The organism is Streptomyces sp. NPDC001787, assembly GCF_040297465.1.
Taxonomy (GTDB): domain Bacteria; phylum Actinomycetota; class Actinomycetes; order Streptomycetales; family Streptomycetaceae; genus Streptomyces.
Genome location: NZ_JBEOZE010000005.1, coordinates 229956 through 286531 on the forward strand (window position 1 = coordinate 229956; position 56576 = coordinate 286531).

54 protein-coding genes and 1 pseudogene (2 of these 55 cut by a window edge) are annotated in these 56576 nt (G+C 71.0%); 34 read left to right on the forward strand and 21 right to left on the reverse strand.

All coding sequences use genetic code 11. The annotated features are described in order from the left end of the window. The 5 genes from kynU to ABT170_RS09640 form a co-directional block, all read right to left on the reverse strand. Nucleotides 1–25, reverse strand: partial view of a kynureninase gene (gene kynU / locus ABT170_RS09620; protein WP_351865538.1) — the 5' end (the start) only. The gene continues 1190 nt to the left of window position 1, outside the view; 25 of the gene's 1215 nt are visible here — the first part of the coding sequence; its start codon is at nucleotides 23–25; its stop codon lies off the left edge, out of view. Next, nucleotides 18–866 carry a tryptophan 2,3-dioxygenase family protein gene (locus ABT170_RS09625; RefSeq protein WP_351865541.1) on the reverse strand — a complete coding sequence of 283 codons (849 nt, stop codon included), beginning with the start codon at nucleotides 864–866 and terminating at the stop codon, nucleotides 18–20. Before ABT170_RS09625 ends, kynU begins: the two co-directional genes overlap by 8 nt. Nucleotides 867–1117: 251 nt before the next feature. Next, nucleotides 1118–1531, reverse strand: a complete 414-nt coding sequence (locus ABT170_RS09630; RefSeq protein ID WP_329942791.1) for a DUF3151 domain-containing protein — start codon at nucleotides 1529–1531, stop codon at nucleotides 1118–1120. Nucleotides 1532–1579: 48 nt separating this feature from the next. After that, nucleotides 1580–3088: a DHA2 family efflux MFS transporter permease subunit gene (locus ABT170_RS09635; protein WP_329942790.1), complete on the reverse strand. Its 1509-nt coding sequence runs from the start codon at nucleotides 3086–3088 to the stop codon at nucleotides 1580–1582. Nucleotides 3089–3203: 115 nt separating this feature from the next. Then, nucleotides 3204–4367: a MalY/PatB family protein gene (locus ABT170_RS09640; RefSeq protein ID WP_329942789.1), complete on the reverse strand. Its 1164-nt coding sequence runs from the start codon at nucleotides 4365–4367 to the stop codon at nucleotides 3204–3206. A gap of 82 nt (nucleotides 4368–4449) precedes the next feature. Between ABT170_RS09640 and ABT170_RS09645 the strand changes: the two are divergent. Next, nucleotides 4450–5766, forward strand: a pseudogene (locus ABT170_RS09645) (TerD family protein); the annotation flags it as partial. Between the two features lie 277 nt (nucleotides 5767–6043). Further along, on the forward strand, nucleotides 6044–7063 hold the full coding sequence (locus ABT170_RS09650) for a TerC family protein (RefSeq protein WP_329942298.1): 1020 nt from the start codon (nucleotides 6044–6046) through the stop codon (nucleotides 7061–7063). Nucleotides 7064–7265: 202 nt separating this feature from the next. Here ABT170_RS09650 and ABT170_RS09655 read toward each other — a convergent pair whose 3' ends face one another. Further along, nucleotides 7266–7922, reverse strand: a complete 657-nt coding sequence (locus ABT170_RS09655; RefSeq protein WP_329942299.1) for an MBL fold metallo-hydrolase — start codon at nucleotides 7920–7922, stop codon at nucleotides 7266–7268. Between the two features lie 10 nt (nucleotides 7923–7932). Continuing rightward, the gene (locus ABT170_RS09660) at nucleotides 7933–8622 is read right to left on the reverse strand and encodes a maleylpyruvate isomerase family mycothiol-dependent enzyme (protein WP_351865547.1); all 690 of its coding nucleotides are present in this window, start codon (nucleotides 8620–8622) and stop codon (nucleotides 7933–7935) included. 174 nt (nucleotides 8623–8796) lie between these two features. Between ABT170_RS09660 and uvrA the strand changes: the two genes are divergently transcribed. Beyond that, nucleotides 8797–11838, forward strand: coding sequence for an excinuclease ABC subunit UvrA (uvrA, locus tag ABT170_RS09665; RefSeq protein WP_351865550.1), 3042 nt, complete (start codon nucleotides 8797–8799; stop codon nucleotides 11836–11838). A 242-nt stretch (nucleotides 11839–12080) separates the two neighbouring features. Further along, a complete protein-coding gene (locus tag ABT170_RS09670; RefSeq protein ID WP_329942302.1) occupies nucleotides 12081–12509 on the forward strand; it encodes a Rieske (2Fe-2S) protein in 429 nt (142 codons plus the stop codon). A gap of 72 nt (nucleotides 12510–12581) precedes the next feature. Here ABT170_RS09670 and ABT170_RS09675 read toward each other — a convergent pair whose 3' ends face one another. After that, nucleotides 12582–13508 (reverse strand): hypothetical protein, encoded by a 927-nt coding sequence (locus ABT170_RS09675; RefSeq protein WP_351865553.1) that lies wholly within the window; start codon nucleotides 13506–13508, stop codon nucleotides 12582–12584. Between the two features lie 226 nt (nucleotides 13509–13734). Here ABT170_RS09675 and ABT170_RS09680 point away from each other — a divergent pair, with 226 nt between their 5' ends. The 14 genes from ABT170_RS09680 to ABT170_RS09745 all read left to right on the forward strand — a co-directional run bounded on the left by ABT170_RS09680 (nucleotide 13735) and on the right by ABT170_RS09745 (nucleotide 28697). Further along, on the forward strand, nucleotides 13735–14349 hold the full coding sequence (locus ABT170_RS09680; protein WP_329942304.1) for a papain-like cysteine protease family protein: 615 nt from the start codon (nucleotides 13735–13737) through the stop codon (nucleotides 14347–14349). Nucleotides 14350–14353: 4 nt separating this feature from the next. Beyond that, nucleotides 14354–15295, forward strand: coding sequence for a hypothetical protein (locus tag ABT170_RS09685; protein WP_351865556.1), 942 nt, complete (start codon nucleotides 14354–14356; stop codon nucleotides 15293–15295). Between the two features lie 113 nt (nucleotides 15296–15408). Then, entirely contained in the window at nucleotides 15409–17481 is a 2073-nt protein-coding gene (gene uvrC / locus ABT170_RS09690) for an excinuclease ABC subunit UvrC (RefSeq protein ID WP_351865559.1), read from the forward strand. Then, a complete protein-coding gene (gene rapZ / locus ABT170_RS09695) occupies nucleotides 17478–18494 on the forward strand; it encodes an RNase adapter RapZ (protein WP_329942307.1) in 1017 nt (338 codons plus the stop codon). Before uvrC ends, rapZ begins: the two co-directional genes overlap by 4 nt. Further along, nucleotides 18491–19525, forward strand: coding sequence for a gluconeogenesis factor YvcK family protein (locus tag ABT170_RS09700; protein WP_329942308.1), 1035 nt, complete (start codon nucleotides 18491–18493; stop codon nucleotides 19523–19525). The genes rapZ and ABT170_RS09700 overlap by 4 nt, the downstream gene beginning before the upstream one ends. Then, nucleotides 19516–20505: a DNA-binding protein WhiA gene (whiA, locus tag ABT170_RS09705; RefSeq protein ID WP_030919772.1), complete on the forward strand. Its 990-nt coding sequence runs from the start codon at nucleotides 19516–19518 to the stop codon at nucleotides 20503–20505. Before ABT170_RS09700 ends, whiA begins: the two co-directional genes overlap by 10 nt. Before the next feature lie 374 nt (nucleotides 20506–20879). Beyond that, complete coding sequence (gene gap / locus ABT170_RS09710; protein WP_329942309.1) at nucleotides 20880–21890, forward strand: type I glyceraldehyde-3-phosphate dehydrogenase; 1011 nt, start codon at nucleotides 20880–20882, stop codon at nucleotides 21888–21890. 147 nt (nucleotides 21891–22037) lie between these two features. Next, nucleotides 22038–23249 carry a phosphoglycerate kinase gene (locus ABT170_RS09715; protein WP_351865564.1) on the forward strand — a complete coding sequence of 404 codons (1212 nt, stop codon included), beginning with the start codon at nucleotides 22038–22040 and terminating at the stop codon, nucleotides 23247–23249. Between the two features lie 6 nt (nucleotides 23250–23255). Further along, the gene (gene tpiA, locus ABT170_RS09720) at nucleotides 23256–24032 is read left to right on the forward strand and encodes a triose-phosphate isomerase (RefSeq protein ID WP_329942311.1); all 777 of its coding nucleotides are present in this window, start codon (nucleotides 23256–23258) and stop codon (nucleotides 24030–24032) included. Between the two features lie 114 nt (nucleotides 24033–24146). Further along, nucleotides 24147–24383: a preprotein translocase subunit SecG gene (gene secG, locus ABT170_RS09725; RefSeq protein ID WP_018104607.1), complete on the forward strand. Its 237-nt coding sequence runs from the start codon at nucleotides 24147–24149 to the stop codon at nucleotides 24381–24383. 109 nt (nucleotides 24384–24492) lie between these two features. Beyond that, the gene (locus ABT170_RS09730; protein ID WP_136207022.1) at nucleotides 24493–24828 is read left to right on the forward strand and encodes an RNA polymerase-binding protein RbpA; all 336 of its coding nucleotides are present in this window, start codon (nucleotides 24493–24495) and stop codon (nucleotides 24826–24828) included. Nucleotides 24829–25019: 191 nt separating this feature from the next. Further along, nucleotides 25020–26672: a glucose-6-phosphate isomerase gene (pgi, locus tag ABT170_RS09735; protein ID WP_329942312.1), complete on the forward strand. Its 1653-nt coding sequence runs from the start codon at nucleotides 25020–25022 to the stop codon at nucleotides 26670–26672. A gap of 4 nt (nucleotides 26673–26676) precedes the next feature. Continuing rightward, nucleotides 26677–27180, forward strand: coding sequence for a PH domain-containing protein (locus ABT170_RS09740; protein ID WP_329942313.1), 504 nt, complete (start codon nucleotides 26677–26679; stop codon nucleotides 27178–27180). Then, entirely contained in the window at nucleotides 27177–28697 is a 1521-nt protein-coding gene (locus tag ABT170_RS09745; protein WP_351865570.1) for a PH domain-containing protein, read from the forward strand. Before ABT170_RS09740 ends, ABT170_RS09745 begins: the two co-directional genes overlap by 4 nt. Before the next feature lie 37 nt (nucleotides 28698–28734). On the opposite strand, the gene pgl is transcribed toward ABT170_RS09745, so the two are convergent. The 5 genes from pgl to tkt are packed head-to-tail and all read right to left on the reverse strand — an operon-like array spanning nucleotide 28735 to nucleotide 35331. After that, on the reverse strand, nucleotides 28735–29517 hold the full coding sequence (pgl, locus tag ABT170_RS09750) for a 6-phosphogluconolactonase (RefSeq protein WP_351865573.1): 783 nt from the start codon (nucleotides 29515–29517) through the stop codon (nucleotides 28735–28737). Beyond that, nucleotides 29514–30554 carry a glucose-6-phosphate dehydrogenase assembly protein OpcA gene (opcA, locus tag ABT170_RS09755; RefSeq protein WP_329942316.1) on the reverse strand — a complete coding sequence of 347 codons (1041 nt, stop codon included), beginning with the start codon at nucleotides 30552–30554 and terminating at the stop codon, nucleotides 29514–29516. The genes pgl and opcA overlap by 4 nt, the downstream gene beginning before the upstream one ends. Then, a complete protein-coding gene (gene zwf / locus ABT170_RS09760) occupies nucleotides 30551–32083 on the reverse strand; it encodes a glucose-6-phosphate dehydrogenase (RefSeq protein WP_266929683.1) in 1533 nt (510 codons plus the stop codon). The genes opcA and zwf overlap by 4 nt, the downstream gene beginning before the upstream one ends. 5 nt (nucleotides 32084–32088) lie before the next feature. Next, nucleotides 32089–33207, reverse strand: a complete 1119-nt coding sequence (tal, locus tag ABT170_RS09765) for a transaldolase (protein ID WP_329942317.1) — start codon at nucleotides 33205–33207, stop codon at nucleotides 32089–32091. 36 nt (nucleotides 33208–33243) lie between these two features. After that, nucleotides 33244–35331 (reverse strand): transketolase, encoded by a 2088-nt coding sequence (gene tkt / locus ABT170_RS09770; protein WP_329942318.1) that lies wholly within the window; start codon nucleotides 35329–35331, stop codon nucleotides 33244–33246. Between the two features lie 286 nt (nucleotides 35332–35617). Here tkt and ABT170_RS09775 point away from each other — a divergent pair, with 286 nt between their 5' ends. Then, nucleotides 35618–36571: a heme o synthase gene (locus ABT170_RS09775; RefSeq protein WP_329942319.1), complete on the forward strand. Its 954-nt coding sequence runs from the start codon at nucleotides 35618–35620 to the stop codon at nucleotides 36569–36571. A 90-nt stretch (nucleotides 36572–36661) separates the two neighbouring features. After that, complete coding sequence (locus tag ABT170_RS09780) at nucleotides 36662–37030, forward strand: hypothetical protein (protein WP_329942320.1); 369 nt, start codon at nucleotides 36662–36664, stop codon at nucleotides 37028–37030. A gap of 165 nt (nucleotides 37031–37195) precedes the next feature. Here the strand turns inward: ABT170_RS09780 and ABT170_RS09785 are convergent, their stop codons facing one another. The 3 genes from ABT170_RS09785 to ABT170_RS09795 form a co-directional block, all read right to left on the reverse strand. Then, a complete protein-coding gene (locus tag ABT170_RS09785) occupies nucleotides 37196–38182 on the reverse strand; it encodes a COX15/CtaA family protein (RefSeq protein ID WP_329942321.1) in 987 nt (328 codons plus the stop codon). 109 nt (nucleotides 38183–38291) lie between these two features. After that, on the reverse strand, nucleotides 38292–39059 hold the full coding sequence (locus ABT170_RS09790; protein ID WP_329942322.1) for an ABC transporter permease: 768 nt from the start codon (nucleotides 39057–39059) through the stop codon (nucleotides 38292–38294). Next, entirely contained in the window at nucleotides 39056–39982 is a 927-nt protein-coding gene (locus ABT170_RS09795) for an ABC transporter ATP-binding protein (RefSeq protein ID WP_329942323.1), read from the reverse strand. Before ABT170_RS09795 ends, ABT170_RS09790 begins: the two co-directional genes overlap by 4 nt. Nucleotides 39983–40318: 336 nt before the next feature. Here ABT170_RS09795 and ABT170_RS09800 point away from each other — a divergent pair, with 336 nt between their 5' ends. From ABT170_RS09800 to ABT170_RS09835, 8 genes are all read left to right on the forward strand, one after another. Then, the gene (locus ABT170_RS09800) at nucleotides 40319–41062 is read left to right on the forward strand and encodes a helix-turn-helix transcriptional regulator (RefSeq protein ID WP_329942324.1); all 744 of its coding nucleotides are present in this window, start codon (nucleotides 40319–40321) and stop codon (nucleotides 41060–41062) included. After that, the gene (gene sufB, locus ABT170_RS09805; protein ID WP_266929667.1) at nucleotides 41059–42480 is read left to right on the forward strand and encodes a Fe-S cluster assembly protein SufB; all 1422 of its coding nucleotides are present in this window, start codon (nucleotides 41059–41061) and stop codon (nucleotides 42478–42480) included. Before ABT170_RS09800 ends, sufB begins: the two co-directional genes overlap by 4 nt. 69 nt (nucleotides 42481–42549) lie before the next feature. Beyond that, nucleotides 42550–43731 carry a Fe-S cluster assembly protein SufD gene (gene sufD / locus ABT170_RS09810; RefSeq protein WP_329942325.1) on the forward strand — a complete coding sequence of 394 codons (1182 nt, stop codon included), beginning with the start codon at nucleotides 42550–42552 and terminating at the stop codon, nucleotides 43729–43731. Further along, nucleotides 43731–44048: a bifunctional 3-phenylpropionate/cinnamic acid dioxygenase ferredoxin subunit gene (locus tag ABT170_RS09815; protein WP_329942326.1), complete on the forward strand. Its 318-nt coding sequence runs from the start codon at nucleotides 43731–43733 to the stop codon at nucleotides 44046–44048. Before sufD ends, ABT170_RS09815 begins: the two co-directional genes overlap by 1 nt. A 7-nt stretch (nucleotides 44049–44055) precedes the next feature. Then, nucleotides 44056–44820 (forward strand): Fe-S cluster assembly ATPase SufC, encoded by a 765-nt coding sequence (gene sufC / locus ABT170_RS09820; protein ID WP_329942327.1) that lies wholly within the window; start codon nucleotides 44056–44058, stop codon nucleotides 44818–44820. Continuing rightward, nucleotides 44817–46085 (forward strand): cysteine desulfurase, encoded by a 1269-nt coding sequence (locus ABT170_RS09825; RefSeq protein WP_266929662.1) that lies wholly within the window; start codon nucleotides 44817–44819, stop codon nucleotides 46083–46085. Before sufC ends, ABT170_RS09825 begins: the two co-directional genes overlap by 4 nt. Nucleotides 46086–46095: 10 nt before the next feature. Continuing rightward, the gene (gene sufU, locus ABT170_RS09830; RefSeq protein ID WP_329942328.1) at nucleotides 46096–46551 is read left to right on the forward strand and encodes a Fe-S cluster assembly sulfur transfer protein SufU; all 456 of its coding nucleotides are present in this window, start codon (nucleotides 46096–46098) and stop codon (nucleotides 46549–46551) included. After that, nucleotides 46548–46886: a metal-sulfur cluster assembly factor gene (locus ABT170_RS09835; protein WP_073720270.1), complete on the forward strand. Its 339-nt coding sequence runs from the start codon at nucleotides 46548–46550 to the stop codon at nucleotides 46884–46886. The genes sufU and ABT170_RS09835 overlap by 4 nt, the downstream gene beginning before the upstream one ends. A gap of 163 nt (nucleotides 46887–47049) precedes the next feature. Here ABT170_RS09835 and ABT170_RS09840 read toward each other — a convergent pair whose 3' ends face one another. Further along, nucleotides 47050–48258: a DUF7847 domain-containing protein gene (locus ABT170_RS09840; protein ID WP_502970496.1), complete on the reverse strand. Its 1209-nt coding sequence runs from the start codon at nucleotides 48256–48258 to the stop codon at nucleotides 47050–47052. A 153-nt stretch (nucleotides 48259–48411) separates the two neighbouring features. Here ABT170_RS09840 and ABT170_RS09845 point away from each other — a divergent pair, with 153 nt between their 5' ends. Then, nucleotides 48412–48732 carry a DMT family transporter gene (locus ABT170_RS09845; protein WP_351865590.1) on the forward strand — a complete coding sequence of 107 codons (321 nt, stop codon included), beginning with the start codon at nucleotides 48412–48414 and terminating at the stop codon, nucleotides 48730–48732. Then, nucleotides 48732–49298, forward strand: a complete 567-nt coding sequence (locus ABT170_RS09850) for a TetR/AcrR family transcriptional regulator (RefSeq protein ID WP_351865593.1) — start codon at nucleotides 48732–48734, stop codon at nucleotides 49296–49298. The genes ABT170_RS09845 and ABT170_RS09850 overlap by 1 nt, the downstream gene beginning before the upstream one ends. A gap of 227 nt (nucleotides 49299–49525) precedes the next feature. Here the strand turns inward: ABT170_RS09850 and ABT170_RS09855 are convergent, their stop codons facing one another. Beyond that, nucleotides 49526–50410: a winged helix-turn-helix transcriptional regulator gene (locus tag ABT170_RS09855; protein ID WP_351865596.1), complete on the reverse strand. Its 885-nt coding sequence runs from the start codon at nucleotides 50408–50410 to the stop codon at nucleotides 49526–49528. 124 nt (nucleotides 50411–50534) lie between these two features. Between ABT170_RS09855 and ABT170_RS09860 the strand changes: the two genes are divergently transcribed. Beyond that, entirely contained in the window at nucleotides 50535–51902 is a 1368-nt protein-coding gene (locus tag ABT170_RS09860) for an MFS transporter (protein ID WP_351865599.1), read from the forward strand. Nucleotides 51903–51912: 10 nt separating this feature from the next. Next, nucleotides 51913–52911, forward strand: a complete 999-nt coding sequence (gene dapD / locus ABT170_RS09865) for a 2,3,4,5-tetrahydropyridine-2,6-dicarboxylate N-succinyltransferase (RefSeq protein ID WP_266929655.1) — start codon at nucleotides 51913–51915, stop codon at nucleotides 52909–52911. Between the two features lie 33 nt (nucleotides 52912–52944). Here dapD and dapA read toward each other — a convergent pair whose 3' ends face one another. Further along, the gene (gene dapA / locus ABT170_RS09870; protein WP_351865602.1) at nucleotides 52945–53832 is read right to left on the reverse strand and encodes a 4-hydroxy-tetrahydrodipicolinate synthase; all 888 of its coding nucleotides are present in this window, start codon (nucleotides 53830–53832) and stop codon (nucleotides 52945–52947) included. A 150-nt stretch (nucleotides 53833–53982) separates the two neighbouring features. On the opposite strand from dapA, the gene ABT170_RS09875 reads away from it, so the two are divergent. Next, a complete protein-coding gene (locus tag ABT170_RS09875) occupies nucleotides 53983–54666 on the forward strand; it encodes a DUF4232 domain-containing protein (protein WP_329942334.1) in 684 nt (227 codons plus the stop codon). Nucleotides 54667–54671: 5 nt separating this feature from the next. Here ABT170_RS09875 and ABT170_RS09880 read toward each other — a convergent pair whose 3' ends face one another. Further along, a complete protein-coding gene (locus ABT170_RS09880; protein ID WP_329942335.1) occupies nucleotides 54672–55466 on the reverse strand; it encodes a phosphodiesterase in 795 nt (264 codons plus the stop codon). A 131-nt stretch (nucleotides 55467–55597) separates the two neighbouring features. On the opposite strand from ABT170_RS09880, the gene ABT170_RS09885 reads away from it, so the two are divergent. After that, nucleotides 55598–56305 carry an antibiotic biosynthesis monooxygenase gene (locus tag ABT170_RS09885; RefSeq protein ID WP_351865606.1) on the forward strand — a complete coding sequence of 236 codons (708 nt, stop codon included), beginning with the start codon at nucleotides 55598–55600 and terminating at the stop codon, nucleotides 56303–56305. 73 nt (nucleotides 56306–56378) lie between these two features. Here the strand turns inward: ABT170_RS09885 and ABT170_RS09890 are convergent, their stop codons facing one another. Beyond that, nucleotides 56379–56576, reverse strand: the 3' end of a protein-coding gene (locus ABT170_RS09890; RefSeq protein WP_351865609.1) for a DUF8508 domain-containing protein. The gene runs 1638 nt beyond the window's last position; 198 of the gene's 1836 nt are visible here — the last part of the coding sequence; its start codon lies beyond the right edge, outside the window — the gene reads right to left on this strand; its stop codon occupies nucleotides 56379–56381.

Here is a 56576-nt window from a genome sequence, read left to right on the forward strand (position 1 = left end):
TGAGGCTGTCGGCGGTCTCAGACATGGCTGCGCGCCGTCCACAGCTCGGGGAACACGTTCTTCGTGGCGCGCTTCTCCAGCCAGGCCACCCCGGCGGAGCCGCCGGTGCCGGTCTTGGAGCCCATCGCCCGCCGGGTCGCGACGAGATGGTCGTTGCGCCACCGCCAGACCAGTTCGCCGACGTCGGTCAGCAGCTCACCGAGCCGCACCAGCTCGTCGTACCGCTCCGGGTCGGCGTAGATCTCCGTCCACACCGCCTCGACCTCGGGGGACGGGTCGTACTTCTGTGTGAGGTCGCGGCGGAGCACCGACTGCGGCACGGCGTGGCCGCGCCGGGCGAGCAGGGCGAGGACCTCGTCGTACAGGCTGGGCTCGCCCAGCGCCTTCTCCAGCTCGGCGTGGACACGGGGCGCGCCCCGGTGCGGCACGAGCATGGACGCGGACTTGTCGCCGAGCAGGAACTCCATCCGCCGGTACATCGCCGACTGGAAGCCGGAGCCCTCGCCGAGCGCGCCGCGGTAGGAGTTGAACTGGCCCGGGGTGAGCGCGGCCAGTGGGGTCCAGGAGGCGTTGAGCGCCTCCAGTTCGCGCAGCGAGCGCTTCAGGGCGTCCCGGGCGACGGGTATGCGGTCCTCGCGCAGGGCGTGTGCCGCGGTCTCCCACTCATGGACGATGACCGTGAACCACAGCTCCATGACCTGGGTGGTGACCAGGAAGACCATTTCCCCGGGATCGTCGGAGCGCAGGTGCTGGAGATGGGTCAGGACATCCGCCTGGACATAGTCCTCGTACGGAGTCGTTCCCGCGAAGTCGAGGTGCGGGGTCTGCGCACCGGTGGCTTCGGGGTCGGGGTGGTTCGTCGACATTTCTGTCTCCTCGACACGAGCTTCCGGGTAGCGGTCCGCCCCTTCCGTGAGGTGGTGGAGCTCCGGTCCCCTGTCGGCATCCTAAACCGGGACCGCGCCGTGTGTCCGGGGGGCGGTCGCACCCCCGTGCGAACACCGTCCGCGCCGTCCCGGGGCGCTCCGGGGCACCCCGGGACGGCGCGGGGCCCCGCAGACGGGTGGATGGCGGCCTGCGGGGCCCGGTGACCTGTGGTGCGTACGGGTGGGGCGGTTCAGCCCAGGATGTCGGCGGCGGTCGGCGAGGAGTCCCGCAGGAACGTCGCGCAGCGCTCGTACTCCGCTTCCTCGCCGATCGCCTGGGCGGCGCGGGCGAGGGCGTGCAGCGCACGCAGGAAGCCGCGGTTGGGCTCGTGCTCGAACGGGACGGGGCCGTGGCCCTTCCAGCCCGCGCGGCGCAGGGCGTCGAGGCCTCGGTGGTAGCCGGTACGGGCGTACGCGTACGACTCGACGACCCGGCCGCCCTCGAAGGCCTCGTCGGCGAGCTGTGCCCAGGCCAGCGACGAGGTCGGGTACTTCGCGGCGACTTCGGCGGGCGGCGTGCCGCCCGCGAGCAGCTCACGGGGTTCGGGGTCGTCGGGCAGATGCGTCGGGGCAGGGCCCCCGAGAAGGTTCTCGTGGATGGACATGGGATCAAGTGTGCCTGGCCCGGCGGTCCGGTGGGGCCGCGTACGGGTTCACGCTCCGGCACGCGCGGGTGGCTCGTGCTCCGGCTCCAGGGGCGGCGCGACGACCCCGCAGTGCACCTGGCACTCCGGCCGGGTCCCGCGCGCCCCGGCGGGCGCGGTGCGCACCGTCCACCAGGCGACCGCCGCTCCGGCGACCAGCAGCCCGGCGCACATCGGCATGGCCCGCCGGAAGGTCGCGGCGAACTCGTCCGCGTCCCGGTACGCCTCCGGTCCCATGCCCGCGAGCAGCGGCAGCGCCGCGACGGCGATCAGCCCGGCGGCACGGGCCGCCGCGTTGTTGATGCCGCTGGCCAGCCCCGCCCGCCCCGCGTCCACGGCGCCCAGGACGGTCGCGGTGAGCGGCGCGACGAAGGTGACCATGCCCAGGCCGAGCACCAGAACGGCGGGCAGCACCTCGCTCAGGTAGGAGCCCACGGAGGCGCCGGGGCCGACCCGCAGCATCAGGAGCATCCCGGCGGCGGCCAGCAGCGGGCCGACGGTGAGCGGGATGCGCGGTCCGATCCGCCGGCCCAGGTCCCCCGCCGACGCGGAGAACAGCAGCATCAGCACGGTGGTCGGCAGCAGCGCGGTGCCCGCGCCCAGGGCCGAGTACCCGGCGACCACCTGGAGCTGGATCGCGGAGAGGAAGAAGAAGCCGCCGAGGGCCGCGTACACACAGAACGTCACGACGTTGACCGCGGTGAAGAGCCGGGAGGAGAAGATGGACGGCGGCAGCATCGGATCCGGGCGCCGCCGCTCCACGCGCACGAACGCCGCCCCCAGCAGCACCCCGCCGACGGCCGACCCGATGACGAGCGGCGAGGCGCCCCGCCCCGGCGCCTCGATCAGCGCATATGTCACCCCGGCCAGCGCGAGCGCTCCGAGGACGGCCCCCAGCACATCGAACCGGCCGTGCGCCGCCGGGTCCCGGGACTCCGGGACATGGCGCAGCGCGACGGGCACGCAGATCGCGGCGAGCGGCAGATTGAGCAGGAACACCCACCGCCAGCCGGGTCCGTCGACGAGCCAGCCCCCGACGAACGGCCCGACGGCCGCCCCGACCCCGCCGAGCCCCGACCACAGGCCGACGGCGCGGGCCCGGTCGTCCGGGTGGAAGCTCGCCTGGATGAGGGCCAGCGACCCCGGGGTGAGCAGCGCCCCGCCGACCCCCTGGAGGGCCCGTGCGGCGATCAGCACCGCGGCGTTCGGCGCGAGCCCGCAGAGCAGCGAGGCGAGCGCGAACCACACGACCCCGACGACGAAGACCCGGCGCCGCCCGTACCGGTCCCCGAGCGCCCCGCCGAGCAGGATCAGCCCGGCGAGGGTGAGCATGTACGCGTTGACGGTCCACTGCAACGCGGCCAGGTCGGTGCCGAGGTCCTCGCCGATACGGGGCAGGGCGACATTGATGACCGTGGAGTCCAGCATCGCCATGCTGGAGCCGAGGACGGTGGTCAGGACGACCCAGCGCCCGACGGGCGAGGCGACGCGGATGCTCCCCGTATCGGCATCAGACATAGGAGCAGCATCCCCGCTCCACGCCACGACGGCCATCGGAGAACGACCGGAGCCGGAGGCACCCGCCGGGGCGCCCGGGGGCGTCCTCCACGGGGCCCGGGACCCCCCGCGCCCCCTACCGCAGCGACCTCACCGCCCGCACCAGCGCCGCCGTCCCCGCCTCCGCCTTGCTCCGCGGACACCCCACGTTCAGCCGGACGAACCCCGGTGCCCCGTACACCCCGCCCGGCATGATCGCGACCTTCTCGCGCTCGATCAGCGCCCGCTGCAACGGCTCCTCGGACACCCCCAGCGGACGCAGGTCGATCCAGGCCAGATAGCCCGCCTGCGGCGGCTCCCAGCCCAGCTCGGGGAAGGCCGTGTTCAGCCGTTCGGCGACCAGTGCCAGATTCCCGGCCACGTACGCCCGTGCCGCGTCCAGCCACTCCCCGCCGTCGCGGTAGGCCGCGATGTGCGCGGTCAGCGACAGTACGGCGGGTGAGGCGAGACCCTCCGCCGTCCGCATCCGGCGCAGGAACTCCGTCCGGTCGGCCGGGTCGGCGATGATTCCGTACGAGCCCGTCAGCGCCGGGAAGTTGAAGGCCTTCGACGCGGAGGTGACGAGCGCCCAGCGCCCGTCGCCCGCCACTCGCGTCCATGGCACATGCCGATACCCGTCGTGCACGAAGTCCGCGTGTATCTCGTCACTGATCACGGCCACCCCGTGCCGCCGGGCCGACGCCGCCATCGCCTCCAGCTCGGCCTCCGTCCACACCCGCCCGGTCGGGTTGTGCGGCGAACACAGCACGAGGACCCTGGCGTCCTCGCGGGCCAGCTCCCGCTCCAGCGCCTCCGCGTCCCCCACCGGCACCCCCCGCAGCTCCCGCCCGAGCCCGGTCACGGCCTTGCGGAAACCGTCGTACGTGGGGGTGTGGACGACGACCCCGTCGCCCTCGCCGGTCCACATCTGCAGCAGCTGCGAGAGCTGGCTGAGGACCGAGGGGCCGTAGACCAGCTGTCCGGTGTCGATCGCGGTGCCGTAGCGGGTCGCGTACCAGTGGGCTATCGCCGACAGGAAGTCGTCCTGTTCCCAGTCGGTGTAGCCGAACACCCCGTGATCGAGCCTGGCCCGCAGGGCGGCCAGCACCGCGGGGGCCGTCTCGAAGTCCATGTCCGAGATGGTGAACGGCAGCAGCCCGTCCACTCCGAACCGGTCGGCGACACCGTCCCACTGGACGCACCAGGTGCCGCGGCGGTCGACGACGGTGTCGAAGTCGTAGGACGAAATCGGCGTACTCACAACGGATCCCTCAATTCACTGCGTCATTGATGCCGCCCCGGACATGCCGTGGGGGCGCCGCCCCCCACGGGAGACCCCCCCCCCCCCCCGGGCGGTCCGGCCCGCCGCCGCGCCGCCGGCCGACCCCGCCGCGGCCGGCGTGACCGCGCCCGGCCCCACGCCGCCCGCCGCGGCCGACGGCCCCATCAGCTACGCGCACCCGCGCCGCCGGACCACCGCGCCGCCGCCCCCGCCCGCGGCACCCCAGGCCCCGCCCGGACAGGCCGCGCCTCCCGTCGCCGGAGACGCGACCGGCTGGTCGATGGACGAGCGCCTCTACAACCAGATCTGGGGCATGTTCGAGGATCTGGCCCGTACCACCGCCGCCTACCGCAGCGCCGTGGACTTCGCCGACTCCCGCATGGAGCAGGAGCTCGACCGCACCCTGTCCGACCCGCGCAACCGGATCGGCGGCGCGGGCGACCGGGCCCGCGAGGCGGCCCTCGCCAAGCGCGACGAACTGACCGGCCGGGCGCGCGAGGCCCTGGACCGCGACCTCGCACAGCTCGTCGCCGAGGCCGCCGTCGTCGAACCGGCGCTCCCCGCCGCCTACGCGGGCTGGGACAACCCCGTCTGGCACGGCTACCGCGTCCCGATGGAGATTCCGATGGCCCTGCGCATCGGTGACCTCCATCTGCCCGAACGCACCGACCTGCGCATCCCGCTCCTCGTACGGCTGCCCCTGGAGCGCGGCGTCTGGGTCGACAGCGGTCGCACCTCCTCCGGGGCCGCCGCGCTGACGGACACCGACAGCCTGCGCCGCCTCGCCATGGAGAACGCGGTCGGCCATGCCGCCAGGATGCTCGCCGTCTACCCCGCCGGGGAGTTCTCGGTGCATGTCATCGACCCGGCGGGCTCGGCGTCCGGGGCACTCGCGCCCCTGGTCGGCGCGGGAGTCCTCGCCGGACCGCCGGCCGCCGGACCCGGGGGAGTGGCCTCGGTCCTCGCCCAGCTCACCCGGCGCGTGGACCTGGTGCAGATGGCGGTCCGGGCCGGTGCCGCCGACTCGCTCCCGCCGGACCTGGACACCGGCGAGCACCTCCTGATCGTCAACGACTTCCCGCACGGTTTCGACGACCGGGCCGTCACCCAGCTGCGCTACCTCGCCGACGAGGGCCCCGCGGTCGGCGTGCATCTGCTGATGGTCGCGGACCGGGAGGACGCCGGCGCGTACGGCCCGGTGCTCGACCCGCTGTGGCGCTCCCTGCTGCGGATCACGCCGGTGGCCGACGATCACCTCGCCGACCCCTGGGTCGGCCATGCCTGGACGTACGAGCCGCTGAGCCTGCCGCCGGGCAGCCGCGTCCTGGAACAGGTGCTCGCCGCCGTGGCCGCCGCCCGTCGCACGGGCGGCCGCTGAGCCTCACCACCCCGACAACGGCTGCGGTCAGGGTGCGAGGCAACGCCCTGACCTGCCGTTTTGGTGGTTTCTTTACTCTTCCCTTTACCTCTTCTTGGTATTGCCTGTACTGTTTCTTGGACGGAGGGGAGTACTCCCATACGCGACGTTCCCGTCAGTACGGACTGTGACCGGTCCCGGGGCGTCGGCCCAGGCGCGCATCCCGTGCGCCCAGGTGGAAGAGACCTCCGGCAGCGACGACGCTGATCAGTAGCCGTAGCGAACTGCCGGAGGCGCAGTGGACGTTTCATGGACCCTTTGGGTGCTGACCATTCTTGGTCTGTGCGCCTTGATCGCCGTCGACTTCTTCATCGGGCGCAAGCCCCATGACGTGTCGACCAAGGAAGCCGGAATCTGGACCGTCATCTGGATCGCGCTGGCCGCCCTCTTCGGGTTCGGTCTGCTGCTCTTCGGCGAGAGCCAGGCATCCGGCGAGTTCTTCGCCGGGTTCATCACCGAGAAGTCGCTCAGTGTCGACAATCTCTTCGTCTTCGTCCTGATCATGGCGAAGTTCTCGGTGCCCTCCCACCTCCAGCAGCGTGTGCTGCTCGTCGGTGTGCTGATCGCACTGGTGCTGCGGACCGTCTTCATCGCCGCGGGCGCCGCGGTGATCGCCAACTTCTCGTGGATCTTCTACATCTTCGGCGCGTTCCTGATCTACACCGCCTGGAAGCTCATCCAGGAGGCGCGGGCCGACGAGGACGAGGAGGACTTCGAGGAGAACCGACTCCTCAAGTCGATCGAGCACCGTTTCGGCGTCGCCGACAGGTACCACGGCACCAAGCTCTTCATCCGGAGCAACGGCAAGCGCGTGCTGACCCCGCTGATGGTCGTGATGCTCGCCATCGGCACCACCGATGTGCTGTTCGCCGTGGACTCCATCCCGGCGATCTTCGGCCTGACCCAGGACCCGTACATCGTCTTCACCGCCAACGCCTTCGCCCTGATGGGGCTGCGTCAGCTGTACTTCCTCATCGGCGGTCTGATGAAGAAGCTGGTCCACCTCAGCTACGGCCTGTCGGTGATCCTCGGCTTCATCGGCGTCAAGCTGCTGCTGCACGCGCTGCACGAGTCCGGGGTGCACGTCCCCGAGGTCACCATCCCGTTCTCACTGGGCTTCATCTGCGCCGTGCTGGTGGTCACCACGATCACCAGCCTCATCGCCAACAAGAAGCAGGCTGCGGCCGAGGCCGAGGCCGAGGCGGCGGCGAAGAGGGACGATCAGGCCGACGAGGAGAGCAAGAGCATCTCCGGCTGACCCCGAGGGGCAGTGGCGTCAGCCGCAGGGCGACGCCGAGGAATCCGGTACCGGCCGGGGTGAGCGGAGATGTCCGCCCGCCCCGGCCGGTTTCCGTTCGGTGCGGGCGGACAGAGCCGGGACGGCCGGTTTCCGTTCGGGGTGGGCGGACAGAGCGGGGACGGGCCGGGGGCGAGGCCCCCGGCCCGTCCGTGCGGGACCGCTACCAGCCGCGTGCGCGCCACTCGGGCAGCTGCGGTCGCTCGTCACCGAGCGTGGTGTCGTGCCCGTGCCCCGGGTAGACCCAGGTCTCGTCGGGCAGCCGGTCGAACAGCTTCGTCTCCACGTCGTGGAGCAGGCTCGCGAAGGCCGCCGGATCCTTGCGTGTGTTGCCGACCCCGCCGGGGAAGAGGCAGTCCCCGGTGAACAGGTGCGGAGCCCCGTGCGGGTCGTCGTAGACCAGCGCGATGGAGCCCGGTGTGTGACCGGTCAGATGGCGGGCGGTCAGCGTGACCCGGCCGACGCGGATCGTGTCGTTGTCCTCGACGAGCACATCGGTCGGGACCGGGATGCCCTCGGCGTCGTACCGGCCGGCGTACGTCCGCGCTCCGGTGGCCGCCACCACCTCGGCCAGTGCCTGCCAGTGGTCGCCGTGCTGATGGGTGGTGACGACGGACGTGATGCCGTCGTCACCGATCAGCCCGAGCAGGGTCCCGGCCTCGGCGGCCGCGTCGATCAGGAGCTGCTCGCCGGTGGCCCGGCAGCGCAGCAGATAGGCGTTGTTGTTCATCTGGCCGACGGCGACCTTGGAGATCATCAGATCCGTCAACTCGTGCACATCCGCGGGTCCGCCGACCCTCACCGCTCCGCTGTACGTCATACGGCTCAGCCTATAGCGGCGGCAGCGCGGGCAGCCGGCCCGTCGTCACGGTCAGCGCGGACCCGTCCCGGCGCCCGGAGAGCCAGCCGAGCAGTCCGGCGGCCGGGCCCCGGACGGCCGCCGAGGCACCCTCGGCCCCGCCGCCCGTCGACCATTCGCGGCCGTCCTCGTCGGTCAGCGCGGTGGCCACGACATCGGGGTGCCCGGCGAAGCGGTCGGCCAGGAAGGCGATCTCCCGGGTCACGAACTCGTCCGACAGGTCCTCCAGCTCGTAGCCGACGCCCAGGTCGACGTGGTGCAGCTCCAGCTCGATCCGGCGGCGGAAGGGGACCCGGGACGCGGAGTCCGTCACCCCGTTGCGCAGGGTGACGGTGCGGGACCAGTCGCCCGGTTCCCCGGCCGCCGCGAGGAAGCGGGCACCGCTGTCGCGGAGGTCGGCCAGCTGCTCGGCGAGGGGGCGCGGGCCGTCGCGCTCGATGTCCCGGTCGCGGGTTTCGCTGCTCGCGTACATCGGGAGACCGCGGAGAACATTTGCCAGTGCGTCGGCGTTACGTGACAGGTGGGCCAGTACATGGCCCCGGCTCCAGCCGGGCAGCCGTGACGGCTCGGCGACAGCGGCGTCGTCCCATGTGCCCGCTGCGCTGAGCAGTCGTTCGGTCGCCTCGCGTACAGCTCCCAGGTCGTGCGCATGATCGTTCATGGGGCCGAGCCTAGCTCTGCCACTCATTCGGGTGAAGGAGTCCTAGGACGACCGTAAATCGAATGTGCGTGCTATACGCTCGGAGTCGAAAGCCTCCTCCATCGCTGTGGCGCCCCCCATACCCTGGGAGAGGGGCTCAGTTCCCCCGCTTCCCCAAGAAAGGTGCGGACCGGCGTGGCCGACCGTCTCATCGTCCGTGGCGCGCGCGAGCACAACCTCAAGAACGTCTCGCTCGATCTCCCCCGCGACTCCCTCATCGTCTTCACCGGGCTCTCCGGGTCGGGCAAGTCGTCCCTCGCGTTCGACACGATCTTCGCCGAGGGCCAGCGGCGCTACGTGGAGTCCCTCTCCTCGTACGCCCGGCAGTTCCTCGGCCAGATGGACAAGCCGGACGTCGATTTCATCGAGGGCCTCTCGCCCGCCGTCTCCATCGACCAGAAGTCGACCTCGCGCAACCCGCGCTCGACGGTCGGCACCATCACCGAGGTGTACGACTACCTCCGGCTGCTCTTCGCCCGGATCGGCAAGCCGCACTGCCCGGAGTGCGGCAGGCCCATCTCCCGCCAGTCGCCGCAGGCCATCGTCGACAAGGTGCTCGGTCTGCCCGAGGGCAGCCGGTTCCAGGTCCTCTCACCGCTGGTGCGTGAGCGCAAGGGCGAGTTCGTCGACCTCTTCGCCGATCTGCAGACCAAGGGCTACAGCAGGGCCAGGGTCGACGGCGAGACCGTCCAGCTCTCCGAGCCCCCCACGCTCAAGAAGCAGGAGAAGCACACCATCGAGGTGGTCGTCGACCGCCTCACCGTGAAGGACAGCGCCAAGCGCCGGCTGACCGACTCGGTCGAGACCGCGCTCGGGCTCTCCGGCGGCATGGTCGTGCTCGACTTCGTCGACCTCCCCGAGGACGACCCCGAGCGCGAGCGGATGTACTCCGAGCACCTCTACTGCCCGTACGACGACCTCTCCTTCGAGGAGCTGGAGCCCCGCTCCTTCTCCTTCAACTCGCCTTTCGGCGCCTGCCCCGACTGCACCGGCATCGGTACGCGCATGGAGGTCGACCCGGAGCTGATCGTCCCGGACGAGGACAAGTCCCTCGACGAGGGGGCGATCCACCCCTGGTCGCACGGCCACACCAAGGAGTACTTCGGACGGCTGATCGGCGCGCTCTCCGAAGCCCTCGGCTTCCGTACGGACATCCCCTGGGCCGGGCTGCCGCAGCGCGCGAAGAAGGCCCTGCTCTTCGGCCACAAGATCCAGACCGAGGTGCGGTACCGCAACCGGTACGGCCGCGAGCGCGCCTATACGACCCCCGCCTTCGAGGGCGCGGTGCAGTTCGTGAAGCGGCGCCACTCCGAGGCCGAGAGCGACTCCAGCCGTGAGCGCTTCGAGGGCTACATGCGCGAGGTGCCCTGCCCGACCTGTGAGGGCACGAGGCTGAAGCCGATCGTGCTCGCGGTGACGGTGATGGAGAAGTCCATCGCCGAGGTCTCCGCGATGTCGATCAGCGAGTGCGCCGAGTTCCTGGGCCGGATGAAGCTCAACGCCCGCGACAAGAAGATCGCCGAGCGGGTGCTCAAGGAGGTCAACGAGCGGCTGAGGTTCCTCGTCGACGTCGGCCTCGACTACCTCTCGCTGAACCGGGCGGCGGGCACCCTGTCCGGCGGTGAGGCCCAGCGCATCAGGCTCGCGACACAGATCGGCTCCGGGCTGGTCGGCGTGCTGTACGTCCTGGACGAGCCCTCCATCGGGCTCCACCAGCGGGACAACCACCGCCTGATCGAGACCCTGGTCCGGCTCCGCGACATGGGCAACACCCTCATCGTCGTGGAGCACGACGAGGACACCATCAAGGTCGCCGACTGGGTCGTCGACATCGGCCCCGGCGCCGGTGAGCACGGCGGCAAGGTGGTCCACTCCGGCTCGCTCAAGGAGCTGCTGGCCAACAAGCAGTCGATCACCGGCCAGTATCTGTCCGGCAAGCGGGCGATCCCGATGCCCGACATCCGGCGCCCGGTCGACCCGGGCCGCCGGCTCACGGTGCACGGCGCCCGGGAGAACAACCTCCAGGACATCGACGTCTCCTTCCCGCTCGGAGTCCTCACGGCCGTCACGGGTGTCTCGGGGTCCGGAAAGTCGACCCTGGTCAACGACATCCTCTATACGCACCTGGCCCGCGAGCTGAACGGTGCCAAGTCGGTCCCCGGCCGGCACACCCGGGTCGACGGCGACGACCTCGTCGACAAGGTGGTGCACGTCGACCAGTCGCCCATCGGCCGTACGCCCCGGTCCAATCCGGCCACGTACACCGGAGTCTTCGACCACGTCCGCAGGCTGTTCGCCGAGACGATGGAGGCGAAGGTGCGCGGCTATCTGCCGGGCCGCTTCTCCTTCAACGTCAAGGGCGGCCGCTGCGAGAACTGCTCCGGCGACGGCACCATCAAGATCGAGATGAACTTCCTGCCCGATGTGTACGTCCCGTGCGAGGTCTGCCACGGCGCGCGCTACAACCGGGAGACCCTGGAGGTCCACTACAAGGGCAAGTCCATCGCCGAGGTGCTGGACATGCCGATCGAGGAGGGCCTGGAGTTCTTCGAGGCCGTCCCGACGATCGCCCGCCATCTGCGTACGCTCAACGAGGTGGGCCTCGGCTACGTCCGGCTCGGACAGTCCGCGCCGACGCTCTCCGGCGGTGAGGCGCAGCGGGTGAAGCTGGCGAGCGAGCTCCAGAAGCGCTCCACCGGCCGCACGGTCTACGTCCTGGACGAGCCGACCACCGGTCTGCACTTCGAGGACATCAGCAAGCTGATCAAGGTGCTCTCCGGTCTGGTCGACAAGGGCAACACGGTGATCGTCATCGAGCACAACCTCGATGTCATCAAGACCGCGGACTGGGTCATCGACATGGGCCCCGAAGGGGGCAATGGCGGAGGTCTGGTCATCGCCGAGGGCACCCCGGAGAAGGTCGCCTCGGTTCCCGCCAGCCACACCGGCAAGTTCCTCCAGGGCATCCTGGACGCGGACCGGATCAGCGAGGCCGCGCTGCCCGCGGCCCGCAAGCCGGTGCGGACGGCGGCCACCGCCACCGCGGCCAAGAAGACGGCGGCGGGCAGGACGGCGGCGGCGGGGAAGACGGCCAAGGCCGTGCCCGCCAAGGAAGCCAAGAGCACGGCCGCCCGGAGCACGGCGGCGAAGAAGACGGCCCGCGCCCGCAAGGCGTGACCGTCGCGCCATGAGCCGGTGGCGGTGGTGGGCCCAGGACCGGGGCCACCACCGCCACCGGCCCGGCGCGCCGTCCGGGGGCGGTTGCGGGGCCCGCCGTCCGGCCATGTCCGGCCCGGCCGCAGAGCCTCCGGTCTCCGCCGGTATCGTCGTTTCTGTCACCGGGAACCGTGGCGCCGCTGCCACCGGTCGTGTCCGGCGACCGCCCGTACCACTTCTGAACACCGACCCGTGGAGACCGCATGCCCGGCCAGCCCGCCGCCCGCCGTACCGTGCTGAAGGGTGCCGCTCTCGCCGGTGCCGCCGGGCTGGGAGTGGCCGCCTGCTCGACCGACTCCAAGCTCGGCCACGCCGAGACGCCCACGCCGACCGCCCCCGTGGACCTCGGTGCCGCGGACGCGGTCCCCGTCGGCGGCGCCAAGCTCTACCGCGAGCAGCGCGTCGTGGTGAGCTGCCCGGCGAAGGGCCAGTACAAGGCGTTCAGCGCCCAGTGCACCCACGGTGGCTGTGTCCTGGACAAGGTCGAGGGCACCGAGGGCCACTGCCCCTGCCACGGCAGCCGCTTCGACATGACCACCGGCAAGGCGCTCCACGGCCCGGCCACGGTGCCGCTTCCCTCCGTCCCGGTCACGGCCGAGGGCGGCAAGCTCGTCGTGGGCCCCGAAGCCTGACAGGCCCGCCGGGGCCGGGCCCCGGCCCGTCCGTTTCCGGCCCCCGTTCACTCCCGTCCGCTCCCGGCCCGATCACTCCCAGTCCCAGTCGATGCCGACGAGACCGGGCCGTACCCCCTGCTCCACCAGATGCACGCTCCGGTGCCGCCCGGTGAGCGTCAGGTCGGTCCGGGCGCCGCGCGCCGCCCCCGCCGACGCCTGGACGAAGCGCCGGCACCGGACCGGCAGCGCGGCCTCGTCGAAGCGGATCTGGAGCACGTACTGCCCGCCGCCGAAGGTGAAGCCGCGCACGTACTCGCCGCTGGGCCCTCCCGTACCGTCGTCGAAGCCGTAGCCGAAGAGGTACGTCTCACCGGCCCGCAGCCGGGTGTCGAAGAGCAGCTCCGCCACCAGCACACCGGACTCCCGGTCCCAGCGGACCCGGCCGGTCCGGCAGTTCTCGCGGGCCCGCACCGTGATCCTGGACGGCTCGCAGCCCGGATCGCCGCGGTGGACGGCCAGGTAGCGGTCGACGCCGTCGCGGTGGGCCCGTACGACATGCTGCGAGTCGCGGCCCGCCAGCTCCCGCCCGGCCCCTATCCGTACCCGCTCCTGGTGTCCCACCGTGTGCAGCCCGCCGTCGACCGGTGACTCCATCGCCGTCAGCAGCCGCTCCACCGCGCCCGACGCCTCCAGCAGCGAGCGGTACGAGCGGGCCGCGGGACGCTCGCCGTCCGCGGGCGCGTCCCCCGTCTCCAGCAGCCGCAGCAGCGAGTTGCCCGGCAGCGAGAGAACGTCCTCCAGAGCCCGCACGGCCCGCAGCGACTCGGCGCGCCGGGGGCGGCGCGCGCCCTGCTGCCAGTAGCTGAGGCTCGTCACCCCGACCTTGATCCCCCGGTGCGCGAGGTGGTGCTGGACCCGCTGGAGCGGCAGCCCGCGCACGGACAGGGCGGTGCGCAGCGCCAGATGGAAGGGGCCGGTGTGCAGCACCTGGGCGAGTTCGGTCTCGGTGTGCCGCATGCCGGGCCTCCGGTGAACGTTCACGACGGGGAGCGGGTGCACCGCCCGTACGGGAGCGGGGGAGCAGGTGACCGGGGCGGCACTGTTCACACACCCGTCGCGCCGTTCACACCGCGATGTCACCCCGCATTGAAGCGTGTTGACCCGTTCCGGACAACGGTCGATGCTCCTCAACAGCGTCCGGACGCGCTCCTCCGATCCCACCCCCCGCCATGGGAGGAACGCCATGCGCAACCGAAGAATCAGGCCGGGAAGGTTCCCGTTCACGGCACTCCTGGCCGCCGTGCTCCTCGCCGTACCCGCGGTGACCGCCACCGCCGCGCAGAACCCGGCCGTCACGCCGGAGGGCAGCGCCGTCGCCGCCACCCAGCGGCTGAACATCACGATGCAGGCCCAGCAGAAGACCAACTGGTGCTGGGCGGCCGCGGGCAACACCATCGCCACCTGGTTCGGGCGCACCTACTCCCAGAACCAGTTCTGCAACGCCGCCTTCGGCCGGAACCAGGGCTACGAGTGCCCCAACTCGCAGGCCACGCTGGGCGATGTCCAAAGCGGCCTGTCCTGGACCGGGGTCAACCCCGGGTCCTACGTCACGGGCTGGCTCCGCTACCCGACCGTGCAGGGCGAGATATCCGCCGGCCGTCCCGTCGAGACGCGCATCCAGTGGTCCTCCGGCGGCGGGCACATGCATGTCCTGTACGGCTACGACGACGCCAACAGCTGGGTCTACTGGGGAGATCCCTGGCCCTCCAGCAACCGCTACAACTGGGCCTCCCACGCCTGGTACGTGAACAACAACGAGTTCTCCTGGACCCACTCGCTGTACCGGATCGGGGCGTGACGGCATGACTTCCACGACCCGGCGCATCGTCACGGCCACCGCGCTCACCGGCGCCGCGCTGTTCGCCGCCGCCTCTCCCCAGGCCGCGGCGGACAGCGCACCCGCCACCCGCCCGGCCACCACCACCCCGGCGCCCGTCCTCACCGTCAGCGCCCCGGCCCTGGCCGCCGCCCACGAGGCGGCCACCTCGGCCTCGACGCTGGAGACCCTGTCCCGGTTCTTCGCCAGGGAGGGAGCGGTCACCCGGGCCGCGGCCGCACCGCGGGTCGGGCCCACGGCCGTCCCCGTCCGCACGCTCTCCGCGGACTTCGTCGCCGGGAGACCGGGGGCGGCCCTCAGCACGCTCGACTACCTCGCCTCCACCGCGGTCTCCTCGGACGGGCAGAAGGCCTCCCTGTGGACCGTCCCGAAGGCCGGCCGGAGCGGGGACTGGCAGGTGGTGAACATCGCCACCGGCGACGACGAGGCGCGGTACGCCGCGGCGGGCGCCCGCAAGCTCCCCGGCGGCACGGTGTTCCGTGAGCCGCAGATCGACGCCTGGTACGTCCACAAGGGGGCGAAGGTGCTCCCGCTGGACGAGGACGCGGCCGGGGCGGTCGGCGCGGAGGGCACCACCCTGTCCGCCTACCGCGACCGGGTGCGGGAGGCGTACGGGGACAAGCTCCCCGGCTCCGGCTACGCCCGCTCCGGGAAGGCGGGAGGCTACGGCCCCGGAGCGGCGACGGGCTCCGGCCCCGGTCCGGTGGCCGGTCCGGCCGAGGGGTCCGGCTCCGCCCCCGCCCTGGCCGCCACCGCGGAGGGCACCCCGGACGGCGGTCCGGGCACCGCCCCGACCGCCACCTCGGCCGCCGCCGGGGCCGGGGCCCTGCTGGTCCTGGCCCTCTGCGGCATCACCGCGGCCCGCCGCCACCGCCGTACCCGGGAGACCCCCGTCACCGGCGCCTGACCGGCGCCCGCAGGACCCGTGCTCCGGGGTGCGCGCACCGCATCCGTGCCCCGGAGCACGGCACCACCCGCGACGAGGGCTGACTGTCACACTCCGCAAGTAGGGTGTGAGACATGGCAGACCCCTCCAGCTACCGCCCCAAGCCGGGACAGATCCCCGACTCCCCGGGGGTCTACAAGTTCCGCGACGAGCACCGCCGGGTGATCTACGTCGGGAAGGCGAAGAACCTGCGCCAGCGCCTGGCCAACTACTTCCAGGACCTGGCCGGACTCCACCCGCGTACGCGCACGATGGTCACGACCGCCGCGTCCGTCGAATGGACGCTGGTCTCCACCGAGGTCGAGGCGCTCCAGCTGGAGTACTCCTGGATCAAGGAGTACGACCCCCGGTTCAACGTCAAGTACCGCGACGACAAGAGCTATCCGTATCTCGCGGTCACGCTCGACGAGGAGTTCCCGCGGGTCCAGGTCATGCGCGGGGCCAAGAAGAAGGGCGTGCGCTACTTCGGTCCGTACGGGCACGCGTGGGCCATCCGCGAGACCGTCGACCTGATGCTCCGCGTCTTCCCCGTCCGTACGTGCTCCGCGGGCGTGTTCAAGAACGCCGCCCGGACCGGCCGCCCCTGCCTCCTCGGGTACATCGGCAAGTGCTCGGCGCCCTGCGTCGGCCGCGTCACCCCCGAGGAGCACCGCGAACTGGCCGAGGACTTCTGCGACTTCATGGCCGGCCGGACGGGGACGTACCTCCGCCGGCTGGAGAAGGACATGATGCTGGCGGCGGAGGAGATGGAGTACGAGCGGGCCGCACGGCTCCGTGACGACGCCGAGGCCCTGAAGCGGGCCATGGAGAAGAGCGCCGTCGTCCTCGCCGACGCCACCGACGCCGACCTGATCGCCGTCGCCGAGGACGAGCTGGAAGCCGCCGTCCAGATCTTCCACGTCCGCGGCGGCCGGGTGCGCGGCCAGCGCGGCTGGGTCACGGACAAGGTCGAGGCCGTGGACACCGCGGGCCTGGTCGAGCACGCCCTCCAGCAGCTGTACGGCGAGGAGACGGGGGACTCCGTCCCCAAGGAGGTCCTGGTCCCGGCCCTCCCCGAGGACCCCGAAGCGGTCTCCCAGTGGCTCGCCGGGCGCCGGGGCTCGCAGGTCAGCCTGCGCATCCCGCAGCGCGGGGACAAGAAGGACCTCATGGCCACCGTCCAGCGCAACGCCCAGCAGGCGCTCGGACTGCACAAGACCAAGCGCGCCTCCGACCTGACGACCCGCTCCCGCGCCCTGGAGGAGATCGCCGAGGCACTCGGCCTCGACACCGCCCCGCTGCGCATCGAGTGCTACGACATCTCCCATCTCCAGGGCGACGACGTGGTCGCGTCGATGGTGGTCTTCGAGGACGGGCTCGCCCGCAAGAGCGAGTACCGGCGCTTCCAGATCAAGGGCTTCGAGGGCCAGGACGACGTCCGCTCGATGCACGAGGTGATCGGGCGCCGGTTCAAGCGCTACCTCCAGGAGAAGGAGCGCACGGGGGAGTGGGAGGAGCCGCGGGCGTCCGGCCCGGCACCCACCGGACCCGTCCCCGCGCCGGAGCTCGCCGGGGACGCCGGTCCCGGCGGCGGCGAGCCCCGTGAGGGCCAGTCCCGTGAGGACGAGCCCCGTGAGGACGACGGCCGCCCCAAGAGGTTCGCGTATCCGCCGCAGCTCGTCGTCGTCGACGGCGGACAGCCCCAGGTGGCCGCCGCCAAGCGCGCCCTGGACGAGCTGGGGATCGACGACATCGCCGTCTGCGGGCTGGCCAAGCGCCTCGAAGAGGTCTGGCTTCCCGATGACGACGACCCCGTGGTCCTGCCCCGATCCAGCGAGGGCCTCTACCTCCTCCAGCGCGTCCGCGACGAGGCGCACCGCTTCGCCATCACCTACCAGCGGGCCAAGCGGGCCAAGCGCATCCGCAGCAGCCCCCTGGATGATGTCGCCGGCCTCGGAGAGACCCGGAAACAGGCGCTGATCAAGCATTTCGGCTCCGTGAAGAAGCTGCGGCAGGCGACAATCGACGAGATCTGCCAGGTCCCGGGGATAGGCCGCAGGACGGCGGAATCGGTGGCCGCCGCCCTCGCCTCGACCGCCCCGGCCGCACCTGCCGTGAACACGGCCACAGGAGAGATCATTGAAGACGACGACGGGGGTACGTCATGACTGAGCACACGGACGAGACAGAGAACAGAACCACGGCCGGGGGCGAACACACCCCCGGACACGAACACCAGCACGAACGCACAGACCGAGCAGACGGAGCAGCAGACGTGAGTACGGGCACCACGAGCGAGACGGGCGAGGCCGCCACGTCGGCCATTCCCGAACTGGTGATCATCTCCGGGATGTCGGGCGCCGGGCGGAGCACCGCCGCCAAGTGTCTGGAGGACCTCGGCTGGTTCGTCGTCGACAATCTGCCACCCGCGCTGATCCCCACCATGGTGGAGCTCGGCGCCCGCTCGCAGGGCAATGTGGCCCGGATCGCCGTCGTGGTCGATGTGCGCGGCCGGCGCTTCTTCGACAATCTGCGGGAGTCCCTCGCGGACCTGGAGGCCAAGCACGTCACCAGGCGGATCGTTTTCCTGGAGTCCTCCGACGACGCCCTGGTGCGCCGCTTCGAGTCGGTCCGCCGCCCGCACCCCCTCCAGGGCGACGGCCGGATCGTCGACGGCATCGCGGCCGAGCGCGATCTGCTGCGCGAGCTGCGCGGCGACGCCGACCTGGTGATCGACACCTCCAGCCTCAACGTGCACGAACTGCGGGCCAAGATGGACGCCCAGTTCGCGGGCGACGAGGAGCCGGAGCTGCGGGCCACGGTGATGTCCTTCGGCTTCAAGTACGGCCTGCCGGTCGACGCCGACCTGGTCGTGGACTGCCGCTTCCTGCCCAACCCGCACTGGGTCCCGGAGCTGCGCCCGTTCACCGGCCTCAACGAGGAGGTGTCCGCGTACGTCTTCGACCAGCCGGGCGCCAAGGAGTTCCTCAACCAGTACACGGAGCTGCTCCAGCTGATCGCGGCCGGCTACCGCCGCGAGGGCAAGCGGTACGTGACCATCGCCGTCGGGTGCACGGGCGGCAAGCACCGCTCCGTCGCGATGTCGGAGAAGCTCGCGGCCCGACTGGCCACGGAAGGCATCGAGACGGTCCTCGTCCACCGGGACATGGGGCGCGAGTGACCGGTCGCAATCTGCGTCTGCGGCGGCTCAGCAGAGCCACGTCGGCGCTCTCCGGCCGCAAGCGCGGCGCCCAGCCCAAGGTCGTCGCGCTCGGCGGCGGCATGGGCCTGTCGGCGTCCCTCGCGGCGCTGCGCCGGATCACCGGCGATCTCACGGCCGTGGTCACCGTCGCCGACGACGGCGGCTCCAGCGGCCGGCTGCGCGAGGAGCTGGGCGTCCTGCCGCCCGGTGACCTGCGCAAGGCGCTCGCCGCGCTCTGCGGCGACGACGACTGGGGACAGACCTGGGCCCGGGTCATCCAGCACCGCTTCGAGTCCAAGGGCGATCTGCACGAGCACGCGGTCGGCAATCTGCTGATCGTCGCCCTGTGGGAGCAGCTCGGCGACCATGTGCAGGCGCTCGACCTGGTCGGCAAGCTGCTCGGCGCGCACGGCCGGGTGCTGCCGATGTCGGCCGTGCCGCTGGAGCTCCAGGCGCTGGTACGGGGACACGACGCGGACCGCCCCGAGGAGATCGTCACCGTGCGCGGCCAGGCCACGGTGGCGCTCACCCCCGGGGAGGTCCAGTCCGTGCACGTCGTCCCGGCGGACCCGCCGGCCGTCCCCGAGGCGGTCGAGGCCGTCCTCGACGCGGACTGGGTGGTCCTCGGCCCCGGCTCCTGGTTCTCCTCGGTGATCCCGCATCTGCTGGTGCCCGATCTGCTCGACGCACTGGTCGCCACGAAGGCCCGGAAGGTCCTCTCGCTGAACCTCGCGCCGCAACCCGGTGAAACAGATGGCTTCTCCCCGCAGCGTCATTTGGAGGTTTTGGGACGACACGCACCTAAACTCGCCTTGGACGTGGTGCTGGCCGACGAGGCCGCCGTGCCCGACCGTGAGTCCCTCGCCGATGCCGCGAAACGGCTCGGTGCCGCGGTCGAGCTGGCGCCTGTGGCCTCACCCGACGGCGTTCCGATTCATGATCCGGAGCTGTTGGCCGCCGCGTACGACCGTATTTTTCGGATGCATGGAAGGATCGGCCCATGGCGATGACGCCAGCGGTGAAGGACGAAATCTCTCGGCTTCCCGTCACCCGGACCTGCTGCAGGAAGGCAGAAGTCTCGGCGATTCTTCGTTTCGCGGGCGGGCTGCATTTGGTGAGCGGCCGGATTGTGATCGAGGCGGAGCTGGACACCGCGATGGCGGCGCGCCGGCTCAAGCGCGACATCCTCGAAATCTTCGGGCACAGCTCGGAACTGATCGTGATGGCCCCCGGCGGGCTGCGGCGCGGCTCTCGCTACGTCGTGCGCGTGGTGGCGGGCGGTGACCAGCTGGCCCGCCAGACCGGTCTGGTGGACGGCCGCGGCCGGCCCATCCGCGGACTTCCCCCACAGGTGGTCTCGGGAGCCACCTGTGATGCGGAGGCGGCCTGGCGCGGAGCCTTCCTGGCGCACGGCTCGCTCACCGAGCCGGGCCGTTCCTCCTCGCTGGAGGTGACCTGCCCGGGGCCGGAGGCGGCGCTCGCGCTGGTCGGCGCGGCCCGCAGGCTCTCCATCGCCGCGAAGGCCCGCGAGGTGCGCGGGGTGGACCGTGTCGTGGTCCGGGACGGCGACGCGATCGGGGCCCTGCTGACCCGGCTCGGTGCCCATGAGTCGGTGCTGGCCTGGGAGGAGCGCCGGATGCGGCGCGAGGTCCGGGCCACGGCGAACCGGCTGGCCAACTTCGACGACGCCAACCTCCGCCGCTCGGCCCGCGCCGCGGTGGCCGCCGGGGCCCGGGTGGGGCGCGCGCTGGAGATCCTGGGCGAGGAGGTGCCCGAGCACCTCGCGGCGGCCGGACGCCTGCGCATGGAGCACAAGCAGGCCTCCCTGGAGGAGCTGGGCGCGCTCGCCGACCCGCCGCTGACCAAGGACGCGGTCGCTGGCCGGATCCGCCGCCTGCTGGCCATGGCCGACAAGCGTGCCCAGGACCTGGGCATCCCGGGTACGGAGTCCACCCTGAGCGAGGAGCTCGCCGACGGCCTCGTCGGCTGACCCGCTCCCCTCCCCGCGGGCCCGCGGCGGCGGCCGGATTCCCGCCCCCGGCGGACCCGCGCGGCCGGCCGGTCCCGAGGGCGGGATCAAGCCGCGGCGGGCCCGCGCGAAAAGGCGCGGAGAGGCATTGACAAGCCGGGGGTCACGACTCTCGGCTCCGGTCGTCGCAGGCCGGGACCAAGGTCCCGGCCTGCGACGGGACCAAGGGATCCCGGGCCCGTGCTCCTACCCAGGAGTACGGGCCCGAGCGCTCGTCCGGCCCCTCTCGATGTCACTCCCGGGCCCTTGGAGAGGTAGGGTCGGAGGCGGTCGGGGACATCCCTATACAACTCGCCGGCGTCGAAACCCGGCGTACCTAACGAGGAGATCGGTTCGTGACGATCCGCGTAGGCATCAACGGCTTTGGCCGCATCGGACGTAACTACTTCCGCGCGCTGCTGGAGCAGGGTGCGGACATCGAGATCGTGGCTGTCAACGACCTGGGTGACACTGCGACCACGGCCCACCTGCTGAAGTACGACACCATTCTGGGTCGTCTCAAGGCAGAGGTGAGCCACACCGCCGACACCATCACCGTCGACGGTCACACCATCAAGGTGCTCTCCGAGCGCAACCCGGCCGACATCCCCTGGGGTCAGCTGGGCGTCGACATCGTGATCGAGTCGACCGGCATCTTCACCAAGAAGGCCGACGCCGAGAAGCACCTCGCGGGCGGCGCCAAGAAGGTCCTCATCTCGGCTCCGGCCAAGGACGAGGACATCACCATCGTGATGGGCGTCAACCAGGAGAAGTACGACGCGGCCAACCACCACGTCATCTCCAACGCCTCCTGCACCACCAACTGTGTGGCGCCGATGGCCAAGGTTCTCGACGAGAACTTCGGCATCGTCAAGGGTCTGATGACGACGGTCCACGCGTACACGAACGACCAGCGCATCCTGGACTTCCCGCACTCGGACCTGCGTCGCGCCCGCGCCGCCGCCGAGAACATCATTCCGACCACGACGGGTGCCGCCAAGGCCACCGCCCTGGTCCTCCCGCAGCTCAAGGGCAAGCTCGACGGCATCGCGATGCGCGTCCCGGTCCCGACCGGTTCGGCCACCGACCTGGTCGTCGAGCTCCAGCGCGAGGTCACCAAGGACGAGGTCAACGCCGCGTTCAAGAAGGCGTCCGACGACGGCGACCTCAAGGGCTACCTGGCCTACACCGAGGACCCGATCGTCTCGTCCGACATCGTCAGCGACCCGGCGTCGTGCACCTTCGACTCCTCCCTGACGATGGTTCAGGAGGGCAGGACGGTGAAGATCCTCGGCTGGTACGACAACGAGTGGGGTTATTCCAACCGCCTCGTCGACCTGACCGTCTTCGTCGGCGGCCAGCTCTGATCCTCGGATCGGCAGGCATCTCGATGTGAGCTCGGGGGTGTCCGACCACGATCCACCGGGCACCCCCCAGGGGCTCGAACGGCGCAACGTGGCGCGGTTCGAGCCTCCTTGCATGCTCATCCGCCCTTGCAAGGAGTAACGGAACAGATGAAGACGATCGACGAACTTCTCGCCGAAGGGGTCGCGGGCAAGCGGGTATTCGTCCGCGCCGACCTCAATGTGCCGCTGGACGGCACCACCATCACCGACGACGGCCGGATCCGCGCCGTCGTCCCGACGGTCACCAAGCTCGCCGACGCGGGGGCACGGGTCATCGTCGCCTCGCACCTCGGCCGCCCCAAGGGCGCCCCGGACCCGGCCTTCTCGCTGGCGCCCGCCGCCGCCCGCCTCGGTGAACTCCTCGGCACGGAGGTCGCCTTCGCGGCCGACACCGTCGGAGAGTCCGCCCGCGCCACGGTCGGGGCCCTCACCGACGGCAAGGTCGCCGTCATCGAGAACCTCCGCTTCAACGCCGGTGAGACGTCGAAGGACGACGCCGAGCGCGGGGCCTTCGCCGACCGGCTCGCCGAGCTCGCCGATGTGTACGTGGGCGACGGCTTCGGCGCCGTCCACCGCAAGCACGCCTCGGTCTTCGACCTCCCGGCGCGGCTGCCGCACTGCGCGGGCTACCTCATCGCCACCGAGGTCGGCGTGCTGAAGAAGCTCACCTCCGACGTCGAGCGGCCGTACGCGGTCGTCCTCGGCGGCGCCAAGGTCTCCGACAAGCTCGGGGTCATCGACCACCTGCTGGAGAAGGCCGACCGCATCCTGATCGGCGGCGGCATGGCGTACACCTTCCTCAAGGCCCAGGGCCACGAGATCGGCACCTCGCTGCTCCAGGAGGACCAGGTCCCCGCGGTCCAGGGCTACCTCAAGCGTGCCGAGGAGCTCGGCGTGGAGTTCGTGCTCCCCGTCGACGTCCTGGTCGCCGGTGAGTTCCCGGACCTGAGGACCAAGGCTCCGGCCCACCCGAGCACGGTCGCCGCCGACGCCATGCCGGCCGGCCAGATGGGTCTGGACCTCGGTCCCGAGACCCGCAAGCTGTACGCATCGAAGCTCGCCGACGCGGCCACCGTCTTCTGGAACGGTCCGATGGGCGTCTTCGAGCACCCCGATTACGCCGAGGGCACGCGCGCACTCGCGCAGGCCCTCATCGACTCCCCGGCCTTCAGCGTCGTCGGTGGTGGCGATTCCGCCGCCGCCGTCCGCATCCTGGGCTTCGACGAGAACGCATTCGGCCATATTTCGACCGGTGGCGGCGCCAGCCTCGAATACCTCGAGGGCAAGACGCTTCCCGGCCTCGCCGCACTGGAGGACTGACCCTTAATGAGCACCCGCACCCCGCTGATGGCGGGCAACTGGAAGATGAACCTCAACCACCTTGAGGCCATCGCCCACGTCCAGAAGCTCGCCTTCGCCCTGGCCGACAAGGACTACGACGCCGTAGAGGTCGCCGTCCTGCCGCCCTTCACCGACCTGCGATCCGTGCAGACCCTGGTGGACGGCGACAAGCTGAAGATCAAGTACGGCGCCCAGGACATCTCGGCGCACGACTCCGGCGCGTACACCGGTGAGATCTCCGGCCCCATGCTCGCCAAGCTGAAGTGCGCGTACGTGGCCGTCGGCCACAGCGAGCGCCGCCAGTACCACGGTGAGAGCGACGAGGTCTGCAACGCCAAGGTGAAGGCCGCGTACAAGCACGGTCTGACCCCGATCCTGTGCGTCGGCGAGGGCCTGGACATCCGTAAGGCCGGTGACCAGGTCTCCTACACGCTCGCGCAGCTCGACGGCGCCCTCAAGGACGTGCCGGCCGAGCAGGCCGAGTCCATCGTGATCGCCTACGAGCCGGTCTGGGCCATCGGGACGGGCGAGGTCGCCACCCCCGAGGACGCCCAGGAGGTGTGCGGAGCCATCCGCCGCCGGCTGGCCGAGCTCTACTCGCAGGAGCTGGCCGACGCCGTGCGTATCCAGTACGGCGGCTCGGTGAAGTCCGGCAATGTCGCGGCCATCATGGCCCAGCCCGACGTGGACGGCGCCCTGATCGGCGGCGCCGCGCTGGACGCCGACGAGTTCGTCAAGATCGTCCGCTTCCGCGACCAGTGAGTATGCGCTAGCGCGGATCCGTCGTACCCTTGCGGGGGCCGAAGGGGGTATCACCCTCCGGCCCCCGTTGTCCGTACATGCAGTCCTAGAAATTCCGGAAAGTAGGGACCAGCCGTGATTTTGGGGTTCGAGATCGCCCTGATCGTCTTCAGCCTGCTGCTGATGCTGCTGGTGCTGATGCACAAGGGAAAGGGCGGCGGCCTCTCCGACATGTTCGGTGGCGGTATGCAGTCCTCCGTCGGTGGCTCCTCGGTCGCCGAGCGCAACCTCGACCGCATCACCGTCGTGGTCGGTCTGGGCTGGTTCGCCTGCATTGTGGTCCTTGGTCTGCTGATCAAGCTGGACAACTGACCCGTCGTCCGCGATTCCCGGTGAGGGTGTAACTCCTTTCACTGGACGCGCGTTGGGCCTTACGTAGACTGGGGCATCCTCGAGCACCATCACGCAGGGAGTTACGACCGTGGCAAGTGGCAACGCGATCCGGGGAAGCCGGGTCGGAGCGGGGCCGATGGGGGAGGCCGAGCGGGGCGAGTCCGCACCGCGCCTCCGCATCTCCTTCTGGTGCTCGAACGGGCACGAGACGCAGCCGAGCTTCGCCCATGACGCGCAGGTACCGGAGACCTGGGACTGCCCGCGCTGCGGCTTCCCGGCCGGCCAGGACCGGGACAGCCCGCCGGACCCGCCGCGCACCGAGCCGTACAAGACGCATCTGGCGTACGTACGGGAGCGGCGCAGCGACGCGGACGGCGAGGCCATTCTCGCCGAGGCCCTTGCCAAACTGCGCGGAGAGATCTAGCGCCTCCCGGCAAGCGGGAAATCCTTCACCGGCCGGACACCCCAGGGTGTCCGGCCGGTCTGCAATTCCCCCGCCGGCGCCCGCGTTTCCTGTGCCGCAGCCCGCCCTCGCGCCCCAGCGACTCCCGATCAATTAGGTTGGAGGGGCAGCGGGGATGCGCAAGTACGAGAAGAAGTGGGCTGATATCCGCGATGAACGCACAAAGCCGAACCAGGCTCAATCAGACGCCCGAGTGGACGGCTCTCGGCACGCACCGTGAGGAGCTCGGCGGGACCCATCTGCGGCAGCTGTTCGCGGACGCCCCGGACCGCGGCAGCGCCTACACCCTGCGGGTCGGCGACCTGTATCTCGACTACTCCAAGCACCTGGTCACCGACGAGACGCTCCGCCTGCTGCGCGAACTCGCCACCGCCACCGGGGTCGCGGAGCTGCGCGACGCGATGTTCCGCGGCGAGAAGATCAACACCACCGAGGACCGGGCGGTCCTGCACACCGCGCTCCGCGCCCCGCGCGACGCGGTGATCGAGGTCGACGGCGAGAACGTGGTGCCCGCCGTGCACGCCGTCCTCGACAGGATGGCCGCCTTCTCCGAGCGGATCAGGTCGGGGCAGTGGACCGGTCACACCGGCCGGCCCATCAAGAACATCGTCAACATCGGCATCGGCGGCTCCGACCTCGGCCCCGCCATGGCCTATGAGGTGCTGCGCTCCTTCACGGACCGCTCGCTCACCGTCCGCTTCGTCTCCAACGTGGACGGGGCCGACCTCCACGAGGCGGTACGTGACCTCGACGCGGCCGAGACGCTGTTCGTCATCGCCTCCAAGACGTTCACCACGATCGAGACCATCACCAACGCCACCTCCGCCCGCGACTGGCTGCTCACCGAGCTGAGGGCCGGTCAGGACGCAGTGGCCAAGCACTTCGTGGCGCTGTCGACCAACGCGGCGAAGGTCGCGGACTTCGGCATCGACACGGCCAACATGTTCGAGTTCTGGGACTGGGTCGGAGGCCGCTACTCCTACGACTCCGCCATCGGCCTCTCGCTGATGGTCGCCATCGGCCCGGACCGGTTCCGCGAGATGCTCGACGGCTTCCACCTCGTCGACGAGCACTTCCGTACCGCCCCCGCCGAGGAGAACGCCCCGCTGCTGCTCGGCCTGCTGGGAGTCTGGTACGGCGCCTTCTTCGACGCCCAGTCGCACGCGGTGCTGCCCTACAGCCACTATCTGTCCAAGTTCACCGCGTATCTGCAGCAGCTGGACATGGAGTCCAACGGCAAGTCCGTGGACCGGCACGGCGATCCGGTGGACTGGCAGACCGGCCCGGTGGTCTGGGGCACCCCCGGCACCAACGGCCAGCACGCGTACTACCAGCTGATCCACCAGGGTACGAAGATGATCCCGGCGGACTTCATCGGCTTCGCCGCACCGGTGCACGACCTGCTGCCCGGACTGATCGCCCAGCACGACCTGCTGATGGCCAACTTCTTCGCCCAGACCCAGGCCCTCGCCTTCGGCAGGACACCCGACGAGGTCCGCGCCGAAGGGGTGCCCGAGGAACTGGTCCCGCACAAGACGTTCCGGGGCAACCACCCCACGACCACGATCCTCGCCGACAGGCTGACCCCCTCGGTCCTCGGCCAGCTGATCGCGCTCTACGAGCACAAGGTCTTCGTCCAGGGCGCCGTCTGGAACATCGACTCCTTCGACCAGTGGGGCGTCGAGCTCGGCAAGGTGCTCGCCAAGAAGATCGAACCGGTCCTGACCGAGGGCACCGGCGGCGAGCGACTGGACAGCTCCACCGCGACGCTGGCCGCCGCCTACCGCACGCTGCGGGGGCGCTGAGCCGATGCCGCAGGGGGAGGGGACCATACGGCTCCGGCCGCCGGTCAACACGCTGGACGGACGGGCCGTGGGCTGGTGGCGCGCCCAGTGGGTGCTGCTGACCGCCCTGCCGGTCGTGGTGCTCGGGGTGCTGGGCCTGCTCATAGAACCGGCCCGGTTCTGGCTGCTGCTGCCCGCCGGAGTGCTGGCCGTCACCGGAGCGGCCTGCGCCGTCCTCCTCCCCCTGTGGTGGTTCCGGACCCACCGCTGGGAGGTCACCGAGGACGCGGTGTACGTCCGCACCGGCGTCCTCCGGCAGGAATGGCGGATCGCGCCCATGTCCCGGATCCAGACCGTGGACACCGTGCGCGGCCCGCTGGAACAGCTCTACCGGCTCGCCACGGTCACCGTCACCACCGCGTCCGCCAAGGGCGCGGTGAAGATCGAGGGACTGGACCACGAGGTGGCGGCCGAGCTGGCCGAACGGCTGACCCGGATCACCCGTGACACCCCGGGCGACGCCACATGAGCGCTGTCGACGACTGGCGCCGCCTCGCCCCGCGCACGGTCCTGGTCACCGCGCTCCTCACGGCGGGCGTCGCGGCGGGCGCGGCCGTACCGACCACCCTCGGGCTGGCCGGCCGGCTCGGGACCGGCCCGGCGGTGCTCTGGGTGCTGACCGGAGCAGCCCTGCTGATCGGCTGCGCGGCGGCCGGCGACCACATCCGCTGGCGCCGCACCCGCTACCGCGTCGGCCCCGAGCGCGTCGACCTCCACACCGGGCTCCTGCTCGTCAAGAAGCGCTCCCTGGCCCGTGAGCGCATCCGCAGCGTCGATCTGACCGCCCACCTGATGCTGCGCCTGCTCGGCCTCGTCACGGTCAGGATCGGCACCGGGGAGCACACCGGCGGCGAATCCACCCTGGAGCTCGACCCGGTGACCCGCGCCGAGGGTGAACGGCTGCGCCGGCTGCTGCTGGAACGCGCCGCCACCGGCCCCGGGGGCAGCCACCGCGAGGGCGACCTGGTCACCCTCGACCCGCGCTGGATCCGCTATGCCCCGGTCTCCTTCGTCGCCCCGATGCTGGGCGGCGCCGCGGCGGGGGCCGTGATGCAGGTCAGCGAGTGGGCCGGGGCACAGGGACAGCTCATCGCCTGGATCGGTGATCTCTTCCGGGAGACCGCGCTGCTCTGGATGATCGCGATCCTGGTCCTGGCGGCCCTCGTCGCGGGCGTGATCGGCGCGCTCGGGCTCTGGGTCGAGATGTGGTGGAACTACCGTCTGGAGCGCGAACCCGGCGGCACCCTGCGGGTCCGGCGCGGGCTGCTGACCACCCGTTCCATCTCGGTCGAGGAGGCCAGACTGCGCGGTGTGGACCTCGTCGAGCCGCTCGGTGTCCGGCTGCTCGGCGCCGCCCGGCTGGACGCGATCACCACGGGGATGGCCAAGGACGAGGAGTCGGAGAACGCCGACCACAACACCCTGCTCCCGCCCGCGCCCCGGCGGCTGGCCGACGGCGTCGCCGCCGAGGTACTGCGGGAGCCGGTCGCCCCGACCGGTGTCCCGCTCACCGGCCACCCGCGCGCGGCCCGCCGCCGCAGGCTCGGCTGGGCCCTCTGGGCGGCCCTGGCCCCCGCCGCGGTCCTGGCCGTGCTCGGGGCGCTGCTGACACCCGTCCTGCTCTGGATCGCGCTCGCCTGGGCGGTGGTGTTCCCGCCCGTCGCGGTGCTGCTCGCGCTGGACGCGTACCGCGCGCTGGGACACGCCGTCGGCGGCCGTTATCTGGTGACCCGCTCCGGCACCCTCCGCCGTTCCACCGCGGCGCTGGAGCGGACCGGGGTGATCGGCTGGACGGTCAGGCAGACGTACTTCCAGCGGCGGGCCGGGCTGCTGAGCGTCACCGCCACCACGGCCGCCGGAGCGGGCGCCTACACGGCGCACGACGCCGACGCCCACGAGGGCCTCGGCTTCGCCGCCGAGGCCGTCCCCGGCCTGCTGGAACCCTTCCTGGAGCGTGTGCCGACAAAGGCCCGGCCCGCTCGATGAGCGAACCGGGCCTCCGTGGTGTCCTGCCGACGACCGCTCAGGGAGAGGCAGGCGGATACAGCGCACGCGGCAGCTGCGAGGCCGCCGCGGCGTCCAGCAGCCACAGCGTCCTGGAGCGTCCGTACGCTCCCGCCGCCGGGGCCTGGATCTCCCCGGCACCCGACAGCGCGATGGCCGCGGCCTCCGCCTTGTCCTCGCCCGCCGCCAGCAGCCAGACCTCGCGCGCCGCCCGGATCGCGGGCAGCGTGAGGGAGACCCTGGTCGGCGGCGGCTTCGGGGCGCCGTGCACACCGACGACGGTGCGCTCGGTCTCCCGTACCGCGGGCAGCTCCGGGAAGAGCGAGGCGACATGGGTGTCCGGGCCCACGCCCAGCATCAGCACGTCGAACGCCGGTACGGGGCCGTGGTCCTCCGGCCCCGCCGCCGCGGCGAGCTCGGCGGCGTAGCCGGCCGCGGCAGCGTCCGCGTCACCGCCGTACACGCCGTCCGAGGCCGGCATCGCGTGCACCCGGGCGGGGTCCAGCGGCACCGAGTCCAGCAGGGCCTCGCGGGCCTGCGTGACATTGCGCTCCGGGTCGCCCTCGGGCAGGAAGCGCTCGTCGCCCCACCAGAGGTCCAGGCGTGCCCAGTCGACCGCGTCCCGGGCGGGCGCCGCGGCGAGTGCGGCCAGCAGGCCGTTGCCGTTGCGTCCTCCGGTCAGCACCACCGAGGCGTGACCGCGTGCGGCCTGGGAGTCCACGATCCTCGTGATCAGCCGGGCCGCCGCGGCCTGCGCCATCAGCTCCTTGTCGCGGTGCACGACCAGTTGGGGGACCGTCACTTGGACGCCGCCTTCTTGGCCGGGGCCTTCTTCGCGGCCGGGGCCTTCGCCCCGTCGTCGGCGGACGGCTGCTCCGCCGCCCGGACGGTCTTCACCGTCGGCGCGGGTGACGGACCGCCGAGGCGCTCCACACCGAACTTCACCGCGGACTCGTAGGTGTTGTCCGGGTCCAGACGGCGCAGCTCCTCGGCGAGCAGTTCGGCGGTCTCCCGCCGCTTGAGCGCGACGGCGCGGTCCGGCTGGCCCTCCATGGAGAGCGTGGCCAGTGAGCCGTCGGCCCGGTCGAGGACGATGACACCGTTCTTCGTCTCCAGCCGGACCGCGGTCAGACCGGGACCGCCGGAGAGCGTGCGCTCCACCGGGACCCCCAGCCGGTCCGCGAGCCACATGGCGAGCAGTTCGCAGCTCGGGTTGTCGCTCTCGCCCTCGACGGTCGCGGCACTGACCGCGGCGGGCTGCTGGTCCAGCGCGGCGGCCAGCATCGAACGCCACGGGGTGATGCGGGTCCAGGCCAGATCGGTGTCGCCCGGGTTGTACGTCGCCGCGCGGACCGCCAGCTCGTCGAGCGGGCGTTCGGCGGAGTAGGCGTCCGTGATCCGGCGCTGCGCGAGGGCCCCCAGCGGGTCCTTCGCCGGTTCGGCGGGCGCGTCCTCGGGCCACCACACCACGACGGGGGCGTCCGGCAGCAGCAGCGGCAGGACCACCGACTGGGCGTGGTTGGCCAGTTCGCCGTGCAGTCGCAGCACGACCGTCTCGCCGGTGCCGGCGTCGGAGCCGACCCGGACCTCGGCGTCGAGCCGGGCGTCGCGGCGGCTGCGGGGCGAGCGGCTGATCCGCTTGATCACCGCGATGATCCGCGAGGGGTGCTCGCGCGAGGCGTCGCCCGCCGACTTGAGCGCGTCGTACGCATTCTCCTCGTCGGTGACGATGACCAGCGTGAGCACCATGCCGATGGCCGGGGTGCCGATGGCCCGGCGGGCCGACACCAGGGCCTGGTTGATCTTGCTGGACGTGGTTTCCGTGAGATCGATCTTCATGGCCGGCGCCAGCTCCGTCCGTCGCGTGCGAGCATCTCGTCAGCCTCGGCCGGACCCCAGGTGCCGGCCGCGTACTGCGCGGGCTTGCCGTGCTTGTCCCAGTACTCCTCGATCGGGTCGAGGATGTTCCAGGACAGCTCGACCTCCTGGTGGCGGGGGAAGAGGTTGGCGTCGCCGAGCAGCACATCGAGGATGAGCCGCTCGTACGCCTCCGGGCTGGACTCCGTGAAGGACTCGCCGTAGGCGAAGTCCATCGTGACGTCCCGGACCTCCATCGAGGTGCCGGGCACCTTGGAGCCGAAGCGCACGGTCACGCCCTCGTCCGGCTGGACCCGGATGACCAGGGCGTTGCCGCCCAGTTCCTCGGTGGCGCCGGACTCGAAGGGCAGATACGGGGCACGCTTGAAGACGACCGCGATCTCGGTGACCCGGCGGCCGAGCCGCTTTCCGGTACGGAGGTAGAACGGCACGCCCGCCCAGCGGCGGTTGTTGATCGTCAGCTTGATCGCGGCGAAGGTGTCGGTCGTCGACTTGGGGTCGATGCCGTCCTCCTCCAGATAGCCGGGGACTTCCTCGCCGCCCTGCCACGCGTGCGCGTACTGGCCGCGCACGGTGTGCTTGCCCAGGTCCTCCGGCAGCTCGACCGCCGTGAGCACCTTGAGCTTCTCGGCGACCAGCGCCTTGGGGTGGAAGGAGCCGGGCTCCTCCATCGCCGTCAGCGCCAGCAGTTGGAGGAGGTGGTTCTGGATGACGTCACGGGCCGCGCCGATGCCGTCGTAGTAGCCGGCCCGGCCGCCGATGCCGATGTCCTCGGCCATCGTGATCTGGACGTGGTCGACGTAGGACCGGTTCCAGATCGGCTCGAACATCGTGTTGGCGAAACGCAGCGCCAGGATGTTCTGGACCGTCTCCTTGCCCAGGTAGTGGTCGATCCGGAAGACCTCGTTGGGCGGGAACACGTCGTGCACGAGCTGGTTGAGCTCCTGCGCGCTGGTGAGGTCGTGCCCGAACGGCTTCTCGATGACGGCACGCCGCCACGAGCCTTCCTTCTGGTCGGCGAGCCCGTGCTTCTTGAGCTGCTGGACGACCTTGGGGAAGAACTTCGGCGGAACGGACAGATAGAAGGCGAAGTTGCCTCCCGTGCCCTGTGCCTGGTCGAGCTCCTGGATGGTGGCCTTCAGGGTCTCGAAGGCCTCGTCGTCGTCGAAGTTGCCCTGGACGAAGCGCATCCCCTGGATGAGCTGCTGCCAGACCTCTTCGCGGAACGGGGTACGGGCGTGCTGCTTGACGGCGTCGTGGACCTCTTGGGCGAAGTCCTCGTCCTGCCATTCGCGGCGGGCGAAGCCGATGAGCGAGAAGCCCGGCGGCAGCAGGCCGCGGTTGGCCAGATCGTAGACAGCGGGCATCAGCTTTTTACGGGACAAATCGCCCGTGACACCAAAGATGACCAGGCCCGACGGCCCCGCGATACGCGGGAGCCGTCGGTCCTGGGCGTCACGAAGCGGGTTGGCTCCGGGAACACCGGACAAGGTGGTCAGCCCTCCGAAGGGGCGAGGCGCTTGAGCTCCGCCTCGGTGGAAGTGAGCAGGTCGTTCCAGGACACCGCGAATTTCTCGACGCCCTCGTCCTCCAGGACCCGTACGACGTCGTCGTAGGAGATCCCGAGCTTCTCGACGGCGTCGAGCTCGGCGCGCGCCTGCCCGTAGGTGCCGGCGATGGTGTCGCCGATGATCTGTCCGTGGTCCGCCGTGGCGTTCAGCGTGGCCTCGGGCATGGTGTTCACCGTGCCGGGGGCGACCAGGTCATCGACGTACAGCGTGTCCTTGTACGCGGGGTCCTTGACCCCGGTGGAGGCCCACAGCGGACGCTGCTTGTTGGCCTGCGCCCGGTCGAGCGCGGCCCAGCGGTCGGAGGCGAAGACCTCCTCGTACGCCTGGTAGGCGAGCCGTGCGTTGGCGAGCGCCGCCTTGCCCTTGAGGGCCTTGGCCTCGTCGGTGCCCAGCGCGTCGAGCCGCTTGTCGATCTCGCTGTCCACCCGGGACACGAAGAACGAGGCGACCGAGTGGATCTTGGAGAGGTCCAGGCCCGCGGCCTTCGCCCGCTCCAGGCCCGCCAGGTAGGCGTCCATGACCTCGCGGTAGCGCTCCAGCGAGAAGATCAGCGTCACATTGACACTGATGCCCTTGCCGATGACCTCGGTGATCGCCGGCAGACCGGCCTTCGTCGCCGGGATCTTGATGAGCGTGTTCGGCCGGTCCACCAGCCAGGCCAGCTGCTTGGCCTCGGCGACGGTCGGCGCGGTGTGGTGGGCCAGCCGCGGGTCCACCTCGATGGAGACCCGGCCGTCCTGGCCGTCGGTCGCGTCGAAGACCGGACGCAGGATGTCGGCGGCGTCACGGACGTCCGCCGTCGTGATCATGCGGATGGCCTCGTCGACGGTCACCTTGCGGGTGGCGAGGTCGGTGAGCTGCTGCTCGTAACCGTCGCCCGAGGAGATCGCCTTCTGGAAGATCGACGGGTTGGTGGTGACACCCACGACGTGGCTCTGGTCGATCAGCTCGGCGAGATTGCCGGAGGTGATCCGCTTGCGCGACAGGTCGTCGAGCCAGATCGCCACGCCCTCGTCGGAGAGGCGCTTGAGTGCGTCTGTCATGAGAATTGCATCTCCTACTAGTCGTATATACCGGCGTCAGCGCGCGGCGGCGGCGAGAGATTCCCGCGCGGCGGCGGCCACGTGCTCGGCGGTGAAGCCGAACTCCCGGAACAGCACCTTCGCGTCGGCCGAGGCGCCGAAGTGCTCCAGCGACACGATCCGCCCGGCGTCACCGACGTACCGGTACCAGGTCAGGCCGATCCCCGCCTCGACGGCGACCCGGGCCTTCACGGACGGCGGCAGGACGCTGTCCCGGTACGCCTGGTCCTGCTCCTCGAACCACTCGACCGACGGCATCGAGACGACCCGGGTCGGAACCCCGGCGGCCTGGAGCTGCTCGCGCGCCTCCACGGCGAGCTGCACCTCGGAGCCGGTGCCGATCAGCAGGACCTGCGGCTCGCCGCCCTCGGCGTCGAAGAGCACATAGCCGCCCCTGGCCGCGTCCTCGTTCGCCTCGTACGTCGGCACACCCTGGCGGGTCAGCGCCAGACCGTGCGGGGCGCCCTTGCCGAACACCTTGGTGTAGCGGCGCAGGATCTCGCGCCAGGCGATCGTGGTCTCGTTGGCGTCGGCCGGGCGCACGATGTTCAGACCCGGGATGGCGCGCAGCGCGGCCAGGTGCTCCACCGGCTGGTGGGTGGGGCCGTCCTCGCCCAGGCCGACCGAGTCGTGCGTCCACACGTACGTCACCGGCAGGTGCATCAGCGCGGACAGACGCACCGCGTTGCGCATGTAGTCGGAGAACACCAGGAAGGTGCCGCCGTAGATACGGGTGTTGCCGTGCAGCGCGATGCCGTTCATGGCGGCGGCCATGGCGTGCTCACGGATGCCGAAGTGGATCGTGCGGCCGTACGGGTCCGCGCCCGGCAGCGGGTTGCCCGCCGGGAGGAACGAGGAGGTCTTGTCGATCGTGGTGTTGTTCGACCCCGCGAGGTCGGCGGAGCCGCCCCACAGCTCGGGGATGAACCCGCCGAGCGCCTGGAGCACCTTGCCGGACGCGGCGCGGGTGGCGACGCTCTTGCCCGCCTCGAAGAGGGGGAGCCGCTCCTCCCAGCCCGCGGGCAGCTCGCCCGCGGCGATCCGGTCGAACTCGGCGGCGCGCTCCGGGTTGGCGGTGCGCCACGCGGCGAAGGACTTCTCCCAGGTGGCCTTGGCCTCACGGCCGCGGTCCAGCGCCTCGCGGGTGTGCCCGATGACCTCCTCGGAGACCTCGAAGGACTTCTCCGGGTCGAAGCCCAGGACCCGCTTGGTGGCCGCGACCTCGTCGTCGCCGAGCGCCGAACCGTGCGCGGCCTCGGTGTTCTGGGCGTGCGGGGCCGGCCAGGCGATGATCGACCGGGCCGCGATGAACGACGGGCGCCCGGTCTCGGCCTTGGCGGCCAGCAGCGCCTCGTACAGACCCTTGGGGTCGAGGTCACCGCTGGGCAGCTGCTCGACACGCTGGACGTGCCAGCCGTACGCCTCGTAGCGCTTGAGGGTGTCCTCGGAGACCGCGGTCTCCGTGTCGCCCTCGATGGAGATGTGGTTGTCGTCCCACAGCAGGGTCAGGTTGCCGAGCTTCTGGTGACCCGCCAGCGAGGAGGCCTCGGCCGAGATCCCCTCCTGGAGGCAGCCGTCACCGGCGATGACCCAGATGTTGTGGTCGAACGGGGAGGTGCCGGGGGCCGCGTCCGGGTCGAACAGGCCGCGCTCGTACCGTGCCGCCATGGCCATGCCCACCGCGTTGGCGACGCCCTGGCCCAGCGGCCCGGTGGTCGTCTCGACGCCCGTGGTGTGCCCGTACTCCGGGTGGCCGGGGGTCTTGGAGCCCCAGGTGCGGAAGGCCTTCAGATCATCGAGCTCCAGGCCGTAGCCGGCCAGGTAGAGCTGGATGTAGAGGGTCAGGCTGGAGTGGCCCGCCGAGAGGACGAACCGGTCACGGCCGGTCCAGTCCGCGTCCGCCGGGTCGTGCCGCATCACCTTCTGGAAGAGGGTGTACGCGGCGGGAGCCAGGCTCATGGCCGTACCAGGGTGGCCGTTTCCGACCTTCTGTACGGCGTCCGCGGCGAGGACGCGGACAGTGTCCACGGCCCGCTGGTCCAATTCGGTCCACTGGAGGTCTGTGGTGGTCGGCTTGGTGCTCACCCTGAGTCAGGGCTCCTCTCCACTGTTGTAAACCGGTGGCTGTTACCGCACCGGGCATTGTCGAGCCTACCCCCGTCACAACGCTCGATTTCCGGGCCCTTTCCAGGGTGCGTGCGACCCGCGCGGTTCGCCCGTCGGCGGAATGCGCCCGTTCATCGCGGCGCCACCCCAACACGACCCCACCCCCGCGAAGATCGGTGTATCCCCAACGTCTACAGTGGTCTGGTTCGCGCAAGTCTTTACCGGGCCTTCACTCCCGGAGCTTGCTGGGATTTCTCTGTCAGGGGTGTGCGTGACGGCCGTCGAGTCCCGACCCGCAGGGGTCGCCTTGACTCCGAGCCCAGGGGGCCATCGCCCGTTCGGGGCCCGCATCAAGGCATTCGTGGCGCTTACCAAGCCGCGGATCATCGAGCTGTTGCTCATCACCACTGTTCCGGTGATGTTCCTCGCCGCTCAGGGTGTGCCCGACCTGTGGCTCGTTCTCACTACCACCATCGGCGGATATCTCTCCGCCGGCGGTGCCAACGCGCTGAACATGTACATCGACCGCGACATCGACGCGTTGATGGACCGTACGTCGCAGCGCCCGCTGGTCACCGGCATGGTGAGCCCGCGCGAGTGCCTGGCCTTCGGAATCGCCCTCGCGGTGATCTCCACCGCCTGGTTCGCGTTCTTCGTCAACTGGCTCTCGGCCTGGCTCGCGCTCGGCGCGCTCCTCTTCTACGTCGTCGTCTACACGATGCTGCTGAAGCGCCGTACCTCGCAGAACATCGTCTGGGGCGGGATCGCCGGATGCCTGCCGGTCCTCATCGGCTGGTCCTCGGTGACCAACTCGATGTCCTGGGCCGCCGTCATCCTCTTCGCGGTCATGTTCTTCTGGACGCCGCCGCACTACTGGCCGCTGTCCATGAAGGTCAAGGACGACTACGCCCGGGTCGGCGTCCCGATGCTCCCGGTCGTGGCCACCAACCAGGTGGTCGCCCGCCAGATCGTCGTCTACAGCTGGGTGATGGTCGGGGTCTCGCTGCTGCTGACCCCGCTGGGCTACACGGGCTGGTTCTACACGGTGGTCGCGGTGCTCTCCGGCGCCTTCTGGCTCTGGGAGGCGCACGGCCTGCAGAGCCGCGCCAAGGCCGGGGTGACGGGCGCCAAGCTCAAGGAGATGCGGCTGTTCCACTGGTCCATCACCTATGTCTCGCTCCTCTTCGTCGCCGTCGCGGTGGACCCCTTCCTGCGCTGACGGGTCGGCCGCCCCACGGGCGGGGTACGTGGCCCAGGCCACGTACCCCGCCCGTCGCCGTTTGATCTACCCGTCGGTAGCATCCTGTGCATGGCAGAGACGGCAGCAGACACGGCAGAGACCCGGCGGGCGGACAGCAGGCGGGCGGCCCGCGCGGAGCGCAGGGCGGCGAGGCTCGCCAAGCAGATCGGCGCCTTCGCCAAGGAGCACGGCGGGGCCCAGGGGCAGCTCGCCTACATCGGGGAGTCCGGCACCCGCATCGTCCTCGTCGGTGAGGACGGCGGCTGGGGCGACCTGGTCGCACCGTCGTACGCCGTCGCCGAGGACGCGGCGCGGAAGTCCGGCATCACGATGCACGAGTCCTTCGACGGCGATCTCGCGGCCAAGGTCCGCACCGGCCCGTACGAGTGGTCGAGGATGGCGGGCATCCAGGTCGGCGGCCCCTCCAACGACCGCTGAGCCGTCCGCCCGGCGGAACCCGGCGGCGGCACGCCCGGAGTTCACCCGTCGGGCCGTACGTACGCGTGGGTCCCGGGCGCGTCCCGGACCCCGCACGCGCGAATCGCCGCCCCCGGCAGCCGGGGGCGGCGATTGGCTGTCGGGAGGTCCGTCGCCCCCGGCGGTTCAGCCCGCGGGAGCGGGCGTGGCCTTCTGCTGCTCGGCGGACGGTCCCGGGACCGGGGCGTCCACGGCGGCCGGCCGCTCGCGCATGCTCAGCGCCAGCCGCAGCACGGCGATCCACATCAGGGACGAGCCGAACATGTGGAGGCCGACCAGGATCTCGGGCACGTCGCTGAAGTACTGCACATAGCCGATCCCGCCCTGTGCCACCAGCACGATCAGCAGGTCCCGGGCGCGTGCCCGGGTGTCGGCGGGGGCGTCCACCATCCGCAGCGCCAGCCACATGCCGATGGCCAGCGCGCAGACGACCCAGGCGGCGATGGCGTGCACATGGGCCGCCGCGTTCCAGTCCCACGGCATGCGCGGGACGTCGCTGCTGTCGCCCGCGTGCTTGCCGGAGCCGGTCACCGTCGTACCGAGCGCGATCAGGACCGCCGAGGTGGCGACGATGGCCCAGGACAGGTTGCGTACGGGACGCGGTGCGCGGGGACTGCGCGGGCCGTCGCCCTCGCCGACCCGGACCCAGGTGATGACCGCGACGGTGAGCAGGCAGTTGGCCAGCAGGAAGTGTCCTGCCACGGACCACGGGTTGAGGCCGGCCCAGACCGTGATCCCGCCGATGACGGCGTTCCCCATCACGAGCCAGAACTGGGACCAGGCCAGCCGCGTCAGGGCGCGGCGCCGGGGCTTGGCGGAACGCACCGAGATGATCGCCCAGCCGACCGCGGCCGACAGGACGTAGGTGAGCATGCGGTTGCCGAATTCGATGGCGCCGTGCAGGCCCTGCTCGGGCGTGGCGAAGAGGCTCTCGTCGGTGCACTTGGGCCAGGTGTCGCAGCCCAGACCGGAGCCGGTCAGCCGGACGGCGCCACCGGTGATGATGATGAACACGGTCATCACGACCGCGGTGAGCGCGGCGCGCCGGACCACCTTGGTGGACGGCGTCCAGCGCTTGGCGATGTAGGAGAGGGGGGTTTCCACGCGCACCATCGTAGGCCGGGGCTTGTGCATGTTTTCACGAGGGGTGGGGTGGTTCCCGGACGACTCCGGACATCACCGGAATGTCAGCGGCTGCTCACTCCCGGCGGCAGCCGCGTGCTCACTCCCAGCGGAAGAACCGGGCCGCCGCGCCCAGCCCCAGCACCGCCCAGACCGCCAGGATCCCGAGATCGCCCCAGGGCATGGACGCGCCGTGCTGGAGCACGTCCCGCAGTCCGTCCGAGAGCGCCGAGATCGGCAGCAGCCCCAGCACCGACTGCACCGCGTCCGGGAACCTGTCCAGCGGCACGATGACCCCGCCGCCGACCAGCAGCAGCAGAAAGACCAGGTTGGCCGCCGCGAGTGTCGCCTCCGCCTTCAGCGTCCCGGCCATCAGCAGCCCGAGCCCGGAGAAGGCCGCGGTGCCCAGCACCAGGAGCAGCAGGACGGCGACGGGGCCGCCGTGCGGCGACCAGCCCAGCGCGAAGGCGATGACGGTCAGCAGCACGATCTGGAGCACTTCGGTGACCAGGACGGACAGCGTCTTGGAGGTCATCAGCGCCCAGCGCGGCAGCGGCGAGGCGCCGAGCCGCTTGAGCACCCCGTAGCGGCGCTCGAAGCCGGTGGCGATGGCCTGGCCGGTGAAGGCCGTGGACATCACCGCGAGCGCGAGGATGCCGGGCGCCAGGAAGTCGACCGGCTCGCCCGAGCCGGTGTCGATGATGTCGACGGCGCTGAACAGCACCAGCAGCAGCGTCGGGATGATCACCGTCAGCAGCAGCTGCTCGCCGTTGCGCAGCAGCATCCGCGTCTCCAGCGCGGTCTGCGCGGCGATCATGCGGGACAGCGGGGCGGCGCCGGGGCGGGGGGAGTACGTACCGGCGCTCATGCGCGCAGCTCCTTGCCGGTCAGTTCGAGGAAGACGTCCTCCAGGGTGTGACGCTCCACGGAGATGCCCTCCGGCATGACCCCGTGCTGGGCGCACCAGGAGGTGACGGTGGCCAGCAGCTGCGGATCGATCTGTCCCGTGATGCGGTACGTGCCCGGGATCGGCTCGGCGGCCCCGCTGCCGTCGGGCAGTGCCTTGAGGAGCGAGGCGAGGTCCAGATCGGGCCGTCCGGTGAAGCGCAGGGTGTTCTCGGCGCCGCCGCGGCACAGCTGTTCCGGGCTGCCCCGGGCGATGACCCGGCCCGCGTCGATGATCGCGACCTCGTCGGCGAGCTCCTCCGCCTCGTCCATGAAGTGGGTGGTCAGCACGGTCGACACGCCGTCGGCGCGCAGCTCTTTCACGAGGTCCCAGGTGGAGCGGCGGGCCTGTGGGTCCAGGCCCGCGGTCGGCTCGTCCAGGAAGAGCAGTTCGGGGCGGCCGACGACCGCCATGGCGAGCGAGAGCCGCTGCTGCTGCCCGCCGGAGAGCCGCCGGTACGCCGTCCGGCCGCAGCCACCGAGGCCGAGGCGGTCGATCAGGGTGTCGACGTCCAGGGGATGGGCGTGCAGCCGGGCCATGTGGCGGAGCATCTCCTCGGCCCGCGCACCCGAATAGACCCCGCCGGACTGGAGCATCACCCCGATCCTCGGGCGGAGCTCGTCCGCCTCGGTGACCGGGTCGAGGCCGAGCACCCGGACGGTTCCCGCGTCGGGACGGCGGTATCCCTCGCAGGTCTCGACGGTGGTGGTCTTCCCGGCACCGTTCGGGCCGAGGACCGCGGTCACCGCGCCGGCCGGAACGGTCAGGTCGAGGCCGTCGAGGGCGGTCTTGGCGCCGTACCGCTTCACCAGGCCCTCGACCAGTACGACAGGCTCGCTCTTCATGGCGGGTAAGTCTAAGGGCTGTCCCGCAGTTCCTGGCGGGCGCACGACGACAGCTGCGGCACCTCGCCGCGTTGTCGAAACGCCCGAATACATCCAGTATGCGGGCGCTTCTCCGCCTTGCGATGCACCGCATCCGACGCCGCGCGCTGATCCACCAGGAATTGCGGGACAGCCCTTAGGCAGGGCGGGGAGGGCGTTCGCCCCCGGGGAGGCCCGCGGGGCCGGGGCCGGACCGGTCCGCGAGGCCAGATTAGGTGACCCTAAGTGACGAATCGCACCGTTGATCGTTCCGGACCGTGGTTGTCAGGGCCGGATGAATTACGCAACAATGGCGTTGTGAAATACGTTGGCGAGGCTCCGCAGGAGGAACTCGCGACCGGTGAGCGCTCGACACGCAACCGGGTCGCGCGCTCCATCCTGGATCACGGCCCTTCCACCGCGGCCGATCTGGCGAAGCGGGTCGGCCTCACCCAGGCCGCTGTCCGCCGCCACCTCGACGCACTCGTCGCCGACGATGTCGTCGAGCCCCGCGAACAGCGGGTCTACGGGGCGCGGACCCGCGGCCGCCCCGCCAAGGTGTTCGCCCTGACCGCCTGCGGCCGGGACGCCTTCGACCAGTCCTACGACAAGCTCGCCGCGGACGCGCTGCGCTGGATCGCCGAGACCTCGGGCGACGGGGCGGTGCTCGCCTTCGCCCGCGCCCGGATGGCCGCCCAGGCCGAGGGTTACCGCGAGGCGGTCGAGGCCGCGGCTCCCGAGGACCGCGCCGAGGCATTGGCCAAGGCCCTGTCCGCCGACGGGTACGCTGCCATGGCGCGAAGTGCGCCGGCCCCCCAGCAGGGCGAGCAGCTGTGCCAGCACCACTGCCCGGTCGCGCATGTCGCCGAACAGTTCCCACAGCTGTGCGAGGCGGAGACGGAATTCTTCTCCAGCCTCCTCGGGACCCATGTGCAGCGTCTGGCCACCCTCGCCCACGGCGACGGCGTGTGTACGACCTTCGTGCCGCGCAACGGTCACGCAGCACCACCACAGACCACCCCATCAGCATCTGCAAGCACGGCCGGGAGGAACCCCGCATGACGCTCCCCACGGAGACTGCCCACCCTGAGCTCGAGGGTCTGGGCACGTACGAATTCGGCTGGGCCGACTCCGACGCGGCAGGAGCGGCGGCGAAGCGCGGCCTCTCCGAGGCTGTCGTCCGCGACATCTCGGACAAGAAGAGCGAACCCGAATGGATGCTGAAGCTGCGGCTCAAGGGCCTGAAGCTGTTCGGCAAGAAGCCCATGCCGAACTGGGGCTCCGACCTGTCGGGCATCGACTTCGACAACATCAAGTACTTCGTACGGTCCACCGAGAAGCAGGCGGAGTCCTGGGAGGACCTGCCCGAGGACATCAAGAACACGTACGACAAGCTCGGCATCCCCGAGGCGGAGAAGCAGCGCCTGGTCGCCGGTGTCGCCGCGCAGTACGAGTCCGAGGTCGTCTACCACCAGATCCGTGAGGACCTGGAGGAGCAGGGCGTCATCTTCCTCGACACCGACACCGCGCTGAAGGAGCACCCGGAGCTCTTCAAGGAGTACTTCGGCACCGTCATCCCGGTCGGCGACAACAAGTTCGCCTCGCTGAACACGGCCGTGTGGTCCGGCGGATCGTTCATCTACGTTCCCAAGGGTGTCCACGTAGACATCCCGCTCCAGGCCTACTTCCGTATCAACACGGAGAACATGGGCCAGTTCGAGCGGACGCTGATCATCGTCGACGAGGACGCCTACGTCCACTACGTCGAGGGCTGCACCGCGCCGATCTACTCCTCGGACTCGCTGCACAGCGCCGTGGTCGAGATCATCGTGAAGAAGGGCGGCCGTTGCCGCTACACGACCATCCAGAACTGGTCGAACAACGTCTACAACCTCGTCACCAAGCGCGCCGTGGCGTACGAGGGCGCGACCATGGAGTGGGTCGACGGCAACATCGGCTCCAAGGTCACGATGAAGTACCCGGCGGTCTACCTGATGGGCGAGCACGCCAAGGGCGAGACGCTCTCCATCGCCTTCGCGGGCGAGGGCCAGCACCAGGACGCCGGTGCCAAGATGGTCCACATGGCCCCGAACACCTCCTCCAACATCGTCTCCAAGTCGGTGGCGCGGGGCGGCGGCCGTACCTCCTACCGAGGTCTGATCGAGATCGGTGAGGGCGCGCCGGGCGCGAAGTCCAACGTGCTCTGTGACGCGCTGCTGGTCGACACGATCTCGCGCTCCGACACCTACCCCTACGTCGATGTCCGCGAGGACGACGTGTCGATGGGCCACGAGGCGACCGTCTCCAAGGTCTCCGAGGACCAGCTCTTCTACCTCATGAGCCGCGGACTCACCGAGTTCGAGGCCATGGCGATGATCGTGCGCGGCTTCGTCGAGCCGATCGCGAAGGAGCTGCCCATGGAGTACGCCCTGGAGCTCAACCGGCTGATCGAGCTGCAGATGGAGGGTTCGGTCGGCTAGTACGGCCGTGCGCCGTACCACCGGACGAATCCCGAGTTCCTGACTGAGAAAGCGAGCACTACGACAGCCATGGCTGAGGCTCAGAACATTCCGGTGGGCTCCACCACCGCCGGGTCCATCGCGGTGGCCGCCGAGTCGACCGTCGCCACGCGCATGAGCGCGCCCCCGTCCTTCGACGTCGCGGACTTCCCGGTCCCGCACGGCCGCGAGGAGGAATGGCGCTTCACGCCGCTGGAGCGGCTGCGCGGGCTGCACGACGGCACGGCGGTCGCCACCGGCGGCGGCGTCAAGGTCGTGATCGAGGCGCCCGAGGGCGTCACCGTGGAGACCGTCGGCCGCGACGACGCGCGGCTCGGCAGGGCCGGTACGCCGGTGGACCGGGTCGCCGCCCAGGCGTACTCCGCCTTCGAGAAGGCCTCCGTCGTCACGGTCGCCAAGGAGGCCGTGCTCACCGAGCCGGTCCGGATCGCCGTGCACGGCGAGGGCGGTGTGGCCTACGGCCACCAGGTCATCGAGCTGGGCGCCTTCGCCGAAGCCGTCGTCGTCATCGACCACACCGGTGACGCGGTGCTCGCCGCCAACGTCGACTACGTCCTCGGTGACGGCGCGAAGCTGACCGTCGTCTCCGTCCAGGACTGGGACGACACGGCCGTCCACGTCGGCCAGCACAACGCGCTGGTCGGCCGGGACGCCTCCTTCAAGTCGATCGTCGTCACCTTCGGAGGGGACCTGGTGCGGCTGCACCCGCGGGTCGCCTACGCGGGCACCGGCGGCGAGGCCGAGCTCTTCGGCCTGTACTTCACCGACAAGGGCCAGCACCAGGAGCACCGCCTCCTGGTCGACCACAACACCCCGCACTGCAAGTCCAACGCGGTGTACAAGGGCGCCCTCCAGGGCGAGGGCGCGCACGCCGTATGGATCGGTGACGTCCTCATCCAGGCCAGGGCCGAGGGCACCGACACCTACGAGATGAACCGGAACCTCGTCCTCACGGACGGCGCCCGGGTCGACTCCGTGCCCAACCTGGAGATCGAGACCGGCGAGATCGTCGGCGCCGGCCACGCCTCGGCGACCGGCCGCTTCGACGACGAGCAGCTCTTCTACCTCCAGTCACGCGGTATCCCGGCAGAGGAGGCCCGCCGTCTCGTCGTGCGCGGCTTCTTCGCCGAGCTGGTCCAGCAGATCGGCCTGCCGGACGTCGAAGCGCGTCTTCTCGACAAGATCGAGACCGAGCTGAAGGCGTCCGTCTGATGTCCTTCGTCAAAGCCTGTGCGCTGAGTGAGCTGGAGGACGACACCCCCAAGCGGGTGGAGCTCGACGGCACACCCGTCTCCGTCGTCCGCACCGAGGGCGAGGTGTTCGCGATCAACGACATCTGCTCGCACGCGAACGTCTCGCTGTCGGAGGGCGAGGTGGAGGACTGCATGATCGAGTGCTGGCTGCACGGATCGAGCTTCGACCTCCGTACCGGCAAGCCGTCCGGCCTTCCCGCGACGCGCCCCGTCCCCGTATACCCCGTAAAGATCGAAGGGGACGATGTGCTCGTCTCCGTCACCCAGGAGTCCTGAGTCACCCATGGCAACGCTTGAAATCCGCGACCTGCACGTCACCGTCGAGGCCGACAACGCCACGAAGGAGATCCTCAAGGGCGTCGACCTGACCGTGAAGCAGGGCGAGACCCACGCCATCATGGGCCCCAACGGGTCCGGCAAGTCCACCCTCGCGTACTCGCTGGCGGGTCACCCCAAGTACACGATCACGCAGGGCAAGGTCACCCTCGACGGCGAGGACGTCCTGGAGATGTCCGTCGACGAGCGCGCCCGCGCCGGCCTGTTCCTCGCCATGCAGTACCCGGTCGAGATCCCCGGTGTCTCGGTCTCCAACTTCCTGCGCACCTCCGCCACCGCCGTCCGCGGCGAGGCGCCCAAGCTGCGTACGTGGGTGAAGGAGGTCAAGGAGACGATGGCCGGTCTCCAGATGGACCCGTCCTTCGCCGAGCGCAACGTCAACGAGGGCTTCTCCGGCGGTGAGAAGAAGCGCCACGAGATCCTTCAGCTGGAGCTCCTCAAGCCGAAGATCGCGATCCTCGACGAGACGGACTCCGGTCTGGACGTCGACGCGCTGAAGACCGTCTCCGAGGGAGTCAACCGGGTCCGTGAGGGCGGCGAGGTCGGCACCCTGCTGATCACGCACTACACGCGGATCCTCCGCTACATCAAGCCCGACTTCGTGCACGTCTTCGCCAACGGCCGTATCGCCGAGTCCGGCGGCGCCGAACTCGCCGACAAGCTGGAGAACGAGGGCTACGAGGCATACGTGAAGGGTGGCGCTTCCGCGTGACTGACGCCCGACAGGGGCTCTCCGGCCTCCTCGACACCGAGGCGATCCGCAAGGACTTCCCCCTCCTGGACCGCACGGTCCACGACGGCAAGAAGATCGTGTACCTGGACAGCGCGGCGACCTCGCAGAAGCCGCGGCAGGTCCTCGACGCGCTCAACGAGTACTACGAGCGGCACAACGCCAACGTCCACCGCGGTGTGTACACCATCGCGGAGGAGGCCACCGCGCTGTACGAGGGCGCTCGCGACAAGGTCGCGGCCTTCATCAACGCGCCCAGCCGCAACGAGGTGATCTTCACGAAGAACGCCTCCGAGTCGCTCAACCTCGTGGCCAACATGCTGGGCTGGGCGGACGAGCCCTATCGGGTCGACCGCGACACCGAGATCGTCACCACCGAGATGGAGCACCACTCCAACATCGTGCCGTGGCAGCTGCTCTCGCAGCGCACCGGTGCGAAGCTGAAGTGGTTCGGCATCACGGACGACGGCCGTCTCGACCTGTCCAACATCGACGAGATCATCACGGAGAAGACGAAGATCGTCTCCTTCACCCTGGTCTCGAACATCATGGGCACGATCAACCCGGTCGAGAAGATCATCCGCCGTGCCCAGCAGGTCGGCGCGCTGGTCTGCATCGACGCCTCGCAGGCGGCCCCGCACATGGTGCTCGACGTGCAGGCGCTCCAGGCCGACTTCGTGGCCTTCACCGGCCACAAGATGGTCGGCCCGACCGGTATCGGCGTGCTGTGGGGACGGCAGGAGCTCCTGGAGGACCTGCCTCCGTTCCTCGGCGGCGGCGAGATGATCGAGACCGTGTCGATGCACTCGTCGACATATGCCCCCGCGCCGCACAAGTTCGAGGCGGGTACGCCCCCGATCGCCCAGGCCGTCGGCCTCGGCGCGGCCGTGGACTACCTCTCGGCGATCGGCATGGAGAAGATCTACCGCCATGAGCACGCGATCACCGAGTACGCGGTGAAGCGGCTCCTGGAGGTCCCGGACCTCCGGATCATCGGTCCGGCGACGGCCGAGGACCGCGGCGCCACGATCTCCTTCACGCTCGGCGACATCCACCCGCACGACGTGGGCCAGGTCCTCGACGAGGAGGGCATCGCCGTCCGGGTCGGTCACCACTGCGCACGGCCGGTCTGCCTGCGGTACGGAATTCCCGCGACGACGCGAGCGTCGTTCTATCTGTACTCCACGCCCGCCGAGGTCGACGCCCTGGTGGACGGTCTGGAGCACGTCCGGAACTTCTTCGGCTGAGGGTTGACTGGTGAAGCTTGATTCGATGTACCAGGAAGTGATCCTGGACCACTACAAGCACCCCCATGGGCGTGGCCTGCGGGACGGCGACGCCGAGGTGCATCACGTCAACCCGACGTGCGGTGACGAGATCACACTCCGGGTGAAGTACGACGGCGAGACCCTCGCCGACGTGAGCTACGAGGGCCAGGGCTGCTCCATCAGCCAGGCCAGCGCCTCCGTGCTGAACGAGCTGCTGGTCGGCAAGGAGCTCGCCCAGGCGCAGCGGATCCAGGAAGCGTTCCTGGAGCTGATGCAGTCCAAGGGTCAGCTGGAGCCGGACGAGGAGATGGAGGAGGTGCTGGAGGACGCGGTCGCGTTCGCCGGTGTCTCCAAGTACCCGGCCCGGGTCAAGTGCGCGCTGCTGAGCTGGATGGCGTGGAAGGACGCGACGGCGAAGGCGCTGTCCGAAGGGAAGACGGCATGAGCGACAACGAGACTCTCACCACCAAGCCGGCCTCCGAGGAGGAGGTCCGCGAGGCGCTGTACGACGTGGTCGACCCCGAGCTGGGCATCGACGTCGTCAACCTGGGGCTGATCTACGGCATCCACGTCGACGACGCCAATATCGCCACTCTCGACATGACCCTGACGTCGGCGGCCTGTCCGCTGACCGATGTCATCGAGGACCAGGCGAAGTCCGCGACCGACGGCATCGTCAGCGAGCTGCGGATCAACTGGGTCTGGATGCCGCCGTGGGGCCCGGACAAGATCACGGACGACGGGCGCGAGCAGCTGCGCGCGCTCGGCTTCAACGTCTGAGACGTCCCCGGACGTCCACGTCCGGTGACCCCGTCGAGTCGCGTGTCGCCCTGTCGCGTCGCGCCGTCGTACGACAGTGAACGGCCGTGCCCGCCAGTCTGCCTGGCGGGCACGGCCGTTCACGCGTTTCACCGGCGCCGTCGGTGACCGCCCGGTCCGGATGTCATGGGGTGGCCGGGGGCGGGCCGTACTGTTCGGGCAGCACGACGGCCGCCTCGGCCAGGACCGGGCCCAGGTCCTCCGTGCGGATGCGCCGGTCCACGTAGAGCAGGCCGACGACCAGCGGCGGGAAGATGGTGGAGAACAGCTGGCTGATCATCTGGCTGACCAGCATGAGCACGATCAGACCGCTCATGGCGGCCACGATCGTGCCGGCACTCGCGCCGGGGGCCAGCTCTTCGGTGTCGATCAGGCCCGGGAACGAGCCCATGACCGAGAACGGCATCTGGAGCAGCGAGCCGGCCATCGACGCCATGACGTACCCGAGCAGCGAGATCCCCAGGATGCGCCACCAGGCGCCGCCCACCAGCTGGGACGAGCGGCGCAGGGCCGCGACCGGGCCCTGGTCCTCGAAGACCACGATCGACGGGGCCAGCGAGAGCTTCACATAGAGCCAGATCGCCAGCGGCCCGAGGAGCAGGAAGCCGGGGATACCGATCCACAGCATCGGCAGGACGCCGTCATCGCCGCCCACGAAGTAGATGATCATGCCGATGAAGGCGGTCATGGCGAGCAGGGTCGGTACGAGGGCGATCACCGCCGTGAGGAACACGGTGCCGATCACGGCCCAGACCCGGGCCCAGGCCCGCTTCCAGACCGCCCCGAAGGTGGCCGGGCGGCCCAGCACGGCCTGCTGGAGTATCGCCGGGACGGCGGCCTGCATCAGGGCGCCGGCCAGGACGTACACGACGGTGCCGATGATGATCAGCACGCCGAGGGCGACCGCCAGCGGGATCCAGTCCTCCGAGGCCGGGGCCTGTGAGGACGAGGTCCCCCAGTAGTCGTCGGCCGTGACCGCCTCCCAGTGGTCCGCGACGGCGGAGATCGCGACGAGGACCGCCGCCACCAGCAGCAGCGTCGCCCCGGCGAAGGCGGTCACACCCATACCGAACAGGGGCTTCCAGTAGCGGCCCATGGTGGAGAACGCGCCGCTGAGTATGTCCGAGACCCTCAGCGGCGCGAGGGGTATGACCCCCGGCTTCGGCGGAGCCGCCCAGGTGCCGCCGCCCCAGCCCCCGCCGCCCCAGCCTCCGGGCGGTCCTCCGTAGGGCCCGCCTCCGGGCCCTCCTCCGTAGGGACCCCCGCCGTGCGGGCCCCCGCCGTAGGGTGCGCCCCCGCCGGGGCCCCCGCCCCACCCTGCATCCTGCGTCACTGCGTCTCCGTCGTGTCGTCGGCCGTGTCGTGGCCGTGTCATGGCTGTGCCGTGGTCGTGCTGTTGTGCCGTGTCGTCGGTCGGGACACCGTAGCGTCCCGGGCGGACAGCTGATGTGTACGGGCGTACGCAACGATGCGTACACTCGTACACATGGGATACGGACTGCTGGCGGCCGCCATAGCCGCCGAGGTGACCGCGACGACGGCCATGAAATACAGCGAGGGCTTCACCCGGCTCTGGCCCTCCCTGATCACCCTCGCGGGGTATGTCCTCGCCTTCGCCCTGCTCGCGCAGACCCTGAAGACACTCTCCGTGGGCACGGCCTACGCGATCTGGGCCGGGGTGGGCACCGCCGCCGTCGCCGCGATCGGCGTGATCTTCATGGGGGAGTCCGGGAACCTGCTCAAGGTGGCGGGCATCGCCCTGATCATCGCCGGGGTCGTGGTCCTGAACATGGGCGGCGCCCACTGATGGCCCGGCGTTACGACCCCGATCGGCGCGAGCACATCATCGACGCTGCCCTCCGCGTGGTCGAGGCCAAGGGCATCGCGGGGCTCAGCCACCGCAGCGTGGCCGCCGAAGCCGATGTTCCGCTCGGCTCGACGACGTATCACTTCGGCTCGCTCGACGAGCTTCTGATCGCCGCCCTGCGCCGCTGCAACGAGAACTTCGGCCAGGCCCTTCGGGAGAGCAGTGTCCTGGCCGGGGCCTCCGGCCGGGGGGACGGTGCCGAGCTGGCCGAGGAGCTGAGCAGGCTGCTGGGCGAGTGGTTCGAGGGCGGACGCGGGGCGACGGAGCTGGAGTACGAGCTGTATCTCGCCGCCCTGCGCCGCCCCGCGCTGCGCCCGGTCGCCGCCGAGTGGGCCGACGGGGCGGTCGAACTGCTGGCCGGGCGGACCGACCCGGCCACCGCGCGGGCGCTCGTCGCGCTGATGGACGGGATCTGCCTCCAGGTGCTGCTCACCGGGGGTTCCTACGACGCGCGCTACGCCCGGGAGATGCTGGCGCGAGTCGCGGACGCGTCCCCGCGCCCCTGACGGAGCGGGTTCGACCGATCCGCCGATCCGCCGCCCGATCCGCCGATCCGCCGCCCGATCCGCCGACCCGCCGACCGTCCCGCCGACCGCTGCCCGTCCCGCCGACCGCCGACCGCCGACCGCTGTCCGACCTGCCGGCCGGCCCCGTTGCCGTCCCGCGTGCCCCGGTCCCGCCGTCCGCTGGTCCAGCCGTTCCGCCTGGTCCCGCCGCCCCGCCGTCGGTCGGCTCAGCCGGACGCGCCCAGGCGGCGCACCGTGTCCAGTGCCGTACGGACGCTCGCCTCGATGTCCGTGATCGGGTAGAGCACCTCGTGGACCGTCCGGTCCCGGTCCACCACCAGCGTCAGCCGCTTGAGCCGGCCCACGCCCGCCACACGGAACGTCGGCAGCCGCAGGGCCGCCGTCAGGGACAGCTCCGCGTCCGAGAGCAGCGGGAAGCGCAGCCCCTCGGCGTCGGCGAACGCCCGCTGCTCGTCCGGGCGCTGGGCGGACACCCCGTGCACGGTCGCACCGGCCGCCGTGAACTCGGCCAACTGGTCCCGGTACGTGCACGATTCGAGGGTGCAGCCGCGCGCCCCCGGGATCTGTCCCCATCCCGGAGGGTAGGCGTCCGCGCGGGCGTACGCGCCGGGGAAGCAGTAGAGGACCGTGTACGGGGTGGCGGCGACCGGGTCGCGCGGGGCCCCGTCGTGGTCGAGCAGGCGCAGCTCCGGCAGCCGGGTGCCCACCAGGGCGTGCACCCGGGCCGCCTCCTTCGAGGACTCCGAGGTCGTCGCCATCGTCTCTCCGTCCCCCAGAACCCAGGAATCGCCCCAGTCCTGGAGCGCGATCAGTACGGGCAGCAGGGCGCGGCCGCGCGGGGTGAGCCGGTACTCGTACCGCGCGGGGCGGTCCTGGTACGGCTCCCGGGACAGCACATCCGCCTCGACGAGCAGGCGCAGCCGCTCGGTGAGCACCTTGCGCGAGACGCCCAGCTCCTGCTGGAGCGCGTCGAAGCGGTGCACGCCGCGTGCGGTGTCCCGCACGATCAGCAGGGTCCACCAGTCGCCGACGACGTCCAGTGCCTGGGCGATCGAGCAGTCGGCGTCCGCCAGGCTGGTGCGCTGCGGCATGGCTCGCCTCTTCCGTTCGTGGCTTCCCGGGGCTGTCGTTCACGGTCAGTTGTACGCGGTTGACCCGCCGAAAGCATGCTGCCATAGTCCGTTCCCAAAGGGAACTCTATCGGGGGCGGGTCGGATGGGCATGTTGCGCGAAGTGCCGGGCACGGTACGGCTGCTGGCGTTGGGCGCGTTTCTCAACGGTGTCGTCAGCTTCACCTTCGTCTATCTCTTCGTCTATCTGACGGGGCCGCGCGGTCTGTCCGTCGCCCAGGCCGGAGTGATCAGCGGCATCGGCGGCATCGGGCTGGTCGCCGGGAACTTCACCGGGGGCTGGTTCGGCGACCGCTACGGCCACCGCCGGATGCTGCTGGCCGGTGCCTGCGCGAGCGGCGCCGCACTCGTCGCCCTGCCCGTCCTCCCGGTCGCCGCCCTCTGCGCGGTGCTGCCGCTCGCCCAGTACGCCTCGGGCGTCGTACGGGCGGCCAACGCCGCACTCGTCGCGGTCTCCGTACCCGAAGGCGGCCGGCGCCAGAGCTTCGCGCTCACGCGCTTCGCGGCGAACGGGGGCTTCGCCGTCGGACCGCCGCTCGGCGCGCTGATCGCCGCCCGCTTCTCGTACGACTGGCTCTTCCTGGCCGACGGGCTGGGCACCCTGCTCTTCGCCGCGTACGTCGCCAGGATCCTGCCCGCCCGCGGCCCCGCGCGCACCGGGCCCGCCCGTGACCCGCACGCCCCGGGGCTCTGGCGCGAACTGCGGGCCAGGCCCGCGGTGCTGGTGCTGCTCGCCGCGATCGTCTGTGTCGACCTCGTCTACCGGCAGCAGTACTCCACCCTGCCCGTCTTCCTCGCCGACCACGGCCACGGCACCCAGTTCTACGGCTGGCTGATCGCGGTCAACGGCGGCGTCATCCTGTGCCTCGAACTGCCCGCGGCACACGCCCTGCGCAACCGCTCGCCGCTGGGCATCGTGGGAGTGGGCCTGCTGCTGGTGGGGCTCGGCTACGCCGTGCTGATCCCCGGCGCCGGAGTGCTGTTCGCCGTCGCCATGATGGTGTCGCTGACGCTGGGGGAGATCCTCTACAAGACGCCCGCCACGGCGTATGTGGCCGATCAGGCGCCCGGCCACGCCCAGGGCCGTTTCCAGAGTCTGTACGCGGGTGCCTCGATCAGCGGTCAGGTGCTGGCGCCGCCGCTGGGCGGCGCCCTGTACGCGGGCGCTCCCGCGCTGCTGTGGCCGCTCTGCGCGGTGCTCGCGGGCGGTGCCGGGGTGGCGGTGCTGGCGGCGGGGCGGCTGCGCGAACCGGGACGGCCGCCGCGTGCGGCGGGGCCCGGCCGGGGTGCGGGGACCGGCGGTCCGGTGGGGCACGGCGGTCCGGTGGGGTCCGGCGGGGACACGGGGATCGGCGGGGAGGCGGCCCCCGGCGGGGACGTGTGGGCCGGCTCCCCGGTCCGGCGCGGTCCGGACGCGGGGACCGGTTCGCCGGAGCGGGCCCCGGCCGGTTAGGTTTCTGTCCATGACCGACACGACTTCCCAGGGTTCTGCCCGCACCACCGGCGCCGTCGCCGCCGGCCTCGCCACCATCGCCGGTGACGGCACCGTCCTCGACACCTGGTTCCCCGCGCCCGCGCTCGCCGCGGAGCCCGGCCCGGCCGGTACGCAGCGCCTCAGCCCGGAAGAGGCCGTGAACCGGCTCGGTGAGGGTGCGGCCAAGGCCCTCGGCGTGGACGCCCGGCGCGGTGTCGAGGTCGTCGCCGTCGCCACGGTCATCTCCTCGCTCGACGACAAGCCGCTCGACGCGCACGACGCGTACCTGCGTCTGCACCTGCTCTCGCACCGTCTCGTCCAGCCGCACGGCCAGAACCTCGACGGTGTCTTCGGGCTGCTCGCCAACGTCGCCTGGACCTCGCTGGGCCCGGTCGCCGTCGACGACCTGGAGAAGGTGCGGCTGAACGCCCGCGCCGAGGGCCTGCACCTCCAGGTCACCTCGGTCGACAAGTTCCCGCGGATGACGGACTACGTGGCGCCCAAGGGCGTCCGCATCGCCGACGCCGACCGGGTCCGCCTCGGCGCGCACCTCGCGTCCGGCACGACCGTCATGCACGAGGGCTTCGTCAACTTCAACGCGGGCACGCTCGGCACCTCGATGGTCGAGGGCCGGATCTCCGCGGGCGTCGTCATCGGCGACGGCTCCGACATCGGCGGCGGCGCCTCCACCATGGGCACCCTCTCCGGCGGCGGCAAGGAGCGCATCGTGATCGGCGAGCGCTGCCTGATCGGCGCCGAGGCGGGCATCGGCATCGCCCTGGGCGACGAGTGCGTGGTCGAGGCGGGCCTGTACGTCACGGCCGGTACGCGCGTCACGCTGCCGGACGGCCAGATCGTCAAGGCCCGTGAGCTCTCCGGTGCCTCGAACATCCTCTTCCGCCGCAACTCGGTCACCGGGACCGTCGAGGCCCGCCCGAACAACTCGGTGTGGGACGGGCTCAACGACATCCTGCACGCGCACAACTGAGGCCCCGCGCACCGACTGAAAACCCGCGCACCACTAGCGCGTAGCGGCGAGGAGTTCCTCGTACGCCTCCCGCAGCCCGTCGGCCGCCCCGCGCCCGGCGGGCTGCAGCGGTTCGCGGACCGGCCCCGCCGCGAGCAGCGCCTTGACCGTGACCGTTCCGGGCAGACCGGAGGCCATCATCAGTTCGGTGAGGCGGACCGTGAGGGCGTTCAGCCGGGCCGCCTCATCGGTGCGGCCCGCGTCGAACGCGTCCAGCGGCGCCCGCATCTGGCGGGGCGCCACATTGGCGACCGTACTGACGAAGCCCGCGCCGCCCAGCGCGTACAGCGGAAGGTTCAGCTCCTCGCACCCCGAGTAGTACGCCAGGGAGGTCCGCGACATCACCTTCGTCGAGCCGAGGAGGTCGTACGCGCAGTCCTTCACCGCCACGACGCGCGGGTGCTCCGCGAGCCGCAGCAGGGTCTCCGTCCCGATACGGGTGCCCGTGCGGCCCGGGATGTCGTACAGCATCAGCGGGATGCCGGACGACTCCGCGACGCGCAGGAAGTGCGCCTCGACGGCGGCCTGCGGCGGGCGGCTGTAGTACGGGGTGACCACCAGCAGGCCGTCCGCGCCCGCGTCCTCGGCCTCCCGGGCCAGCCGCAGGGTGTGCCGGGTGTCCGCGCTGCCGACGCCCGAGAGCAGTGCCACCCCGTCCCCGACCGCCTCCCGGACCGCCCGCAGCAGAGCGGTCTTCTCCCCGTCGGCCGTGGTGGGGGACTCACCGGTGGTCCCGCTGAGCACCAGACCGTCGCAGCCGTCCGCGACCAGCGCGGAGGCATGCGCGCGGGCCGTCTCCAGATCCAGCTCACCGGCGGCGGTGAACGGAGTGATCATGGCGCAGAGCGCGCGTCCGAAAGGGCGTGGCGTGGTCGCTGTCATGTCCGAAGTGTCGGCCCCGGCGGATGTGGAGGTCCACTTAGATCTGCTTGGCGTGAGGGGCAAGCGGTGCTGAACAGTCCCGGTCCGCTCCCGGCCGTCTGACATGATCGAACGGACGGACGAGAGTGGACCGGGGCGAGGGGCGGGCGCATGGGGAAGCCGGTACGAAGAGCGGTCGTGGCCCTCTGGACGGCGGCGGCGGGAGTGACCCTGACCGGCTGTGCCGGGTTCCTCGTCCCGGCCGGTGAGGGTGAGCCGGAACCGACACCGAGCGCCACGCGCACGGTCCCCCACGGTGTGCACGCCGACACGCTGCCGCCGACGCCCGCCGCACCGCAGAGCCCGCCGGCGACCGGCGGACCCGGCGGGGGCGTCGTCACCGGTCCCCCCGCCACCGCGCCCGCCGCTTCCGGTGACTGTCCCGCCTCCGGTGTCGTCGTGGACATGGGGCAGGTCGAAACCGCGATGATGCACCGGGCCGTCGTGCTCACGCTCACCAACTGCGGCGACAAGCCCTACCGCGTCCGCGGCTACCCCTCGGTCCAGGCGCTCGGCGAGGACGGCGAACGGCTGCCGGTCAAGGTCAACCCGGGCGGCTCCTACTTCGGCCAGGACCCGGGGCCCAAGGAGGTCGTGCTGAAGCCCGGCGCCTCCGTGAAGTCGATCCTCGCCTGGGTCTCCACCAAGGAGGGCGGCGACCTCATCGAGGGCGACGCGCTGGAGATCGCCGCCGCCACGGACACCGGGGCCCGCGTCTTCCCGCTGGAGGGCCACGACATCCGCCTGATGGACGAGCTGAACATGACCGCCTGGCGCACCCGGCTGAGCACCTGAGCCGCTCAGGGGCGGAGCAGGGGCGCGGCTGTACGGCTCACCGGGACGACGTGGGTGACCCAGGTGTCCTCGGCGGTGTCCCCGGTGAGCTGATGCAGGAGGAAGGACGTCGGTTCGGGCAGATATCCCGGCACGCCCCCGCCCATGGCCAGACCGCTCTGCAGGTACGTGCTCGGGGCGACGGCCACCGTGCTGCCCGCGAACGCCGCCGTGACCGGGCGGTGGACATGGCCCGCCAGGACCCGTACGACCTGCGGGTGCGCGGTGACCACCTCGGCCAGGGCCGCGCCGTCCGCCAGGCGCATCCCGTCCAGGAACGGGATGCCGACCGGGACCGGAGGATGGTGCAGGCAGACGACGGCGGGCACCCCGGGGCGGTGTGCGAGTGCCGCGTCGAGCCAGGCCAGCTGGTCCGGCCCGAGGCGCCCACCGGCCGAACCGGGCACCTTCGAGTCCAGGACCAGCACCGTGAGCGCCGGATGCTCCACCACGTAGTACGGCAGCTGCCCGCCGCCCAGGAAGGGCGTCCCGCCGAACGCCCCGACCAGCTCGGCCGGGGCGTCGTGGTTGCCCGCCACCAGGTGCAGCGGCAGCGGGAACCCGTTGATGACCTCGCGCAGGACCGCGTACTCCCCGGGGCTGCCGTGTTCGGTCAGATCGCCGGTGACGACCACGCAGTCGGGGCGGGGCTCCAGGGCCAGCACCCGGCGCAGGGCGGTGCTCAGCCCGGCGGCTGGTGCGCCGGCCGGGGCACCGGAGGTGAGGTGGGGATCGCTGAGATGGGCCACGGAGACAGTCATCCCGGTCCGCTACCCCGCCGGGGCGCGGGTAGGCGGACCGGCCGTGTCTGTTGACCTCAAGCGCGATTGAGGGGCGACGGTGGTGACCGGAACGGCGCACCACCGGGGTGCTGCCGGAGGGGAGCACCACCATGACCACGCAGTTCAACTCCCGGCCCGACCTCAGGCGTTCTGATGCCGGCGTCGTCAAGGCCAGTACCTGGGACGTCGGTACGCCCGAGCGGCAGCGACTGACCGTCGAGGCGGTCCGTGAGGCGTGGGGGAGCCGCGACTGGCCGCACCCGGGGCTGCTCTCGTACAGCGTGTACACCGGGGAGGACGGCAGAACGCTCCTGCACTACTCGCAGTGGTCCGGCGAGCAGGCCTACCAGGACTTCTTCCGGGAGGGCCGCGACGAGCGCAACGCCGCCGTCGACGCCGCCGTGCCCGGCATCGAACGCCTCGGGCTGCACACGTACGAGCTGTACCGCTCCACGCCCCCGGACCCGGGCGACGGCCGCGAGCCCGGGTGCGTGGTGATCGTCGGGGTGGAGTTCGCCGGTCCCGACCCGGCCCGGCAACGGGACTGGGTGGACACGGTGTTCGAGGCCCTGGGCACCGAACCGATGCCCGCCCCGGGCGGTATCTCCGGGCACTTCCATGTGAGCACGGACGGCACGCGGGTCCTCAACTACGCCGAGTGGGAGAGCGCGCGGGCGCACCGCGACGCGCTCTCCGCACCCGGCGACGGTGTCGGTTCGAGGACGCCCCAGTGGGAGAGGGTGCAGTCCTACCCCGGGGTGACCGGCGGCGGTGTGCACCGCTACACGCCCGCGCTCTCCCTCGGCGCGGGCGGATAGCGGTGCGGCGCGCCCCCGGGTGCGACACCCGCGGGAGCGACCCCCGGGAGCGTGACACTCAGGGGCGTGACACTCACGGGCGGAAGCGCAGCACCTGCGGGTCGTGGTCGCTGTTCTGGTCGGCGAACTCCGCGTTGATGTGCACGCTGTCGTAGTCGAAGCCGCGGATCGACGGGCTGGTCAGGATCTGGTCCAGGACCTGGGTGTTGCCCTGGTAGACGTAGGAGTAACGCTCCGGCCGCGGCAGGGACTTCACCGCCGGGTACAGCGC

Bases quoted from the DNA above. Each gene is read 5' to 3' on its own strand.
- ABT170_RS09625 (WP_351865541.1), bottom strand. From the start codon at position 866: ATGTCGACGAACCACCCCGACCCCGAAGCCACCGGTGCGCAGACCCCG.
- ABT170_RS09630 (WP_329942791.1), bottom strand. From the start codon at position 1,531: ATGTCCATCCACGAGAACCTTCTCGGGGGCCCTGCCCCGACGCATCTG.
- ABT170_RS09635 (WP_329942790.1), bottom strand. From the start codon at position 3,088: ATGTCTGATGCCGATACGGGGAGCATCCGCGTCGCCTCGCCCGTCGGG.
- ABT170_RS09655 (WP_329942299.1), bottom strand. From the start codon at position 7,922: ATGACGTACAGCGGAGCGGTGAGGGTCGGCGGACCCGCGGATGTGCAC.
- ABT170_RS09660 (WP_351865547.1), bottom strand. From the start codon at position 8,622: ATGAACGATCATGCGCACGACCTGGGAGCTGTACGCGAGGCGACCGAA.
- ABT170_RS09670 (WP_329942302.1), top strand. From the start codon at position 12,081: ATGCCCGGCCAGCCCGCCGCCCGCCGTACCGTGCTGAAGGGTGCCGCT.
- ABT170_RS09675 (WP_351865553.1), bottom strand. From the start codon at position 13,508: ATGCGGCACACCGAGACCGAACTCGCCCAGGTGCTGCACACCGGCCCC.
- ABT170_RS09680 (WP_329942304.1), top strand. From the start codon at position 13,735: ATGCGCAACCGAAGAATCAGGCCGGGAAGGTTCCCGTTCACGGCACTC.
- ABT170_RS09685 (WP_351865556.1), top strand. From the start codon at position 14,354: ATGACTTCCACGACCCGGCGCATCGTCACGGCCACCGCGCTCACCGGC.
- uvrC (WP_351865559.1), top strand. From the start codon at position 15,409: ATGGCAGACCCCTCCAGCTACCGCCCCAAGCCGGGACAGATCCCCGAC.
- rapZ (WP_329942307.1), top strand. From the start codon at position 17,478: ATGACTGAGCACACGGACGAGACAGAGAACAGAACCACGGCCGGGGGC.
- whiA (WP_030919772.1), top strand. From the start codon at position 19,516: ATGGCGATGACGCCAGCGGTGAAGGACGAAATCTCTCGGCTTCCCGTC.
- ABT170_RS09715 (WP_351865564.1), top strand. From the start codon at position 22,038: ATGAAGACGATCGACGAACTTCTCGCCGAAGGGGTCGCGGGCAAGCGG.
- tpiA (WP_329942311.1), top strand. From the start codon at position 23,256: ATGAGCACCCGCACCCCGCTGATGGCGGGCAACTGGAAGATGAACCTC.
- pgi (WP_329942312.1), top strand. From the start codon at position 25,020: ATGAACGCACAAAGCCGAACCAGGCTCAATCAGACGCCCGAGTGGACG.
- ABT170_RS09740 (WP_329942313.1), top strand. From the start codon at position 26,677: ATGCCGCAGGGGGAGGGGACCATACGGCTCCGGCCGCCGGTCAACACG.
- ABT170_RS09745 (WP_351865570.1), top strand. From the start codon at position 27,177: ATGAGCGCTGTCGACGACTGGCGCCGCCTCGCCCCGCGCACGGTCCTG.
- opcA (WP_329942316.1), bottom strand. From the start codon at position 30,554: ATGAAGATCGATCTCACGGAAACCACGTCCAGCAAGATCAACCAGGCC.
- tal (WP_329942317.1), bottom strand. From the start codon at position 33,207: ATGACAGACGCACTCAAGCGCCTCTCCGACGAGGGCGTGGCGATCTGG.
- ABT170_RS09780 (WP_329942320.1), top strand. From the start codon at position 36,662: ATGGCAGAGACGGCAGCAGACACGGCAGAGACCCGGCGGGCGGACAGC.
- ABT170_RS09785 (WP_329942321.1), bottom strand. From the start codon at position 38,182: ATGGTGCGCGTGGAAACCCCCCTCTCCTACATCGCCAAGCGCTGGACG.
- ABT170_RS09790 (WP_329942322.1), bottom strand. From the start codon at position 39,059: ATGAGCGCCGGTACGTACTCCCCCCGCCCCGGCGCCGCCCCGCTGTCC.
- ABT170_RS09795 (WP_329942323.1), bottom strand. From the start codon at position 39,982: ATGAAGAGCGAGCCTGTCGTACTGGTCGAGGGCCTGGTGAAGCGGTAC.
- sufB (WP_266929667.1), top strand. From the start codon at position 41,059: ATGACGCTCCCCACGGAGACTGCCCACCCTGAGCTCGAGGGTCTGGGC.
- sufD (WP_329942325.1), top strand. From the start codon at position 42,550: ATGGCTGAGGCTCAGAACATTCCGGTGGGCTCCACCACCGCCGGGTCC.
- ABT170_RS09815 (WP_329942326.1), top strand. From the start codon at position 43,731: ATGTCCTTCGTCAAAGCCTGTGCGCTGAGTGAGCTGGAGGACGACACC.
- sufC (WP_329942327.1), top strand. From the start codon at position 44,056: ATGGCAACGCTTGAAATCCGCGACCTGCACGTCACCGTCGAGGCCGAC.
- ABT170_RS09835 (WP_073720270.1), top strand. From the start codon at position 46,548: ATGAGCGACAACGAGACTCTCACCACCAAGCCGGCCTCCGAGGAGGAG.
- ABT170_RS09845 (WP_351865590.1), top strand. From the start codon at position 48,412: ATGGGATACGGACTGCTGGCGGCCGCCATAGCCGCCGAGGTGACCGCG.
- ABT170_RS09850 (WP_351865593.1), top strand. From the start codon at position 48,732: ATGGCCCGGCGTTACGACCCCGATCGGCGCGAGCACATCATCGACGCT.
- ABT170_RS09855 (WP_351865596.1), bottom strand. From the start codon at position 50,410: ATGCCGCAGCGCACCAGCCTGGCGGACGCCGACTGCTCGATCGCCCAG.
- ABT170_RS09860 (WP_351865599.1), top strand. From the start codon at position 50,535: ATGGGCATGTTGCGCGAAGTGCCGGGCACGGTACGGCTGCTGGCGTTG.
- dapD (WP_266929655.1), top strand. From the start codon at position 51,913: ATGACCGACACGACTTCCCAGGGTTCTGCCCGCACCACCGGCGCCGTC.
- dapA (WP_351865602.1), bottom strand. From the start codon at position 53,832: ATGACAGCGACCACGCCACGCCCTTTCGGACGCGCGCTCTGCGCCATG.
- ABT170_RS09875 (WP_329942334.1), top strand. From the start codon at position 53,983: ATGGGGAAGCCGGTACGAAGAGCGGTCGTGGCCCTCTGGACGGCGGCG.
- ABT170_RS09880 (WP_329942335.1), bottom strand. From the start codon at position 55,466: ATGACTGTCTCCGTGGCCCATCTCAGCGATCCCCACCTCACCTCCGGT.
- ABT170_RS09885 (WP_351865606.1), top strand. From the start codon at position 55,598: ATGACCACGCAGTTCAACTCCCGGCCCGACCTCAGGCGTTCTGATGCC.